This is a genomic window from Paenibacillus sp. HB172176 (assembly GCF_011947265.1).
In the GTDB taxonomy this organism is placed as follows: domain Bacteria; phylum Bacillota; class Bacilli; order Paenibacillales; family Paenibacillaceae; genus Pristimantibacillus.
Genome location: NZ_JAATHD010000006.1, coordinates 1 through 57,671, shown reverse-complemented (window position 1 = coordinate 57,671; position 57,671 = coordinate 1). Strand labels below are relative to the sequence as shown.

The following is a 57,671-nucleotide window of genomic DNA, read 5'->3' as shown; positions in this document are numbered from 1 at the left end:
GAAGCTGCAGAATCGCTCAATCCGGAAGACTCTGCGCTATGCTGCTTTTCCTCTATTAAAGTCAAGGCGACTTTCTTGAGAAGCTCAGCGAGCTCGCGCTGGTTGACGGGCTTGAGCATATAATCGACAACCTGAAGATGAATCGCTTTTCTCGCGTATTCAAACACATCATGCCCGGTTAAAATAATGAATCGCTTCACCTTTTTAAGCTGCGCCTGCTTAATGAATTCAAGCCCGTCGATTCCCGGCATATGAATATCCGTAATAATAAGATCAGGCTGGAAGAAGTCGATTTTCTCCAAGGCATCAATACCGTCATAAGCCAATATCATTTTTTCGAATGGCGTATTTTCTTCCACAATCATATCTCGAATGCCCTCCAGGATAATGGGCTCATCATCCACGATCATCAGCTTCAACATGGTGAATCTCCTCCTCCTTCCGAAGAATAAGGGTGAACGTTGTTCCTTGGCCCGCGCCGCTTTCAACAAGCATTGTGGACGAATGGCCGTAATAAGCTTTGACACGCTCAACGACATTGCCAAGACCGATGCCCGTTCCGGTCGAAAATCGAATATCGTTTAAGCTCCCCCCTGATAATTTCATACGAAGATTCGAAAGCTTCGGCTCCGGAATGCCTTCGCCGTTATCCATCACTTGAATTTCAATACTTTCCTGCACTCTCTTGAATCGAATCGCTATTCGTTTCTGCCCGCGCAGGTTCGCAAGCCCGTGAATCATACTGTTCTCCAGAAGCGGCTGCAAGATAAATCTTGGACAGCGAAGCGAGAGCAGCGCTTCCTCCACTTCGAGGTCGAAGTGAAGCTCCCTTATCCGTATCTGATGAATGGCAATATAAGCCTTGACATGCTCCAATTCCTCTTGAAGCGTCGTATCATTTGTTTGCGTCAAGCTGTACCGAAGCAAATTCCCGAGAGAATAAGCCATGTCGGCGACCTTATAATCCTTATTCGATCTGGCAAGCATTCGCATCGTCTCCAGAGTATTGTACAGGAAATGAGGTTGAATCTGAGCTTGCAGCATTTTAAAATCCGCATCCTTCTTCAGCAGCTCGACCTTCTGCACACGATTGACGAGTTCATCGATTCGCCTGATCATCGCATTGTAATTCAACAAGAGAAATCCGATTTCATCCTTGCCTATCTTTCCCGAGTAAGGGGTGCCCATATCATCCAGGCCGACTTTGCGCATATGTCGGGATAATAACAAAATCCGTTTGGTAAGCGATGACAACAACAAATAATAAAACAGGCTGAGCACGCCGAGAAGTACAATGCCGACTGCTGCGAGCCAGAGCTTCGTCTTTACAAATTGGAACAAGGTATCTTGTTTATTGATTTCAATAATAGTCAAGCCTAATCGGGGGACTACTGCCGAATTGACCATCAGCTTCTCATCATCCACAAGAAAAGTATCCTCTTGCTTGTTCAAGACAGCGACTTCTATCTTCCGCAGTAAATCCGAGCTTATCTGAGTCTCCCTCATGGAGCTGAATACAGTACCCTCCTCATTCAACAGAATAACGGTATTCTTCGGATGAATGACGCTAAGCGCTTTCATAAGTTCATCGATAATGGTTGATTTCACTGTAATCTCGACAATGCCAAGTTCGCTAGTATAGGTTTCGCTATAAAGCTTGTGATAGTACACCAGAGATGGCTCCGAATCCGTGTTGGTTGTTTTCTTCCATAGCCCTCTTGCCGGCAGAAGCTCCGCCTTCTCCTCAGCGCTCAGCCTGCCCTCCAGCTCCGAGTAATCTGCGAATTCCTTCAAGGACAACAGCCTGTCCTGGATTTTGGGATACACGACGAGCTGTTCAACCATCGGCTCTCCAAGCGACGCGAAGGCGAACGCGGGACTGATCTCCTTCAAATACGAGAAGATGAGATCTCTGTCATACACATAATCCCCTCTCAGGAAGTCGAGAAGCGCAGAATTGTTCTGATAGATGGAATATAAGGATTCAATCTTGGACAGTCTGGCCTCCAGATTTGTTCCCTGTTGCTCCATATTTTGCTGATTCGTCAGTTGATACTGACTAACCAGTCGTCCATAAAGCTGATTATAGACAAACGCTGAGAAGATAAGAAACGGCAGAACGATAAGAAAAAGATAGCCAACAACCATTTTTGTACTCATTCGCATAAGCTTCATTCTCCCCGGTGACTCGCAAACTAAATGCAATATAGCTCATAGGAAAAGCAGCCTTGCGGCAAGCCTTCCCTATGAGCTTATAAACGAAATCTTATTTCGTCAAGCTATCGTACTTCTCCTTCAGAGGACCATATTGCTCGGTGGCCCATGCCTCAAGCTTCGCCATTCCGATCTTCTCGGCTTTCTCCAGCATATCCTCGTACGCCTTCTCCGCTTCAGCTTCTGTCGGTGCCAGATATACCTTCGTAACCTCCGTCTTCACCATATTGTCAATGTTCGTGCGAATAATTTGTTCGGGAGAATCCGTTTCCGGATTAATCATGCCAATAGCCGGGTTAAAGCTCGTAATCTTGGAATACTCTTCGCCTTGGCGAGTCGTTTCCGAGCCTTCCTTGAAGGATCCCAGCGCCATGCCGACGCCTGTCTCTGTCGGCACACCCCACCAATAAACGCCTTTCTCTTTCAGTGTTTCCAAATCCTGAACATTATAATTGAATTCCGGATAGCCGGCGTCATTCCATGTCCAGTCTTCGCCTTCGATTCCCCATTCGGCTAATCTCCAGCCTTCTTCCGAGTACAGATATTCCAGGAATTTCACAGTCGCTTCCACATCTTTGTTATCCTTCGTCACATACATGCCAAGTCCGCCAGTTCCCGTGCTAACCACAGAAGCGTCATCGCTCAGCGGCTCGGCAAGCTGGATAAAATCGTAATCGGATTCCGCATTCAGACGATCGGCTCCCGAATAGGTCCATGTATAACCAAAGCCTTTGCCGGAAACCATCATTTGCTCCGTCTCCGTTTCATTCTTGTAGGCGAAATTCTCTGAAGTCACATAGCCGTTGCGGTACAAGCTGTTCATGTACAGCATGGATTGCTTCGTGGCGTCTTGTCTGAGATAATATTCAATCTTGCCATCCTTATCCGCGAATCCGCCCACTGCTCCGAATTGTGTATCGAAGTAAGGTCTTTGCCAATTCGGATTCAGAATAAGCGGCGTCATGTCCGGATGCTTTTCCTTAACGGCTGCGAATAGATTGTCCAAATCCGCAAGCGACTTTATTTCAGGATTTCCCATCTCCTCCAAAATATCCTTGCGAAGCGTCAGCCCTGGCACCATCATATGAGCGTATGGATTATCTTTCCACTCGGATTCGGTGGAGAAATCATTCCTGATCGCATAATAGTTGCCGTCGCTGACCGTATTCACAAGCTCCTTGACAGGATCAAACTTCACGTCCGGCGCGTATTTCGGGAAAATTTCATTATAAGGGAGACTGATGTTGCCGTCCGACATCAGCTTGAAGTTAAAGGAAACCACAATATCCGGCAAATCTCCCGAAGCTACCATTAGAGCAAGCTGCTTATCATCTGTCGCAACCGTTACTTTCGGCTTCACGCCGGTCGCTTTCGTGATCATCTCCGGTATTTCTCCCGTCCAATCCTGGAATGGATACCACGTGGCGTCTACGAACATCGTCAATTCAACGGGATCCTTGGAGCCTTCGTCGGTTCCAGAATTCTCTTCTGTTGTTCCATTGTTCGTGCTTGCCGTCCCGTTATTACCGCTGTTGCCGCTATTGCTGTTGTTGCTGCATGCCGATAATAACCCCCCCGCCAATAAAAATACTGTAATCATGACTGCAAGAAGCTTATAGCGCTTATTCATTGCCATTCCCCCAACTTTAATAGTCTTATTTTAAGGCTGCCGGCTCGAATAAGGAAGCGGCCTCCGAAAAACCTCATCATCCTTTGACTGAACCCAGCATCATGCCGGAGACAAAATATTTCTGCAAAAAAGGGTATACGCCCAGAATAGGTACGATGGATACAATCATCGCGGTCGCTTGAACCGAGAACGGCGTTACGCTCGTACGCGACATCGCCGCAGCCTGGGCATCTCCCGAAGGCACCATGGATTGATTAACAACCTGCATCATGCGATAGGTAAGCGTTCGAAGACCTTCGTCTTGCACGAAATAAGCCGAATCCAGCCAGGCATTCCATTGGCCCGACCCAATGAACAAGCTCATTGTCGCAAGCAGCGGCATCGAAACCGGAATAATAATTCTGGCGAAAATTCTCAACTCCGAAGCGCCGTCCATTCTGGCCGACTCACCTAGCTCCTCCGGAATTTCAGAGTAGAAAGCGATTGCAATTAGCAGGAAGAATAGGTTTAGCATACCCGGAACGACATATACGCCAAACGTATTAATAAGTCCGATGCTCTTCAGCACCATGTAGAAGGCAATTAAGCCGCCAGAGAAATTCATCGCAATAATGACGATCGTAAAGTAACTCTTGCGGAAGATCAGATCCCGCTTGGCAAGCCCATAGGCGACAAGGCCGGTGAACAGCACGCCAAGCATCGTTCCGACAAGCGTCCTTAACAGCGAAATGCCAAATGCGTTAATCCACTTCGGATCCTTAAGGAAATAGAGATAGTTGCCGAAGGTGAAATGCCTTGGCCACAAATACATGCCTCCTGCCGCGGTATCTGTTCCTTCATTAAAAGTAATCAACAGAATATAATAGAACGGATACAGCGTTCCGAATACCACCATGCTGAGGATAATTGTGATGATCATGTCCATCACCCGATCCTCCAGCGTTTTTCTTCTGCGCATGACTGCTCACCACTCTCATCATTCATTTTCGTTAGAATAATCCGCTTCCGGACACACGCTTGGCTATCGTATTGCTGCTGAATATAAGAATGACGGATATGATCGATTGCATCAGATCAATGGCCATAGCAAACGAGAATCTTCCTTGCGCCAAGCCGATGTTAAAGGCATAGGTTTGAATGATCTGCGACTTCTCGCTGTTAATCGTGTTGCCGAGCAGCATGGATTGCTCGAAATTCGAGCCTACCAGGCCTCCGCCGAGCATGCTGCCAATTGTAAGAATCAAAACTACGATGCTTGCGCTCTTGAGCCCTGGCAAGGTAATGTGAATAATTCGTTTGAGCCTGCCTGCCCCGTCCATCTCGGCCGCTTCATACAGGGATGGATCAATACCCGCAAGCGCTGCCAGGAAAATGATCGTCCACCAGCCCGCTTCCTTCCAAATCGCCGTTGAAACAGCCAGTCCCCAGAACGCATCCGGATTCGTCAAGATATCAAGCGGCTCCTTAATCAGATGAATGGATAATAGAAAATCATTGACAATGCCGAAGCTTGTCGAGAAGAACGCATAGGAAATGCCGGTAACAACAACCCAGGAAATGAAATGAGGCAAATAACTGACTGTCTGTACAAAGCGTTTCATGAATACATGCCTGACTTCGCTTAGCATAATCGCAAACAGAATCGGAATCGGGTACGAGAATATGACCTTTAACAGACTGAGCACCAATGTATTGCGAACCAGCGTTGGAAAATTATAATCATTGATGAGTTCCTTGAAATGCGACAAGCCTGCCCAAGAACTGCTGAAGATGCCGCTAATGCCGGTTGACAGCTTATAATTCTTGAAGGCAATAATAATGCCGAACATCGGAATATAGCTGAATATAAGCAAGAACATCAATCCGACCCATACGAATACCTGGAAGGGCAACTGTCTTTTGAATTGCTTTAGAGCTGCAGATTTCTGAATGGGAATCGCCCTCCTTTCTGTTTATTGCTTCTAAATGTGCTTTGCTGCGATCTCTTGATTCTCATTATAAAAGCGCATACATTTTATGAAAACGGTTCATTTCACAGAAAACACTGTCCTTTTCCAAGACCTGCAATAAGGTAATAAGGAAAGAATCAGCAATCTCCTCGAATGCAAAAAAAGAAGACGCCTCCTGGCGTCCCCTATCATAAAACGATATTAACTCCTCTTTATCCCGTACGTTTTCCCCGAACGGGCGAATAGCTCCATCACTCCACTGGCGCTTGAGCAAGAGGAAGGCTCCCCTTCTTGGTCGAACACCGACATGCCCTCAGGCAATCGCAGCAAGCACGGCCCGTCATGATCGGGTGTCAAGAAAGCCTCCTGCAATAACCCTTCCTTCCAACGCATATCGACCGTGAAGCCGCCTCTCGCCCGCAAGCCCGATACGCTTCCTTCCGACCATGCCTCGGGAAGAGCAGGAAGCATCTCCAGAAAACCTTGATGCGATTGCAGCAGCATCTCCGCAATGCCCGAGGTAGCCGCGAAGTTCCCGTCAATTTGAAACGGGGGATGGGCGCAAAACAAATTGGCATAAACACCGCCATGATGGTAGTTGCCCGCTTCATCGGCCCGCACCAGCCTCAGCATGTCGCCAACCAGCTTAAGAGCCCGGTTCCCGTCTCCCAATCGCGCCCATAGTCCGATCTTCCATCCCAGGCTCCAGCCTGTGCCGTCGTCTCCACGCCGCTCAAGCGTTTGCTTCGCAGCCGAGATCAGCTCGGCTGCCGATTGCTCCGTCAACTGGCGACCCGGGTACAAGCCGAACAAATGCGAAACATGACGATGATGGATGTCCTCATCCTCGAAATCTTCGAACCACTCTTGAATTTGGTCATAGCGCCCCACCTTGAACGGCAGCAATCTGTCACGCTTCTCTGCGATTTCCTTGCGGAATTCCCCATCGCAATCCAGAATGGCTGAAGCTTCCGTCACATTCGTGAACAAATCCCAGATCAGGGACATATCCATGGTCGAGGCTTTGCTAATACCCGCCAGCCCGTCGTCCGCATGGAATTTATGTTCAGGCGAGGTTGATGGCGAAGTGACGAGCCTTCCATCTTCGTCCTCTATCAACCAATCCAGGCAAAACAAAGCGGCCTCCTTCATAATCGGATAGGCGGTATCTCTTAGAAACGCCTGATTGCCGTTAAAGGCGTAATGCTCCCATAAATGCTGACAAAGCCAAACGCCTCCCATCGGCCAAAACGCCCATACCGCGTCGCCATGGCGTCCATATTCCCCTACCGCAGAGGTCTGTCCCCATACATCGGTATTATGATGGGCGACCCAGCCGTTAGCATCATAATGGCGACGGGCTGTTTCTTTGCCATTCTCGGCCAATACGCCGATTAACGCCAGAAGAGGCTCGTGACACTCGGCCAAATGACAGGTTTCCGCAGGCCAATAGTTCATCTCCGCATTAATATTAAGCGTCCAGTTGCTGCTCCATGGCGGTCTCGTGCTTTCATTCCAGATGCCTTGCAGGTTTGCAGGCAGGCCCCCCTTGCGGGAGCTCGCAATCATCAGATAACGTCCATATTGGAACAGAAGCTCTACAAGCGCTGGATCTCCGCCTCCGCCTTCCCTAATTCTAAGATCCGTCGACGAGACTTCCCTTCCATTCTCATTAACCGCAAGATCCGGACCCAGCTTCAGAACTACCCGATCGAACAGCGCCTTGTAATCCGCAAGATGCCGCTCCCGCAGCTCGGCTTCCGTTCGCTTAAGCGCCGCTTCCATCGTAGCGGTAACGGCATTCACGGCTTGACGCAGGTCGCGTCCCGGCTTAGCCCCAATGCCCGCAAAGGTTGTCGATGCCGCAAAGATAAGCGTCACCGAGGTTGCTTCATGAATATGCAGACCGTTCGCTTCAGCGCTCAACGTTCCTCCATCATGTCTGGCCGCCAGCAGACCGGCGAATCGCATCGCTTCGGCGTTCACTTCAGCGCTATATTGAATCGGGTTCGAATCCGCGTAATAGCTTGGCGCAACATGCTCGGGAGCTTGTCCCTCCAGCAAGATTTGATGATCAAGCGCAATGATCTGATGTCGCAGCGGGCTTTGAAGCCATGCTCGCAAGGAAAGCATGCCCGGCTGAGAGGCTTCCAGCCTCACTACGATTACATTATCCGGGTAAGACGCGAAAACCTCGCGGCGATAGACAACTTCGCCAATCGAAAATGCCGTCGAAACCGTTGCTTCGTTCAGAGACAACTCCCGATTGTAGTTCTTGGCCGCATTCCCGTGCTCGAATTGAATATACAAATCCCCGAAAGGAAGATAGGACTCTGTATAAGGCCCCATCAACCCCCGCGCAAGCTTGTCCGCTTCTTGATAACGTCCCTGATTGACGCTTTCACGAACTTGCCGAAGCGCCTCGCTCGCTTTCGGATTATGCCAATCGCGCGGCTTTCCCGACCACAACGTTTCTTCATTTAACTGCAGTCTTTCCGTCTCGACTCCGCTGAATATCATTGCGCCTAATCGGCCGTTGCCGACGGGCAGAGCATCCGTCCAGGCTTGAGCTGCATTCTGATATGATAGCTTCATGCCAACACCGCTTTCCCATTGATAGTGGACGAATTATGAGCAATCCAATCCATCTATCTACTGTATCATGCGAGATTTGCACTGAATAGGCACAATCTTGCTCATTTATATCCGATTTTGATATGTTTACTGCCCTCCGATCCTTCCATTAATGATAAACAAATGCATCAATTGCTCCGTAATAATCGGAAGCGGACGCATTCTTGGTACCGTTAACAACGACCCTAATGGTATGACTTCCGTAGGTGAGGCTGGACTGGCTGAACAGCACCACTTGCTTCGTGGTCGAAGCGGCGTAGCAATCAATATTTTGCGCTGCAAGCGTCCCGTCTACGTATACATCCACATACCCCATGTTGTGCTGCTTCATGCCAATATACGAAATGCTCGTCCCGGTAAACGAAAATTCGGCATAGGCTCCCGCGGCGCGGCTCGCCGTTTCCGTACCGGCATAATCCAATGTGCTGGCATACGCAGACCAGGCTCCAGTATAGGATACCAGGGCATCGCGATCGTCAATTGTCACCGGCACGGCGGATGAGGTTAATTGGGCAATCCAGGCATCGTCGAATTGCACCTTCGTTCCATTGTAGGCCGACAATCCGACAGAGCCGGATGAGAAGGTATCGTCGGACGCGCTCAAAATGCGTTGTCCGTTCATGCTTACGTTGAAATGCTCGCCAATCGCTTCCACGCCGAATGAAATCCACTTCTCTACAGGAATCGTTCGACTCGTGGAGGCCAGCGTTGTCCAAACGCCGCTCACCTTCTTCTTCAGCGAGACGGTGCCCGTCGTTCCGTTCGTCGTTACGCCGACCTTATACAGATTGTCCGCATCGCTTACCCGGATAAGCATTCCCGCATCATACAGGCTTCCCGACTTGAATTTCAGCATCGTCTTATAGCTGTAATCGGACCAGGAGGGACTTCCTGCAATCGAGAAGCTTTCCGCGCTTGCAGCCGCCGTGACATTATACACACCGTTAGTGCCGCCCGTCAGCTTCGTATCGTCATTCAGCACATTCCACGATCCGCTGGAGACGCTCCACAGCCATGGAAAATCGAAGCTTGTTCGCTCCGGCCAATCGTCGAACGCCAACGCCCCTTCGCCCACCCAGTCCGACGCTGCGCTCCAACTGCTGAAATCCGTGCTGTATACGATCGTTCCGCTCTGCGTAACCGAAGCGTCATCGACCAGAACCGCCTCCTCCGACGCAGAACCGTAGTTCGTCTCGACCTTCACGCCCACCATGCCCGACGAATAGGATGAATCTGTCGCCGTGATATACAAATTGCCATCCACATAACATTGTATGGTGGTGCCGCTGATGACGATTTTCACATCATATTGCTGATTGATCGCAAGCGTTGGATTGCTCGTTGCAAGAAGCGTTGAATCATTCTTGTACAGCTTCAGGCTTGCCGAGCCGTCATTGTACGGATTGTCGCCAAGCGGGTCCAGCATGAGCGAATAGCCCGTTCTTGCAGCCGGATTGGCGCGGAACATCGCTCTTGCGGCCGTGCCGGCCAAGGAGTTCAGCTTCACCTCGTATGTCATGTCCCCGGTATAGCTCTGCTTGGTCATATAGACAGGCACATCGCTTGTCCATGGGGAATCATATGGAATAATTTTCATCTGCCCGTCCTGGATGGTCCAATGATTGGAGCCCTGATTCGTATCCTGATCCGCAGCGGCGCTGCCATAGCTGAAATCATTGAAGCTGATGCTGTTCGATAGTTGCAGCTTCGCCGGGATGTAGGAGAAGCGGTCGATGCCGATCGTGCCCGTCTTGTTCTCGATGGTAATGGTATGATAGCTGTTCGTTAAACCCGATTTCCTGTACACAACCTGGCCGTTGCTTGCCGAAGCGGCGTTCGTGCTTAGGGAGGAGGCATCCAGAACGCCGTCGATATAGACATCCGCCGCGCCTCCGCTTGGTCCGATATTCGCAATCCACTCCACTGCCGTCCCGAAGAAGGAATAGGAGGCCGTGTCTCCGGCTTGAGAGGTCGAGGTATAGCTGGACTGATAATTGCCCGTTGAAGTGCCGCTCGTCCAAGCGCCTGCGTACAGTATGGAGCTGTCCAAATCATCCGTTCTTGTCCAGTAGAGCGCATCGCTTGCGCTGCTTGACAGAATCAGCCGTACAGGTCCGTTATGATTAACGGTAATGGTATCCGTCATGGAGACGGCGTCCCAGCTCTCGGTATACGAATAATGGCCGTCATAACCGCCAATCGTAATCGTCGGCTTGCTCGTTGCCGACACCTCGATTACCGTCTCCCTCAGCGTCGTGTCATTCGGCTCCATGGCATAGCTGTAAGCGTTATAATAGTCCAGATATTCGAAGCTTCGCGACCCGGAAGGCACATAGAGATCCTGCTGATGATCGGATCGATAATTGTTTAGCAGAATATCCATCGAAGATCCATTATCGTCAATCATGGCCCAGGTATGCGGCGTAAGCGTCGTGAACGCCAATTGACTGAAATAAGATCCGCCTGTAAGAGGAAGAGTCGCGCTCTCGTTCGTGTTCGATGTGTAATGGGTATTATAAACAAGCCAATCATTGTTGTTTTTCTCCGCAAAGGCATCTCCCGAATACACAGACGAATATAGCGTGTCGAAGTAGGCCTTTTTGGTCGCCTCGTTCGTATAATTGGCATTATAGCTTGTCAAGTCCATGACATTGGGGAATTGCGCCAGTACGCTCGTTGGCGCGTATTTCGGAATTTGCGGAATCATGCCGTACCGTCCTGTCGTTCGCAGCCAATACCAGAGGCCGGAGTTCGAATTCGCGTCGGGTTGCCGCTCGTACAATCCCTTGAAGAAGGATGTTTGATTCTGAACGCCGCCCCATGTTCGCGTATCGTCCAGCTCCGTCATCGTGCCCGCGGATGCATCGAAGGCAACCTCGGTTTTGGCGATAACCTCTGCCTTTGTAGGAATTGGATGCGAAATAATATAACGGAATGCGGGCAGGATGGATTCGTAGAACAACGGCGTATACAAATTGTTCACCGTTGGAATGTCCAATTGATTCTCAAGCTGGTAAACGGTAGCGCCGTGCAAGTAGCTGTCCAGCATATGCATGCTGTAAAGCGTCTCCGGGACCCCTCTCGTTGTGCGGGGACCTCCGCCATTCGAGGAATTGCCGAAAACATTGCTGGCAGGATACGGCCAGCTGTCATAGTAAGGCCCCCAATGACCGGCCGCTCCGGCCATCCACAAGCCAAGCGCTTCCGAATTGACATAATCATAGTTTTTATGCACCATCTTGAAGGTGGGAATGAAGTTGTCGCTGTACTGGGCAATCGAATCGTAATAGGTCTGCGTCTTCATCGCGTTGGCAAACACGTTGTTGTCTTCCATGGCGCCGTGAACATGATAACCGCCATATTCATTGGCAAGCGCAAGCAGCCCCGGCAAAGCCGAATTCTGGCTGACCAATTCCGAAATGTCCGTTCCGATCATATTGGAATAGGTCTGATACAGACTCTCCAGCCAGGTCATGCCGTCCGAGCCGCTGGTCGGCCGTTCCCCGTAGAGCACCATCATGGGAATATTCAGATCCTCTCCCTCGGCCAAATTATCCTCGACCCATTGGCGCGAATCCGCAAGGCTTGGTTGATTCGCCCATGCGGCGTAATGTCCGGGATGAAGCACGAACACGACATAGGGCTTAATGTCATCGGGCAGCGCCGCCCAGGCTTGCTTGATATCCCACGAATAGTTAATATCTCTTCGAAAGTCGGAATCTCCTGTGTAATTGAAGCCGCGCAGCAATTGCATAATCAGCATCGGATGCGTGTTGTCGATGACGCGGCGCATGCTTCCGGCCGCATGCGCTTTGTTTTGCGTCGCTGCAATCGAGCATGTCAGCGCGAGAACCAGCATTATGGAGATGCAGATTGTCATGCCTTTCAAAAGCCCTTTTCCTTTTTGAATCATTCATTTTCCTCCTCTTATTGTGCGAATCTTGACTATACTGCCTGCCTGATTGCCAGTCTAACGCCGTCAACCCCCCTTTTTAGAAAGCGTTTTCAACAAGCTTATTGTAAAAAAATCGGCAGCTTTTGGGAATGTCCAATATGCGCCAACGCTTGTGTAAATTTTTAACTTATCAACGAGCACATGAAATAAATCGTCGCTTATTGCTAATTTCCAGCTTATTTTGATATCATAGGACAATGCGATTCCATTTCCTGAAATGGGGTATTCCTGAGATGATCAGATTACGATCGATTCACGGCAAAATCTTTATTCGGTACGCCTTGCTTATCGGGTTCATCATTATTTTCTTTCTGGTGTCGTTCACCGTATACATGTCCGACATTCTGCGCGAGGATTCGACGCGCACGATGAATCAGCTATCTTCGAATATTTCGGACACGTTAAATCTTGAGCTCAACAATATGTATGCGACTGCCCAGAAAATTTTATTGTCTGCTTCTGTGAAGGAAGCTTTTTTTCGTTATACGAGCGATCCCGCCGTTCAATATGAAAACAATATCAAGCTGGACGATATTATTTTTTCCATCAACGGCCCGCAGCCTGTATTTCACAGACTGAATTTGTACCGAAACGACGGCTTTCGTTTCGAATACGGGGATCAATATTTATCCTATAACGACAACCTGCAGAAGGAACGAAAGCTATCCTGGATTCATGAGGCGCTGGAGCAAGGAGGCCAAAAATATATTTCTCCTCCTCACACCATGCCTGACGAAACGAGCGGCTCTCCCGTCATCTCGCTAAGCATGGCCTTCGCCGAAATATACGGCATGCGGCCGGATAATGTCATCGAGGTGGAGCAAACCTATGCTTTTTTTCAGAAAATTATTGAAAGAGCCGTTCTTGCTCCCGATGATGACACCAGACAAAACAAGTATGTTTATGTCTACAACGAAAACGGGGATATCATCTATCCGCTGCAGCCCGACGAGGATACCGTTCAATTGATTCAGCATTATCGTGATCGCGGTCAGGCGACAAAATGGGACAATACCATCGCTCGCAATCCGATTACGAACGAACGCACCATTCTTTCGATGAACAAATCCGATTTTTCCGGCTGGACGGTGCTCCTCGCCGAGCCGGAATCGCTGCTGCTGCAGCCCGTATATACGTTCACCTATAACATTATCGCGCTTGGCGTGCTCTTCCTGCTGCTGGCGCTCTCCACCTCCTATTTCGTGGCGAACAGTCTGTCCACGCCGATACGAAGAATCAAGAAGATGATCAAAATTCTGGAGCTGGACAAGCTGGATCGTCAAATGCCCATCGGCAGCTTATCGAAGCTGGACGAGCTTGAAGAGCTCCACCAAACGTTCTCCGATATGCGAAATCGATTAAAGGATTCTCTGGAGAAGGTTATTTCCGCCCGATCCCATGAGCTGCAGTCCCGGCTAATCGCGCTGCAATCGCAGATGAACCCTCATTTTCTCTACAATTCCTTGTCTGTGCTTAGCATTATGTGCGAAGAACAGCGAAACGATGAAGCGGTCAACTATTGCATGGGACTATCAAACATGCTGCGCTATGTTTCCTCCAGCTCCTTTCACCCCGTTGCATTCGAGGAGGAGCTGCGACATGTGGAGGACTTCATCTATTTGCTTAAGGAAAGATATGGTGAAATGCTGCAAATTCAGCTAAACACGCAGGATAGCTTGAACGGCTTGCGCATTCCCAAGCTGGTTATACAGCCGCTCATCGAGAATTGCATGAAATACGCTCTTGACGCCGATCCGCCATGGAAGATCCGACTTGTCGGAAAGCGGCTGTCGAATAAGTGGATCGTAACCGTCTCGGACAATGGCCCTGGGTTCAGCCAGGACAAGCTGACGCTTCTGAAGCAAAGGCTGCAGGAAATTGACGCCAAAATGGATAGACCCGAACTGAGCATTGACGGCATGGGCCTGGTCAACATTTATATGAGACTGAGAATGCTTTACGGCGATCAGTTGATTTTCGATTTGAGCAACGGTCTGGCAGGCGGAGCCTGCGTAACAATCGGAGGTCCAATACAAATTGCGGAGGTGCCGGAGTGAATCCCTTTATTCGATTTATAGTAGCCGAAGACGAAGCCGTCATTCGGCGCCATATCATTCGCAAGATTGAAGAGGCCTCTTCCTCTTTCAAGGCCGTAGCCGAAGCGTACAATGGCGAAGAAGCGCTAAGCTCCATCGAGCAATTGCAGCCGGATGTCCTGTTTACCGATATCCGAATGCCCAGGATGAATGGCCTTGAGCTCATTCGAGAGGTTCGCAGCCGTTATCCCGACATGCCGATCGTCGTTCTGAGCGGCTTTGACGATTTCGAATACGCTCGTCAGGCCGTTCGCTTCGGGGTTACCGATTATCTGCTCAAGCCGCTCAAGCCGGCGGATTTGACGAAGGTTATGCAAGCGATTTCCCGCCATGTTCTGGACAAGCGCGCTGCATTCGAGAGAGAGATGATTACATCCGAGCTGCAGGGCAATTTCATTAGCGATCATACGAATTATTTTGACGATTCCGCATTCTTCATGATTCTGTTGAATATAGGCAGTCTGCTTAACCCCATGACTTCCTTCCGCACGGCGCATAGGGTTCATGCCGTCTGGCAGAACATTAACTGGGAGGCCGCCATCTCCGCCCTGCCCCCGGCGATTCGGAATTGGTGGCTGATTGACGAGAAGGCGGTGAATCAGAAGCTGCTCATTCTCTCCATGGAGAAGACCAAAGCGAGCGCCTCGGAAATCTCCACAATTGCCGAAGGTTTACTCCAGGCGCTTAACGCTATCGTTAAGCCCTACGCCTTGACGATAGGCTGCGATCTGGCAGGCATCCCGCATGAACAAATCTGGTCCAATGCGCTCGCGCTTCGAGCGGGAATGGAACGAAATGTCGTCATTGGACAATCCGCGATTTTCTATCAGGAGGAAGCTGCTGCGCCGGCTCCCGAAGCCACTATGCCTCATACCGCCAAGCTGCACGCCTCGGTGGGACACCCGAATCAGATCGACATGATGATCCGGCAAATCTGCGAGGGATGGGAGAAAGACAAGGCGCCCCAGCGCGCGGTGGAGCGTTCGCTCAGCGAATGGATACGTCAGCTTCGCAAAGAATCGGCGAATGCCGTCCGCATCAGCGTGAACGAAGTGGAGGCTTATTTGCTGCAGGGTCTCAGCGAGAGCATGACTTACGCCGATGTGCGGACAATCATGCTGCAAGTGCTGAAACGAGCGTTTGTGTCCGAAGCGAGCGGCGACCCCGCCGAGCAAATCGCCGATAAAATCGAGCAATTTCTTAGAGAGAACTATGCCGAGGATATTAGTATGGAGGAGCTTGCCGCGCAGTTCAATTTCACTTCCGCTTATTTAAGCAAAATATTTAAAAAACACAAAAAAGAAACGCCCTTGAAGTATGTCACCAAAATCCGCATCGATGAAGCCAAGCGCTTAATTGTCGAGCATCCCGACCTGGAGCTGAAAATCATCGGAGAAATGACTGGCTACGAGGATCAGCATTATTTCAGCAAGGTATTCAAGAGCAAGACAGGCATGTCTCCCTCCGAATACCGCTCCAGGCATAGATAAAGAAGGAGTCAACGCATTGCGCACAAAAGATCAAGCCCGCCGCGAAATGAGCGGCGGGCTTGATCTTCCTTCTGCGCTAGCCTGATACCCTATCCTTTGATCGCTCCCGATGTCATGCCCGAAATAATATAACGCTGACCAATTGCATAAAGAACTAGCGTTGGCACCGCGACGAGCATTGCGCCGGCAAGCAGCAATTCATTATGATTGGAAAATTGTCCGGTATATTGGAAGAGCAGCAGCACAATTCCCCATTTGTTCGTTTGGGTAATGAGATAAAGCGGAATAATAAAATCATTCCAGCAATTCACGAAATTAATAATAAGCGCCGTCACCGTTACCGGCTTCAGAAGCGGAAAGATGATGAAGAAAAATCTTCTTAGCGGTCCGGCGCCGTCAATGGTAGACGCCTCGTCCAGCTCCCTTGGCATGCCGCCGATAAAGCCGTTGTAGAGAAAAATAGTAAAGGGCATCAGCTGCGAGGTATACAACAAAATCAAGCCGGTATAGGTGTTGATGAGATGAAGCGATTTAATGAAATGGAATGTTGTCACCATATTCATGGGAGCAATCATCCCAATAACGAACAAATTGAACAGAATGCGATTCAACAATGATCTTCTGCGAATCATAATATAGGACGCAAGCGAGGCGAGTATGCACGTAATCGTCGTCGCACCAGTCGTATAGATAAAGCTGTTGAGAAAGGCGCGCGGCATATTGCCATTCTGGAACACCTTCGCGTAATTATCGAAATGAAAGACGGATGGAAGAGCAAGCGTCATCGTCTGAACCTCGGCCGAGGATTTTAACGAATTGACGAATACGAAATACAACGGTACAAATATGAGCAAGGCCAATAGCCAGAGCGACACTTCCGCTATGCGCGCAGCGATTCGGTTCCCGTTCATGTGACATCAACCTCAAATCGTTTGAAAATGCTGTTCACAATAAAATAAGAGATCGTAATGACCAGGAAAAGAATTAAGCCCATTGCTGTTGAAAGGCCATAGCTGCCCTTCGAGAATTCATTAAGAATGGTCACATTCAAAACCTCGGACGAACGTCCCGGACCGCCGTTCGTAATCACAAACACCAGATCAAATACCTTCATGCCGCTGATCATGCCGAGCAAGGTGCATATGACAAACGCCTGATACAAATACGGACAAACAATATAAAACAGCCTCTGAAAGGGACCTGCGCCGTCAATTTCCGCCGCTTCATAGATTTCTTTGGGAATCATTTGAAGCGCGGCGAGAAAGATCGCCATGGCAAAGCCGGAGGCCCGCCACACCTCCACCGTCGCAATGGACCAGATCGCCAAATCCGGATCTGCAATCCAGGCATGCGTCAGGTCACTCAGGCCGATACCGTTCAAAATGGCGTTTATCAAGCCCTCCGGGCTGTATATTTGCGAGAACATAATGCCCAGCAAGACGATAGGCAGCGTAATCGGCATATAAAAAATAGCTCGTAAGGCCGTTTTCGTTCGTATCTTTTCATTAAGCAGCAGCGCCAGAAATAACCCGAACACAATTTTCAACACCGTCGTATAGACTGTGAAAATAAGGGTATGAATCATGACCGGCAAGTCGCCCGACGAGCTGCTGAATATTTCTCTGAAATGATCCAGCCCAATAAATTTCATAGTCTGCGAATAGGCGTTCCAATTCGTAAAGGAATAATAGAAGCTGGTAAGATTGGGCCCCAGGAAAAAAACAACATAAATAATGGCCGCCGGTATAATTAAATATTGGGGATACATTCTCTTCTCGATCTTGTTATCCTTCATGGTGCATCCTTCTCCTTAACCTATGGAAAATGCCCGCTGCTGCTGTTGCTCTAGCCAACGCGGGCATAAACCATCTCATTTCAATCGCCCTCTTCTAATTTTCCTGCGCTTCGAACAGCTTGATCCGATCCTTGTCGATCGCCTCTAGCACCTGCTTGGCGCTCTTCTGACCGAGCAGCAACTCGATGATATAATTGCCGATGCTGTTGCCGTCCCAGAATTTGATGCCCGCCTCCATAACCGTGTTATTCGTGCCGTCCGAATTCGAAATCAGCGATTTCTCGATATCAGCTTGAACCGGCTCGAAGGCTTGGAACGCCGGGTTCAAATTAACGCTGGCGTAATACTTCTCCAGCACCTCAGGTCTGCTGATGTAAGCCAGATATTGCTTTGCCGCATCGATATGCTTGCTGTTTTTGTAGATCGTGCGAATGATCGTGCCATCATACACAGCCAGCATGCGATTGTCGCCAAATGGCGAAGGAAATGCGCCGTACTTGCTGAAATCGAAGGTGGAGCCCGATGCTTCGCTCTGAACATCGAAGGTGGCCGGTATCATGAACATCGCATATTTGCCGCTTTCCAGAGAATCAAGACCTTGCGTGAAGGTGTTGGAAAGCGCGTTATCACCGAAATAGCCCTTGTCGTACATCTGTTTGTATTGTTCGAGGAACGTCTCCAGCACCGGGCTGTCGGCGAATTTTGCCGTATTGTTGTTCAGCCCTTCGAAGAATCCCGATTGATTCTTGTCGGCAAGCGGGCCTGAAAGCGCGAGCCAAATTCCGGAATGCCATGTATCCTTCAGCGGCTCGAAGATTGGCGTAACGCCGCTTGCCTTAATTTGAGCGCTCACCTCCATGAATTGCTCGAACGTTGTCGGAGCGCTCAGCCCCAGCTTCTCGAAAATCTCTTTATTGTACATCACGCCCCAGCCGCTGTCGCCGCCGGAGGGATTCCAGCCAATCAATTTCCCGTTATAGGTTCCATTTCTCTTGGCGGCTTCCGTCATATCCTGCACCCAGGCTTCTCCGCTTAAGTCAAGAAAGTTTTCGTCAGGAAGAAATTGCGCGGAATTCGCTTCGGGCCAGACAAGGCTGACATCGGGCGCGTCTGCCGCAGCGAGCTTTGTTTTCAACACACCGGCATATTGATCCGCCGGATAGGTCTGTATATCGACCTTAATGCCGGTCTCCTTGGTGAAATCGGCAATAATCTCCTTGTCGATCGGGCGAAGCCAGGAATCTCCCGCCGCCGTCGCCAGCGTAATCGTCACATCTTCCTTCTTCGTGCCTTCTTGTGCATTAGTCGCTTTGTTTCCGTTTTCATTTTGATTGTTCGCATTTCCGTTTCCGGATGAATTGCTGCATGCAGACAGCAGTCCAAGCAACATGACGCATGCAAGTAGCATGACTGTCCAGTTTATCTTTTTCATCAGTGAGAAACCCTCCTCTAATTTTCAAACCAACAAGCATGTAATGAAAGACTGCAACTCTTCCGGAAGAGTTCTTGCGAGTACAGTTTCATTGTATGAATATTGACCAGACAAGTAAATGTACATTCCTTTTCGGTCATGTGCAAATTTTTAACCGTGCTTTCCTTCAAGTTCAACTGAAGCCTGGGCAGAAAGTCTGTATGAAAAAAAACGATGAAGTCTGTTCGGCAGACTTCATCGTTTCTTCTGTGCTTAGAACTTCGCCATTATTCTATTGAATCCGCCCTTCATTGCAAGAAGCAATTACCAGAGCAGCTCATGCTGATTCCGCAAACGCATGATCGCTTCAATCAGGAAATAGTCGCCGTATATAATGGGAACGCCGAAGTCGCCGTTCCTGCTGTGATAAGCCGCCGTGCCTCCCGCTACAATAGAATCCTGGGCTTCATTCCAATTGCAGAAGCGTTTGTCAATGGCTTGCAGAATGTGTACTGCGGCTTCACGATACAGCGGCTTCTCCAATTCCGGGACACTCTCCGCGAGCTCAAGCAGGCCGCAGGCCGCGCAGGTTCCGGCGGTTGAATCCCAGTAGCGCGGTTCTGACGGCGCCCGAAAATCGACAAGCGGCACAAAGTTCGTTAAGGATACATTGGCAATGAAATAATGGGCAATCTGCTTGGCGGCATTCAGATAGCTCTGATCCCCCGTATGTCGATAACTAAGCGCGAAGCCATACAACGCCCAAGCTTGCCCGCGCGACCACGACGAGCCGGTTTCATAGCCTTGGCCGCCAGGCGCTGCAACAAATTCACCCGTGTTCGGGTTCAGCTCAACAATATGATTGGAGGAACCGTCCGCTCGTATCGCATGCTTCAGCGTGGAATCGGCGTGAATTCTGGCTATCGCGGCAAAACGCGGATCCTTCGTCTCCCGGCTCGCCCAATAGAGCAGTGGAATATTCATCATGCAGTCGATAATCATCCATGAGATGAAAGCGTCGTTCCAGGCACGAATATAACGACCGTCAGGGTTATATCTGCCTGCGAGCAGAGAGGCTGCGTGAAGCCCCCGCGAACGGGAGGCTTCATTCCCCGTTAATCGGTAATTGGCAACAGATGAATGCAGCCACATAAAGCCGACGTCATGGTGCAAGCCCTCAAAGCCCTGGAGAGCGGCATCAAGCTTCCTCTCCACGCCCTCCGCTGCCTCTTTGTATTTGGCTTCCTTCGTCGCATGATACATATGCCACAGCATCCCCGGCCAGAAACCGTTCGTCCACCAATACATATCCGTCTCTGCCTTATCCTCCTGATAGACGCCATCCACCGGAATGTAAGGAATCCGGTCGCCGACGCGGTCGCATTGCGCCGACATTTTAACCTCCAGCTTGCTCCATATATCATTCAACCAACGGTTCTCATTCATGTTGACAGCATCCTCCTATTATTCAGCCCTCTACCGTCTCTGCTTCTTCCAGAATGGCAACAGCCCACGCCGATAACGTCACATCAATGGTCAATACGCCTGACGCATCCGTCTCGAAGGTCATGCGGCGAAGCTCATCCGCATGAGAAGACAATTGCCGCACTTGCTCTTTCGACGGCGAGTTCGGCATTCCCATTTCATTCCATGCCTGTATCGCGACGCCATGCTCGCGATCGAGAATCCGGAGCGTATATTCCGCATGCGCGGGCAGCCCTTCCATGCGCAATTGGAATTGCTTGTCCGCTCCGGCTTGCTGAGCCTCCCGGGCAATGGCTTGATCCGGGTACATCGACATCGGGACCGTGCTCCGATAATCCTCGGGATAATGATACAATAGCGCGCTTAGCTTTCGATCATGCGTGCGAGTTACAATTATGCCTTCCTCGCGGGCAAGCTCCTCCTCGCCCAGTCGATTCAAGAAGGCATAGGCATGGTAGGTCGGCTTATGAATGCCTTGCAGGTTTATGAGCCCGAAGCCGCCATGAAAGGCGGTCGGCCCCGCCCCCACCTCCTCGAATACATCGGTAAATACCCAGTAGGACAAGGAATCAACATACCTCGAGACTGCAAGATTCGTCCTGACCACATAGGCTGCCGCAGGCAGATAATCATGACTGTAATCCCTGGAGGACGGACTGCTGCTCCATTCGGTCAGATGGATTTCGGCATTCGGATAGGCGCTGGCGTCAACCACCTTGCGCAGCCATAACACATCATCCAGCGTTGCGTCTTTGCAGCGGGAGCGTCCGCTCGTTTGCCCATGTCCGTCCAAGGCGAAATCCGTCGGATAAGGATGAGTCGAGATAAAGTCGACAGGCAGCCCTTCCTTTTCGCAGAATTGAAGAAAATCTTCAATCCATACGCCCTTCCAGCTCAATGTGTTCAAATCATCCGTCTGGAAGGTAAGATGAGCGTTCACATCCTCCTTCTCGCCATCAAACCTGGAATCCGGCACGAAATTGCTTGTTGCGGGTCCTCCGACGCGAAGATGACGATCTATCGCTTTAATCGTGTGCGCCGAAATCTCGTAAAGCTTGAAATAATCCGTCTTGGTTCCGTCCCAGAACGGCCTAAGATTCGGCTCGTTCCAAATTTCGAAGAACCAGGTTCTGACCTCTTCCTGTCCATATCGTTCAATCCAGTGCGTGACGCAGCGTTGAATAAGCTCCGCCCATTTCTCGTACTGCTTCGGCGGCGAAATATTGCCCTTCCACCAAAATTGCGTGCTGTCGGTCGAAGCCAGATCATACGGCATAAACCCAAATTCGACAAAGGGCTTTATCCCGTTCTCAAGCATCGAATCGAATAATACATCCACATATTGAAAATTGTATACAGCTTGACCGTCCACGAGCTTGAATACATGCATATCGTCATGCAGAAGCCCATGAAATCGCAAATACTTGAAGCCGCAGGCATGTACAGCGTCCCTCAGATGCCGCTGCCAGTCGACGCGAAGCCCTTCATTCGCGCGGCCGGCTCCTACGCAGACCGACCAGATATGATTAAGCTTTGACGCTTCTCCTTGAAATTGCACCTTCATATTCCGTTCCTCCTGTTTTTCGATTACTCATCCTCTTTGCCAATCGGCCGCATAGTCAGTTCATAGACAAACGTCTTGTCCGACATCCGATAAGGGGGAGCCAGCTCCGGACCGACCGAGCCCGAGCCAACGCCGCTCATTTTGTAATCCAGATAAACAACCGTTTCATCTCGAGGCTTCAATCGGCAAGCATGCGAGGCAGCCTCGAGATCATGCGGCGTAAAGCGAGAAGCATTCAGAGAAAACGAGTTCTTCGCAAGGAATTGAAGCCCCATGCCTTGAAGATTGGAGACAATTGCCCAGCTCGTTCCCACCCGAGAGCCATTCTCCTGCGGCACCACATAATTTTCGAACATATCCTCTACCTTTTGTTGGTACCTGGCTTTACGCGCATATTGACGCTTATCAAGGTAACATTCCCGCGGACCGTAGCCATAGTATTCCACCTCGCCATAGCCCTTGGGCATGACCACGCATAGACCGAAGCGAGGCAGATAAGCGAACTCCTCCTTCACTTCCGCTTCCGTTCGCATCGTAATGGAGCCATGGGCATCCACATCCCAGAACAGCTCGCCCCGCACAACCGGGAATCTGCTCACAGCAGCCAGCGAATATTGAACCCGGATGGACAGGCCTCCGGCCTTGGTCTGCTCCCACTCGCAATGATGAATTTTCGTCAAAACCCGATCGTAGCCTTGATCCTTCCACTTCCGAATAACGGGTTTGTCATTATCTACGGGCGCTCGCCAAATCCGCAAAGCCGTTGGTTCAGCCAACAGCTCCACGCCATGATAAGATATCGACCGAAAGGCGCCGAGAGAAGGCTGAAATTCATAGTTGAAGTTATGCCCGCTAATGGTCAGGACGTCCTCGTTATGGGAAAGCTTTAACTCGCGTACAGGCTTGGCGCTTGCAACAGTATTCCAATCGTACTCCGCCTCTTGCAGACAAAACTGAGCAAATGCCACCTCATGACCAAGCTCTCCCCAGTCCATCTCCTTATTCAAGCGCATAGAAATCGTCAACAGATATTCCTCGGCTCTGGAAGGCGGCGCGGCGTACGGCAATGTCAGTCGGCAGCTCTCGCCAGCCGGTACGGAGAGCTCTGGAATCCTCCCTTGCTCGACCAATTGACCGTTCTTCTCCACCTTCCAGAACAGGCTGACATGAGATAAGTCTCTAAAATCATAGAGATTCGCCACGCTTATCTCTCCGCGCTCCAGATTAATCGCCTGCAATTGAATAGGCGCCAGCACCTGCTTCAACTCCAATAATCCGCTGCGCGGATTAAGCTCCGGATCAACCAATCCATCTATACAGGAATTGCTGTCATGAGGGTACTCGCCGAAATCGCCTCCATAGGCATAATAAGCGGTTCCGTCTTCCGCAGTGGCTAACGCGCCGTGCTCGCGCCACTCCCATACACATCCTCCCATCAGCTTCGGATACTTATTCATTACATCCCAGTAATCTTGCAAATCCCCTGAGCTATTCCCCATGGCATGGCTGAATTCGCATAGAAATAAAGGCTTGCAATTGCTTTCATCCTGCGCGTAGGCTTCCAGCGCTTCTACTCCGGCATACATTTTGCTTTCCACATCCAGACAAGCCAGTTGCCTGTCCTTGTGCATGCTAGCGCCTTCATAATGAACCGGCCTCGATGCGTCTCGAGCTCTTGTCCATTCCGCCATTGCAATGTGGTTCTCCGCACAACCCGCTTCATTCCCCATCGACCACATCACCACGCTTGGATGATTCTTGTCCCTTTCAACCAATCGAACGGCGCGATCTATGAATGCCTCTCGCCATAAAGGATCGGCGCCGAGCAACTGAATGCCTCGATCTGTGAAATCGCCATCGGCTCCATTCCCGTGCGCCAAGCCGTGGCATTCCAGATCCGCCTCGTTCACGATATAAAATCCGTATTGATTGCAAAGCTCCAGAAACCTCGGATCATTCGGATAGTGAGAGGTGCGAATGGCATTAATATTATGGCGTTTCATAATTTTTAATTCCTCAATCATTTGCTGAAGCGGAACGACAGCTCCGAGCTCCGGATGAAAGTCATGCCGATTGACGCCTCTCAGCTTGACCGGCTTTTCGTTAATTCGGAATATCCCCTCATCCACGGAAATTTTCCGAAAGCCGACCTCAAACCGCAGCACTTCCCGATCGGCGTACACATACAGCTCGTAGAGATACGGTTCCTCCGCGCTCCACAATCTCGGTCGTTCAACCTTCATCTCAAGCTCACATTTCCCGTCAGCAATAGCCGTTGTCTCCGCAATCAATTGGCCGTCAGGCTGCCGCAGCTCCGCTCTCACCTGCATCAGGGAGCCGCTTGTCTCAATCTCGGAATAGAGCGCGGCTTCTCTCAGTCCCTCATTGAATTCAATCCGGTTAAAGACATCGCGAATATGATTTTTCTCCCGAGCGAGCAAATAAACATCGCGGAAAATGCCCGAGAAGCGCCACATATCCTGATCCTCCAGATACGTTCCGTCGCACCACTTCAAAACCAGCACCGCGATTCGATTTATTCCCTCGCGGAGATACGGAGCGATTTGAAACTCGGCCGGCATGCGGCTGCCCTGACTATATCCGACAAACGCGCCGTTAATCCAAAGATAGAAGCAAGAATTGACGCCTTCGAACACGGCATAGGTTTGTTTCTCGCTCCATGCCGCCGGCAATTCGAAATCCCTCACATACAAACCGGCGGGATTGTCATCAGGCACATGGGGCGGGTCGCAGGGAATGGGATAATAATAATTAACGTACTGCATTTGATCAAAGCCGTTCGTCTGCCAAGAGGAAGGCACCTGAATGGATGACCAGTCGTCCATGTCAAATGCGTCCCGATAAAACTCCTCCTTCACCTCATTTATGCTTTTGTAGTATTGAAATTTCCAAGCCCCGTTCAAGGCTTGATAATAGGCGGAATTGCCGCGTTTATTGCTCGCCGCCGATTCCGAATCCGAGAATGGAATAAAATGCGACCGGGGTTTCTCTCTGTTCAGATGAAGAATGCCCGGATTCTCCCAATGCTTTGCAATGGCTATCATAATGAATATGCCTCTCCTTCCATCCGTCTGATATGTTCATTATAGTCTCAGCCCTTCTGCGCCACAGGCAACGAAAGAGACAATATACTGGACAGAATGGACATCTCGTCATAGCCGTCACCTCTTCTCCAAGTATATAACTCTGCAATTGCCAGCGCAGATTAAGAATGATTCTTCGTAATCGCAAGCTCCTTGACAAGCCAATCAAAGGAGAACCGGCCGCTAACCTCATGTTCGCCAGGAAATAGATCCCATCCCAAACTATTCTCCGCTCCTTCGCCGCGATAGATCTCCTGAAGTTCTTGAACCGCTTGCCTGAAGCCTTTCGCTGGGAAGATGGGATCCCTCTCTCCTGATTCAAGAAACAAAGGCCGCGGAGCAATCAGGCCCATGAGCTCGGGCAATTCAGCGGCGGACAGAAGTCCCGGTACATAATTGCATATGCAATGAAAAACCGACAAGATGCTGTCCTTGAACGTGTTCGGAAATCCGATCAGCACCGCAGCTTTAATCCGCCGCTCCAGCGCGGCAGCCATATAAGCAATAAGCGAGCCTCCGGAGAATCCTACGATACCGATTCGCTCCGCATCAATGTCCGGCAAAGCTGCCGCATAGTCGAATACGCCGAGCATTTCGGCAACGCGCAGGCCGGCGAGCGTCTTCCCGTGCAGCAACAGCTCGGTGGACAAGCGATAACAGGAGCTTGGCGCATTCGGGTTCTCATCCAGGTCAGCCTGGAGTCTGCGTTCGCCGAAGCCGATTACATCCGGGGCAATAACGACAAAGCCTCGACGAACCAACTGCAGCGCGAAATGACGGTAGATATCCCCGGATCCCGTATCCTCCTCACCGTCCTCCTTCATTCCGCAAATCTGCCGGCTGCCATATCCGTGACCATGAACGGCGATGACCGCGGGAAGTCGCTCCGAAGCGCTAGCGCCGACCGGTCGAAGAATATAGGCCGGGAAGCTTAGCCCCGCAACTGCGCCCAGCTGGACTCTCTCTCTGGTATAATCACCGTATGCGCGCTTTTCCTCCAGCCTTGAAGCCTCAACTTGTTCATTACGCTCGAATTCGTCCAAAGTTTGCTGAAGGGCCCTCCTTAATGCCTCCCGGCGTTCTTCATTCGAAGAAGACCTGCGATTGCGCAAATGATCCTCACTTGCCTGTGTATACAAATGGCTTAAAAACGCATCCCCGTCTCTCATTCTAAATTCCTCCCGCTAATCTAATTTCATATGCTGCGCTTTATGCGTACGTGATTTCCAACAAACGGGCCATAGCTGGTCGCGGCAGCTTGATTCGAAGCATTCCCGTCGACAGCTCGAGCTTCCAGGAAATCATGCTGTCCATGAACGGATAAGCACATCGAACATCAATAATGCCCCCTGGAAGATTCCGGAGCGGAATTATCTGCTCATCTGCACCGTCCAATCTCCATATGGCCACATAAGCGCATTCCCGGGCCTTCATCCCAAGGCAGAGCCAGTCGTCGCCAAAGCGCGGAATGCCCAGCGGCCAGAATGGCACCGCCTCCGATAGCCTGGATCTTATGGATTGATAATAGGAAATGCCCTCGCGGACGAGATCGAATCTTCGCGAATCCAGCGCGGCCAGATGGCCGCTCTGATGAATGCGCAACAGCATGGCGTTCGTCATGTTGAAGATCGTTTCTTCTTCATCTCCTTCCAGCAACGGATACGACCAGACGGCCGCTTGCTCGGGCAGCAATGCGGTCGGCGAAGCTGCGGCAATAACGGCCATCTTGCGGGCGTCAGTCTGATCGCTTATTGAAGCGACGGGATGTCTGCGAAGCATGGCGTAGTCAAGACGCATTCCCCCGCTGCTGCAATGCTCGATAACGAGATTCGGATACGCAATCATGATTTCGTCCAGCCATGCCAGATACGCCCGATTATGCTGCAGGAGACCCTCTCCGAAGCTGTCTGCTTCCCTCTCCGTTCCTATTCCAATATTGATATTGTAATCCATCTTGATATAACCGACGCCATAATCCTCCGCCAGACGGCGAATGACGGCCGTTGCGTGCGCTCGCACATCCGGGTGCCGATAATCCAACTGGTAACGTCCGTTGTCGATTACTCGTTTGCCATGCCGCATGAAAAACCATTCGTCGGGAACCGACTCCGCCAACGGACATTGAATACCCATGACCTCCAATTCAAGCCACAGTCCCGGTATCATTCCCCGCTCGCGAATCCGGCCCAGCACCTCTTCAATGCCGCCCGGGAAGCGAGCCTCAGACGGCAGCCACTCCCCAACGCCGTCCCACCACTCTCCGTCGGCGTACCATCCTGCGTCGATGCAATAGATTTCGCAGCCCGCAGCAGCCGCGGCGTCGACTAACGGCAAGATTTTGTCTGTTGTAGGGTCGCCGAACAAGCAATTCATGAAGTCGTTGAAGATGACCGGCTTGCTCTTCAAATCCCAGTGGGAACGAACGATGATTCGCCGATATTTGGTCAGCTCCTTGGCAGCCTCTTCAAGGCCTCCGAATACAGACCCGATTGCAGCCGGAACCGCTTCGAACGAATCTCCCGGAAGCAATTGCTTGAACCAGTGGTTCTCTTGCTCGGTCGGACCTCCGACTCTGAGATACAGATGGCCTTCGTCTGTCGAAGCATCGTCATTCAAGCGATGATAATGGTCGCCGATCTCCCAGTGCCAGGATCCATTGTGCTCGATTTGCCAATACAACGATGTGCCCGTTTGTTCGTTCTCCAGGCAACCCATGGGCAAATACTCCGCGCTGGACCACGTTCCATTGCTGGTCGCCGTTATGCGCTTCAACGTAAACCGGTTGACTGGCGTCAGGCCGAGCTGAGGCAGCGAGCAGGATCGCCACTGCATTTCGCCGTACCAGGAATGATGCGGAATATGCAGGCGCATCTTCTCTCCCCAACTGCCGCTTCCTTCTTTGGCAAGCCCGTTCAATGCAAACGTCGAAACATATTCCACCCCGATCGGAAGCGTTCCTGTGTTGGTCAAAGTCGTATGCGCTTTAACAATGGGAAATTGCGTGTGGAATTGCATATGAACCGCAGCCAGCAATCCGGTAGCAGGATCTTCCATACGAATAGACAGCAACGTCCCCTCTTCATTCTTAACGCGTGTATGCTCACGATACAGCAAACGTTTGCCGGGCAAGGTTTCAATATGCTTGGAGCCATGATGGGCAGCTTTGTTCTCTCCGGCAAGCTGCACCTCGATTAATCTAAACTTGGCCGCTTGTTCATCCCCGCCTACGAAGGCTTCATCGAACGGGAGAACGGACATATGAAGAAGTCGAACGTCGCCGCTGCCGTCTACCTCGATGACGACATGCAGCCCTCCTTCATGAACTTTAATGACTTGCTTCATACTTCTCACTTCCTGGATCATAGATTCTGTCAAACTTCATTATGGCTGTTATTACAGGTGCATGCTCTGTCGGGAATTAAAGACGGGCAGGAAAGTTGCTTCCTGCCCGCCGTCTTCTTAACGGATTCTGTTAAAACTTCAACATACGGTATAGGATAAGCGCGGCTTCCGCGCGCGAGGCATGCGACTTCGGCTTGAATGTGCCGTCAGGCGAACCCTGAATCAAGCCTGAATCCTGCAAGCTCGCTACAGCGTCGCGCGCATAGCCGGAAATTTCCTCCTCATCAACGAACGCGGAGGAAGCATTCGAGTCGCTCAGACCCAAGGCGCGATGCAGCATCAAGGCCATATCCTCACGCGTAACGGAATCTCCGGTTCCGAATGTGCCATCCTCTCTTCCGTTCACAATTCCCGCCTCGTAAGCGGCGGCTATCGCATGATCCGCCCAGCCTCCGGCTGGAACATCCGAGAAGCGGGAGGACGCGTCGCCCGTAGCAGTCAGCCCGAGCGCCCTCGTCAGCAGCGCGGCAAATTCGGCGCGGGTCACTTCGCCCGACGGATCGAATTGCGCTGCGGTTCTGCCCGTCGTAATGCCGCGGGCCGCCAGCGCTTCAATGCCTTCTTCGGCCCAGAGCGCATGACCCAGATCGGCAAAATTCACTTCAACATAGCCGAGTCCAAAAGTACCCAGACGGCCTGGCTTGACATGCGCGATTCCGCTTGCGGAATCGTACATTCCGTTCGCGATAACTCTTGCCTGATTGCCCTCCACTTCATAGACGACAAGCTGATGGGCGCGCTCTGTCGCGCTCGCTTGGTAGGGAAGCTCAATTATTAACGATTTGCTGCTTTTCGGCAGCGGCAAGGCAACGCCATCCAGCAGCGCGGCAATCTCGACAAGCGGATGAGAGCCAAGCTTTCCTCGAAGGGCAAGGCTTAGCGTATCGGTATCGACGAGACGAAGCGATAATGTCAGGATTCCAGTGCCATCGTTCGTCCATTCAGCCAGCAAGTCGGAATCAATCTGAATAGATGCCATGCCGCTCTCCACACGCAGCCCCGCGCCTGCTTTGGCGACAAACGCCCCCGCTTCGGCAGGAAGCTCCAGTCGAATCTCCGGAGAATCGCCGTCATACTCAAGCTTCAGCGTAATTCTCTTGTCCGCCGAGGCCAATACCTGCTTCACTTCGTCCAGCGACACGGACGCCCTTGCTGCTCCATCCTTGACGGGCAGCTTCGAAATCGACAGCACGCCTTCTCCCTTATCAACATTCACGCTTGAATCGGTATCGTTGCTCGAGCCGTTATTGACCGGGGGCGAACCCGTATTCGGATTACCCGAATTCGGCAACGACAAGGCCACCGAATAGGACTCCGTCAAATCCCCGCTAGTCGCTTGCACAACCAGCGTCGAAGTCGTTATCTGCGAAGCCGTTACCGTAAGAATTCCATTACTGCTTATACTCGCGCCCGTCGGATTTCCTTCCAGCGACCAGGATACCGTTTCGCCGGAAATCGCATCGTTATACGTGTCAATGACCGCGGCCTGATAATTGGCGTTAACTTGTCCGACAGTCGTAAGATCAAGCGAAGCGGCTCCGTTAATCTCGATCGAGGCAGGAGCGCCATCCGGCAGCGAAGCAGGCTTCAGAACAAGCAACTCACCGGCAGGAACGGAAAGCGCAACGATTCCCTCATTGTCAGCGCTGTAGCTTTCGCCGCTCTGAACATTAATAAGCGATTCGCCGGCATCCACCGTTACAGCTTGCTCCGACGCTCCTTTGTTGGCTGCAGCGACGATCCACTTGCCGTCCTCCGTCGCAAGCCTGAACAAATCGACGTCAGCTGATGCGGAGGCAAGCTGCTCCGTTTGCAAGCCCTCCTGTCCCTTCTCCTTCGGATAGAGCACGGTAAGGAAGTTTTCGTTCGTTCCCGCCTTCACGCGCACATAGTTCAGTTGCTGCGCTCCGTCGACGAGAGGAGTGAGCGGCGTGCTGCGTCCCCATTCCTGGGTAATCTCTGCGCTTTCCGGAAGCAGGAAGGTTGATTCCAGATCCATATCGTAATGGCCCACGGATTCCGCCTTGTTGCCTTCAATTGTCGTTCCGACAGCCGCTATCGGAAGATTGAAGATCGTGCCGTCGGTCGCGCCGGCGATTTGATCCCAGACAATATAGGCGTTAATGCCGTTCTTCACATACAGCATCGTTCTCTTCTGCGTGCCCGCGCCTCCGCCGTTGCTAACGGTGGTGCTCACCTTGTCGAGTCGCGGTCCGGCGCTGAATTCGCCTGGCACGCTTGTCGTCGGGGTATTGCTGTACCCGGTTCCATTCTTGAATTGAACCGTGCTGTGCGAGGAAGAGCCCACATACCAGTTTTTGCTGCTGTCGAAGTAGCCCTCGATGCTCGGGTCCATCACCAGCGGAACGCTGTTGGCGTAAAGAATGAAGGAGCCCTGATCGAAATGGCCGTGCCCCAGCGCCGTCTCATTGGCAACGAAGGCAAGGTAACTCTCGTTGTCTCGTTTGAAGTTGTTGCGGAACAAGTAGAGACCAACATCCTTGTACGTATCCGATGATTGCAGATCAATCCTCACATTGTTCGGATTGTCGAAGGCGCCTGGCGCGAAGAAATGCTCCAGCGCGACAGCCTCGCCGTTGAAGCCCGATATCGGCTTGCCCGCTCGCACCCATGTTTCATACATTTGCGCGCCCAACTCGGGATTCTGCTGCGCAACTTCATTGTAATAGATGCCGAAGTAGGAGAAATCTCCTCCCCCGGTCAAGAAATGATCCCCAATATCCGGCGTTCCGATTTTGTTATCGAAATACTCGTAAGGAGGCGTCTGAACATCGAGATTATATTGGAACATCTTGCCGAGCTTCGTCGATTTGAACCAATCCTCGCCGGTTGAATTGCGCAGCGCCTTGGCATAGCTGGAGAAGCGCTGCTCCGCCGAGATCATATACCGAATCGATTCCGGCCAGCTTCCCGAATCATTGAGCATATACTCAAGCTGTCCAGCCAGAAGCTGCTTGCCGTTATTCAGCCAGGTAATGGCGTGAGGCAGCTCCGGGAACGCCATCGCCAGCATGGAGGAACCCGCCGACATATCGGTCTGCCAGTTGCTGGTGTTCGCTTGCGCATCGTAGAGGCTCATCTCCGAGCGATCTCTCAAGTCGCTCAGATAAGGAAGCATATATTCAAGCCTGTCGATCAGCGTCTGATATTCCTCGGCCGAGAACACGCCGGCATCCTTAATCAGCGTATACGCCGAGGCGACGGAGGCCGCGATGCGTCCTCCCTGCACCGCACCGTACGCGTCGATGCCGTAAGGCCGCTGATTGTACGCGTACCAGGTTTCCGTGCCCTGCAGGAAATCGTTCAGCGTCCATAGAATCCGGTATTTGGCCTTCTCCGCGTAGGAAATATCACCGGTTACCGCATAGACAATCGCATCCGTCTGCATCGTTAATCCGAAATTCAGAATCAGACTCGATTTGCGATCGGTCTGCGAGGTGTATTCGCTGATCACGCTGTCGTTTGCATCCTTGAAGGTCAGAATAACCTGAACTCCGCTTGCGACGACGCCGTCAAGCTTCACCGAATAGGAAAGTGTATAATCAGCGCCTCCCGTTATGGCAATAGGCTGATTGTATACCCATGAGCCTTGATCGGAGGCTGTGGGATTCTCGATATACACTGACTTCTGTCCGTCGCTCGCGTAATTCGTCCGGCTCTCCCAGCTCATGACAGGCGATCCTTGCTCAGCGACCCCCTCCCAATTGTCCGGCGTTGTCGTGCCCGACTCAAAGCTCGCATTCGAGATATCGACCGTGCCGGCAGTGCTGGAAGGAACGATCTTCACATTATCGAACCAGACGTGACCAAGCGGTCCGTCGCTCTCGTTGCTCGCAGCCGGAAGGGTGACGCGCAAGCTTGCTGACACCGCTCCTGCCGGAGCCGTAAAGTTCTGATTGCTAATACCGCTCCACATCCAATAGTTCTGATTCAAGGCTTCATAATCCGGATTTTCTACCAATAGCTGATCCAGATCCTCGATTTCTTCTAGCGTCATGTCATCCGAATATTGCTTGACCGTATCGAATTGCTCCTGCAAGGCCGGAATCGATTCCACCTTGTCCTTCAAGCTTTCGATCTCTTCCGCCGTGAAATACATATTCGACAGCGGCTCGACGGAGCTTCGCAGAACAACGCTTTCCCTCAGCTCCTTCTCTGCATCGAGCAGTTGAACAAGAGCAAGCGCAATTGGTCTGCGAGCGCCGGCTTCGATTGCCGTCTGCGCCTGCGAGATTGCGCTGGCGACGGCGCCAATTCGGTCCGCTGGATATTGTCCAACCTCCTCGCCCGGCGTCGCCCTGTTCAGCAGCTCCTGAGCAACCGAGAGAATGTAGCTCGCCTTGCCGTCCAGATCAATCATCACATTCTGCTTCTGATACCAGACAAGTGCGATCTTGAGACCGTATTGCGAGCTGTCGTAGCCGCTAACCATAGAATTGTACTTGATGGCCCGCTGAATATCCTCATCGGGGCGCGGCTTTAGGAAAGCTCGATTTCGCACGAACGGAATGGAATAACTTCCATCCAGTACTGCTTCAGCATGATCAATCTGATCCTGCAGCGCGAGCTTGCTGCCTGCCGACACATATTCCGGCTCGATTAGCAGCGCCGCCTTGGCCTGCCACACCAGATCGACCAATTCCACGCGATACATGGAATATTCCAGCTTGTTCGCCTTGGCGTCAATCACAGTATCCGAGGTGACCGCGCTTTCAAAGAAGTCGCTGCCTGCCTTCACCAAATCTTTGACGGCCTTGCTCCAATTACCCGCCTCATTGTCATAAACCTGCTGCGTCACCGTAATCTGGCTGACGAATTCATCTCTCGACGCCAGCGGATATTGACCCGGCTCCGTCCCCGCCGATGTCTTCTCAAGCTCGTTATTGGCGAAGCTCAGAAGACGTCCCAGCGATTCTCGCTTGGAGGCTGTCGCTTCCTCCGAGTCTTCCTCCAGAGAGGCATAGCCGTACAGCTCAATCTCCGCCACGTTGAGACATTGATAGGTCGGACTGACGAAGCGAATATACCGGTAAGCGGTCTCATTCGGCAGATCGACGGTCGTCCACTGCAAGCCGTTATCGGTCGTTACCATATGCAGCAAATCCCAATTCTCCCCATCGTTCGATCCAAGAAACGTCGTGTTCACCATCCGCTGCGTCCAATTCGGACGCGGATAATAACGAATCTTCTTGACCACCTTCTCCCTGCCTTGGCCGAAGTCCACTTGTGTCCAAGCGTCCGACGCATTCCACACATCCGGCCAGCTTTCGAGATCCTCGTCCCAGGCCAGAGCGCCGGAGCCATTGGAATCGGCATACGTCACCTCGGTCGGCGATGTATCGAATTTCACCATTTTCCCATGTCCATATAGCTCAATCTCCGCAACGTTCAAGCATTGGTACGTGGGGCTGACGAAACGAATATAGCGATAAGCGTTCTCGTTAGGCAAATCAACAGTGGTCCATTGCAAGCCGTTATCGACGGTCACTTCATACAATAGATCCCAGCTCTCTCCATCATTGGAGCCCAGAAACTTCGTATTGACCATCCGTTGCGTCCAGCCTGGGCGCGGATAGTATCTGATTTGCTTGACTACTCTCTCTTTACCGTCCCCGAAATCGATCTGAGACCAGGCCTCCGAGGAATTCCATACATCCGGCCAGCTCTCGATGTCATCGTCCCAGGCCAAAGCTCCCGAGCCATGCGAGTCAGAATAGGTTACGCCCGTTGGCGAAGTATCCAGCTTGGCATACACCGACGAGGTGACCGACGTTGATTCGCTCGTCGTCTCGCCTGAAGACGTATCCCCGTTGTCCTCCGCCGAGGCCGCTCCTGCGCCAAACGAGAAAAGCTGCGCAGCAAGCAGCGTGACGAGCATTATTTTCGCAAAAAAAGATGATCGCGTGGATTTCATTCCAATCGTCCTCCGTTTCAAATGCCGCATCGGCTGCGGTCAAAATTAACTGCTGCAAGAGCTCTGTGCTGTCAAAGTTATGGTCGACCCAGCTCGCAAAGGAATCGCTTTCCTTCGTGTGTCAGCCATAAGGTTTCTCCTTCAAGCTCAGCTTCCAAGGGACAAGCCCCCCTCCGCTTCGGATGTAGCACAGTCAGGAAGCCTTCACGCGAGTTCGCCGTTGCTCTCACATAATCCAGCATGCACGAACCGTCAGACGAGCGCTCGAAGAACGGCGCGGCGCGTCCTTTCTCCAGCCAAATCTTGCGAACAGGAGAGAGAAACGTTGTCTCCAGATCGATTCCATACGCCCCCTCCGAGTAAACCCGATTCCCCTCAATCGAAGAATCGCGAGCTGCCACCGGCAAGCTGAACAGAACATCTCCTTCAAAGCCCTCGATTTCGTCGCGAATCACATACAAATCGGGCGCGACCAAATGCCAGAGTGTTCGAATATGTCTTCCGCTTCCCTCACCATTCTTAATTTCAATCGCAATGCGCTCTACCTCTTCTTCAATTTCGCAATAGAGAACCTTGCTTGTTCGGGGCACGTCAACCCAGCCTCGCTCAAGACTGAACGTTCCCGCTGTCAGATTAATGAATCCACTGCTTCTGCTCTTAGTGACTTGCCGTTTCGCGGCAAACTGCACGCAAGCATGCGAATAAGAGCTAATATGCCAGCTGGTGCTGTTGTCGAAATACCCTTCGATCCCGGAGTCCATCACAATCGGGACGGAATGCTTATAGAGAATAAAAGATCCTTGATCGAGATGGCCGTGCCCAATCGGCTTCGGACTCGAATGAATGGCGAGATAGCTCTCGTCTCCGGTACCGAATCCCTTCCGGAACACATAGATGCCGGCTTGCGCAAGCTCGTTCGTCGACTTCAGGTTCAACCTGCAGCCGCCGTTCATCTCTCCAGCCGTTAACAGATTGTCGAAAGCAACCGCTTCGCCCCAAAAGCCCTTGCGCGGCTTGTCCGCCAAACGCCAGGTTTCAAGCATTTGCTCCGCCAATTCCCTATCCACTTCTTCCATTTCACCGGCGTACATGCCGAAGCACGCAAACTCTCCCCCGCCGCCCAGCACATGATCGCCGAACGGCGGTGTGCCGATGCGATTGTCAAAGTAACGATAAGCCGGAGTTTGCACCTGAATGCTGAATCCGAACATTCGGCCAAGCGGCGTTGTCTTGAACCAATTATCACCCATCATATGGCGGGCAATTCTCGCATAACCGGCGAATCGCTCAAGCGCGGCATGATGATAGCGAATCGATTCCGGCCAGGAATGATCCGCATTGACATTAAGCCGCAATTGGGACTCCAGCACCCAATGCGCATTGTTGAGCCAAATCAGCCGGTTAGGGAAATCATCCAGCGCCAACATGATCATGGCCGTGCCTGCGCACATGTCTGTCTGCCAGTTGCTGCTTCCTCGTTGCGCCTCTTCCATCGTCAGCTCGGTTCTGTCCCGCAAATCAAGCATATAGCGCAGCATATAGTCAATCAGCGCATAGAATCGCTTCTTCTCCTCAGCCGTGAAGATGTTTGCTGAGCGAATAAGCGAATAGGAGACCGCCACGCTGCACAGCACTCGTCCGCCTTGAACCGCGCCGTAGGAGTCGCTTCCCTGCGGACGTTCATTCGTTACCAGCCAGTGCTCGGCGCCTTGGCAGAAATCGTTAAGCGTATAGAGAATCTCCTTCTTCGTCTTGTCGGCATAATGCATGTCTCCCGTCATGGCATAACGGATCGCATCGCATTGCAGGGTCAGCAAGAAGCAGGAATTGGGCAGGGATGACTTTCTGTTGAATGAATAGACGAACTCCTCTAGCAGCTCGCCTCTCTCATCCTTGAAGCGAAGCACGGCTTTCAGCCCCGAACGAAGCTTCCCGTCGAGCTTGGCCGCGAACGTAAGCGTATAGCCTGCGTCGCCGGCAATTTCGAAATCCTCTGCCGTCGACCAGGCGCCTTCGTCGTCTGCGGTCGGATTTTCGATATAGATTGATCGCCGTTGATCTCCCGCCGCATAGTCAAAGTCGATCTGCGAGGAAGGATTGACTCGATCGACCGTAGAACGATCGCCTCCGCCGCAATAGGGATATCGATCCTCCCACCGAAGCACGGGAAAGCCTCGGAGCGCTTCGCCTTGCCAGTGAGCCGGAGAATCAACGCCTTCATCAAAGCCGCCATTCCGCAGAGGGAGAATACCGCCGACCGCCGAGAGAATTTGCACATTATCAATCCAGACATGCCCCAATCCCTCGCGCTCATTATTAGCTGAAGGCAGGATGAACGAGAGGGAAGCGCTCGCAGCGCCTTCCGGAGTCGTAAAATTGACAATCTTGTCCGTAGAGCTCCAGAGATAGAACGCTTCATTCGCATGAGCGTAGTCGATTGTTTCCGTCATCATAAGCGAGGAGGCCTGCTCGATCTGCTCCAGCGTGTAGCGATTCGAAATCTCTACGATGCGTTCATATTGCTCGCGAAGCGCGGCATCGCAGCGAACGGTTTCCTTGAGCCGCTCCATCCCTTCCTGCGAAAGATACAAATTAGCGCTTGACTCATCATTGCGACGGAGCCTGCGTGAATGCCTGAATTCCCGATATCGATTCAGGCATTGTACGACGGCCAGCGCCAGAGGCTCGCCGGCAACCTTTGCAGAAGCATGAGCGGACAGAGCTTCCTTCGCGTGCTCCACCGCATGCTCAAGCCTCGTTCCTGCCGCCTTGTCAAAGCTGCCGACTTCCTCGCCCCATGTCGCCGCTTGCAAGGCCGTCTCCGCTTGGCCGATAGCCGCATGAGCTCGATCTCGCAACCTCTCTGCGCCTCCATGCATCATATCCTGCTTCTCGAACCACTGAAGCGCCGGCTCCAATCCATACTCATGATGCACCTGCCCCTCGGGCAGATAAGAAGGCGTCATCGTGTAGCGCCTCGTCGCGAAGAGGATCGCTTCTTCATCTCGCGGCGCGAGGAATTCGCGACTGCGGACGAAGGGTTTCTCGGCCCCCTCCAGAGCCTTCCGCGCCTCGTCAATCATGTCTATCAGAGCGAGATGCGCGCCGTCGGTGTAATAAGGCCCGCGAGCCTCTGCCAATTGCTCTGCCCATTCGACCAACTCTTGCAGTTTGACGCGTTGTGATGATGCTTGCATATTATGAATCCTCCCTTGCCTGCCTGAAGAAGAAAGCCATGGGCTCGCTCATGTGCAACATGAAGTCCCATGGCCTCTTTTTTAAATCATGCGCGTGTATTAGTTGCTTCCGCCAGCGTCGAGGAAGGCTTGAACCTGCTTGATCAGCTCCTGACGAACCTTCTCCAGACCCAGCGCTTCCATTTGCTTGTTAACCTTGGCCGCCGTTTCCTTCCAATTCTTATCCATACCGTTCTTGAATACGGGATCAACAGCTCCGCCAACCGGTCCGATTTTGGCTACTTCCGACTTGACCGGTTCCACATTAAAGGTAAATCCGGACAGCGGCTGCAGATAATAGGTGCTGTTCTGAGATTGATAATCCAGAACCTTAAGCGTCGCTTCATCGTTATTGCCGTTAATACGGGACATTGTGCTCCATGTAAACTCATAAGAAGGGAACAGATAGTTACTGGTCTGATCCGTCATCTTATAGTAGCGATCGCCGTCCTTGGTCCAGTGCTGGCCTTCAATTCCGAGCTCGATCAGGTCATGGTTCTCCTGACTGCTGAAGATCCAGTCGAACAGCTTCATGGTGCGGTCGATATTCTTGGACGTCACTGGAATGACAATATCGTTCCACGCCTTGTAATCGGTTCCAATTGCTCCCTCTTCCATATTGCGAACATGCGAATTATAGATGAAATATTCAATATCCGCTCCAGGGACTGCGGACTTCAGCTTCTCGCGGGTAGATGCGGCGCCGCCGATTGTTCCTTCCGAGGCTGCCGACTTGCCCGAAGCGAACAACGCTCCATGATCCTTCTCCGACAGAACATCCGTCTGGATATACTTGTTCCATTCCACGTATTTGTCATATTGCGGGTAGAAATAATAAGGATCGTTGAACGGAGCTGGCAGATCTGCGAATTTATCCGCCGAATCGCCAAGCGTCACAGCACCTAACACCTTCTTGCCGTCGTCAGACAGCACGACGTTAAACGCTGGAGTTGTCCCCGAGATCAGCTTGGCATTCGTGAGCTTGTCCTCCAGATTGAACATCTTGTAGAAGCCGCGATCTCCCTTATTGCCCATTGGAATCATGTTCTTCTCGTTCTTCATGACATTCTCCAGATAAGCCTGGAGATCATCGTAGCTGTCAATCGGATCCATGCCGTACTTCTCTCTCAAATCCTTGCGGATATAGACAACGTCAATATCGTAGAATGCGTTTGTAAGCGGTATTGCATAAATATGGCCGTTAATCTTATTCGCGTTCAGGAAATCCTCCGAGAAAGAAGCCTTCAAGCCGGGATATTCGTCATTGTTGAAATACTTGTCCAACTCCTGGTAATAGCCAAGCGAGACATTCTGGTTCAACGTCATCCATGGCGCATCGAAGGCTGCGTCCACCGTCTCGCCTGCTGACATCTTCAGCGTCAGCTTCTGCTTGTGATCGGCATTTGGATTAAACTCGAAATCCAGCTTTGTGTTCAAGCTGTCTTCCGTCTGATTCTCGAATTGATCAATTACCTTGTCCAGATCCGCCGGACGGTCGCCGAATAACATAATCTTCAAGGTGACCGGATCCAGCTTGCTTCCAGTGTCGCTAGTTGCCGTCGCCGAGCCGGAGTTGTTCGGAGCCGAATTGTTGTCCTCCCCGTTGTTGTTGCCGCTGCAGGCTGCAAGGCCTGACGCCATTAACGTCAGCGCAAGCGCAGATGTCAACGTTTTCGAAATTGCTTTCATCTTTGTAATTCCTCCCTTTATATACTTGAACAGCTTCTATACTAAACCGCCGATTAGGCGTGTTCAGCCTCGCTCACGTTAGCCCTTGACCGCTCCCACCATCAATCCCTTGACGAAATATTTCTGCAGGAAAGGATAGAGAAAAATAATCGGTCCAATCGTGACGACAGTCGTCGCCAGCCGGGTTGTCAATGTTGGCACAACATAATTTGGCAGATTGATTTGCGAAGACAGCTGATTCGCAAACTCCGCGTTATTCATAATTCTCATAACCAAATATTGCAGTGGAAACTTGTCGTGATCGGAAATGTAGAGCATCGCCTCAAACCACTTGTTCCAAAAACCCATTGCATAGAATAAACCAATCGTTGCCAGAGCAGGCATCGATATAGGCAAGATGATTTTGTAGAAGATGTACAGATCGTTGGCTCCATCGATTTTGGCTGATTCGGCCAGCGACTCATCAACGGATTTAAAGAAATTGCGAAGCAAAAACATATTCCACGGACTGATCAACGCCGGAATAATCAGAACCCAGATTGAATCCTTCATCCCAAGGTATTTGGATATCAACAAATAATTGGCAACCAGCCCTCCATGGAACAGCATCGTAAAATAGACATAGAAGTTAATGCCATTGCGGTATTTGAGTGTTCGGATGGAGAGAGCATAAGCCATGCAGCATGTCACGACCATCGCCAGCATCGTCCCGACAACCGTCACGAAGGAGGTTACGCCGTAAGCCTTGTAGATGGTGTCATCCTTGAAAATCAGCTTGTACGCGCTTACCGAGAATTCCTTGGGAAAGATAGAGTAGCCGTCTCTTAACACGGAAGCCTCGCTGGAGAGCGAGCTGCTGATTACAGAGACGAATGGCACCAGACAATACAGAGCCATAAGCGTAAGCGCAATATAGATAAAGCCTTTGAGCAGGCGATCTCCGCCGCTTTCCTTGATCATGTGTGCACCTGCTTTCAATCAGTAATAGAATGATTCAGAACAGCGCCGAATCCGGGCTGAATTTGCGCGCCAATTGGTTGACGCAGACGACCAGAATGAAGCCGATCAACGATTGGAAGAAGCCAACGGCAGCCGCCATGCCCATATCTCCCAGATCCATCAATGCCCGGTATACGTACGTGTCGATAACATCCGTTGTCGGATAGAGAAGCACGTTGCGGCCGACAATGGCATAGATCATCCCGAAGTCTCCGTAGAATATGCCGCCCATTGCCAGCAACATCATCAGAATAACGGTAGGCTTTAATAACGGAAGCGTAATGTAGACGATTTTCTTCCAGCGGCTAGCGCCGTCGATAGACGCGGATTCATAAATATCCGGGTTAATGCCGGTGATGGTGGCCAGATAGACAATCGCTCCGAAGCCCGCTCCTTGCCAAATTTTGATAAGCACAAGAATGACAGGCCATATTGCCGCTTCGTTGAAAAAAGCAATCGGACCAATTCCAAATGCGGACAACCATTTGTTCAGCATGCCTGTATCGCTCGATAGCAGCGCCAGAACGAACATGGCGATGACCGTCCAGGACAGAAAGTTCGGCAAGGTTACCGCCGTCTGAACAATTCTCTTGAATTTTTTGCCGCCGATTTCCGAGAACATAATGGCGATCGAGACGGAAGCCGCCGTACCGAAGCCAATGAACAAGACATTCAGAAACAGCGTATTGGCGATGACATGCAGCACTTCATTCGATTGAATGAAGAACTCGAAATTTTTCAAGCCGACAAACTCGCTGCCCGTAATTCCTTTAATGGCATTGAAGTTCTCGAATGCCACTATAATTCCGCCCATAGGCAGATAGGAAAAAACAAAGATGAGCGCGATTCCTGGAAGGGTTAACAGATATAACATGCCATTCTTGCGAAGCTCCTTCACCATTCCGCTCTTCCTTTCGCGAACCGGTGCGTTAGGCGAAAGCGTTTTAACCATAGCTGTGTTTTTCAATTCATAGTTCCTCCTTATCAAGCCGTTTCGCATGTATTCAAACCTTTGATTTGTCGCAAGACAACCTTACCATTTGAATCCCAAGCGTTTAAATGCCGCTTTTTAAGTTGGAAGGGAGCTTTTTAAAGCGATTGCATTCACTCTCCGGGCAAAAAAAATAGACGCTGCTTTCTCGCGTCCAAAAATGATGCCGGTATCGCTTTAAACTCCACCATCGTCCAAATAACTTTGCGCTTGTCGAATCAACTCCTCTCGTATACGGTCGAGTCCCATTTCCCGCAGCCTCTGGTTCGTCTGCGCAGCCGTTGCTCTCCAGGCAGGATCCAGGCCTGATTTGAACACCTGAAGCATCTGCGTCGCGACGGGCTGGATTCTTGCAATCTCGCTCTTGACCGGCAAGGGGTTGAATGCGAAGCCAGCGAGCGGCAATTGATAATAGCTTGAAGCCTTGGAGGCGTACTGCAAGAGCTTGAGCGCCTCAGGATCGCTATCGGCATCGATGCGCGAGAGCGTTGGATTCCAGGTCAGCAGAAAGGCAGGGAAGACATACCGGGAGGAGGCCGGAAGACGTTTGAATAGGCGGTCGGGTTCGCTTTTCCAATGCACGCCTTCAATCCCCAGCTCGAACAAATCATGATGCTCCTGGGATTGGAATATCCAGTCGACGAATCGCATGACAAGCTCGGTGTGCTTTGACGTTACCGGTATCGCAAGATTATTCCAAGCGCGGTAATCGGTCCCGATACAGCCCGCTTGCATCTCCCTTTGACAGGTTTTGTAGGCAAAGCCCTCCAGCTCCGCTCCCGGAATGGATTGCTTCAAATCCTGGCGAACAGCGTTCCATCCCGACAAGGTTCCCTCATAGGCCGCCGACTTTCCCGATTCGAACAAGACAGCCGCATTGCGTTCATTCAATACATCTCTTTGCACATAAGCGTTCCATTTCACATAGCTGTCAAGAGAGGCGTACAGATCATCCGGATTGTTCATAGGCGCCGGCAGCGATTCATAGTAAGAAGCCGGATCTCCGTATGTGGTAGCTCCAAGCACCTGCTTGCCGTCTTCGGACAAAGCCAGCGCAAAATCGATTCCAGTTCCGGCAATGGCGTCAGGAGCGGCTCTGTAATGCAGCATTTTCCCGCTTCTGTCGAACATCCGGAAGAAGCCGCGATCTCCCTTGAGCGCCAGCGGAATCATCTCCGGTTTCTTCTCCTGAACCAGCTGGAAATACCGCCTGAGATCATCGTAGCTGGCAATCGGCGACATTCCGAACTCCTCACGCAAGTCCTTGCGAATATAGAGAATCTCGATATCATGATAGCTTTGAGTCAACGGAATGGCATAAATATGGCCGTTAATACGATTGGCGTCCAAAAACGCCTCGGGAAAAGCGGCCTTTAATCCGGGATAAGCATCGTTCCCGAAATAGCTGTCGAGGTTGCGATAATAGCCTTGTGCCGCGTTTTTCTCCAGACTCATCCAGGATGCGTCGAAGACGGCGTCCATTTCTTCGCCTGCCGCCAGCTTTAACATCAGCTTCTTCGCATAATCCTCCACCGAATCCCATTCTGTTCGGAGACGCACATGCAAAGAAGAATCCGTCTGATGAACAAACGCATCAACCACCAGATCCCAGTCCTCAGGCTTGTCGCCGAAAAACATCAGCGAAAGCTCCGTTGCCCCGCCGCTGATGTTAGCTCCATCCGTCTGCTTCGGACTGAACGGCGAACTGCAAGCGGAGATTGAGACGGCTAACGCGGCGGCAACGCAAAATCTGCAAGATGCATGCTTGAAGCTGAACGCCATTGTATCCATCGACTCCTTTTCCTTATCTTCAGTGATCTTTTTTAAGATCAGGTTCCTTTTTTTAAGCGTATTTCTCCATTCATCTCATAGCTTGAACCTCGCGATCCCATTCCTGGTCAGCTTCCGTCAGCGCCTCCTCCAGCGACTCGCCGCCAGAGAGCACCTTCATCATCTTCTTGTAGAACCAGTCGCGGAACATCGGAGGCAGCAAATTGTCTCCGCCGTAATTGTTCATCTGCGAAGCAAGCGTTGTATGCGAATCGTCAAGCGCATCCATCAAGGACTTCATAGCCTCGGACATCGGTTCATCTTCCGCGCTCGCTTTGGCAGACAAGCCGTTAACCGCTTGCAAGTAATCCGAATACTGAGCATCGTCATAAAAAAACGTCAGAAACTGTTGAATGGCTTCGAGCTTAGCCGGGTTATTCGCTGCCTCGGCAGAAATCGCCCATCCATTGGCGGATGGAGCTCCTGCCAGATTCACATGGCCCGCCTCGTCAGGCAGAACGAAGAAGCCGTAAGAGAAGGCCGGATCCGCCGATTGAATTTGGTTGAACATCCACGGTCCGGAGAATAACATTGCCGCTTCTCCCGAAACGAGTAGAGAGGCTGTCTGACCGTCTGCCGTCGTCTCGTAATCGGCATCGACATCGCCGCGTTCCCACAATCCGGCCAGCAGCTCCATGGCTCGCGAGGGTTCAGGATCTGTCCAGCTTACAAGATGCTGTGTACGCTTGTAATTCCAATTGGGGTCCTTTGCGTATACCTCATCAATCATAAACTTGTTGATCCAGAAGCCCATATGCCACAAATCCTTGCCGCCGACGACCAATGGAACAATTCCAAGCTTCTTGAGCTTGTCGTTGTTCGATAGAAATTGCCCATACGTTCGGGGAGGTGAATCAATACCCGCCTGTTGAAACAAGCTTTTGTTGTAAATAATGCCTTGAGGGGGTGTTCTCTCCAGCGGAAGCGTATAAACCTTGCCGTTCACCTTCTCGACGGACAAGAAGGGATACAGCAATTCCTCGGGCATCTCCGCCAACAAGCCGGCGCTTGCGAACAGCTCCGTATCTCTGATCTCGATCAAATCCGGAAACTCTCCGACTGCCACCTTCGTCTTCAGGTAGTCCGAATAAGAGCCTGTCCCGCTTTCCTTCCCTTCGGTTATGCCAATATTGGGATGAGATTGTTCGAACCGCGCAATCGTGGTTGAAACTCCTTGCTTATGAGATAAATCGCCGCCGGGATACACAATGGTGAAGGATGTATACGGCGACGAGCTTTCGTCAGGGCTATGATAGCCGTTATCTACAGAAAACCGGCTGCAAGCGGTCAAGAGCAGGCTGGCTCCAAGAAGCATTATTCCCATTCTACTGGTCATCGGCATCTCCCGGGTCCTCCTCGGACAATGCTTCCGCTTCGCCGCCCGACCTGTAATCCTGCGGAAATTGCCCATAATACTTTTTGAACATGCGACTGAATTGCCGGGCATTCGGATAACCGACTTCCTCGGCAATTTCGTACACCATCTTCTCGCTCGTCGTCAACAGCCGCAGCGCGTGCTTCATCCGAACCTTGGTCAAGTACGCCTTGAAATTCTCCCCTACGCGCTTCTTGAAGACGCTGCTGAAATAGTATGCGTTCATATAGAAATGAGCCGAAATGACCTCAAGCGTCAAATTCTCCCGATAATGCTCTTCAACGTAGGCGATGATGCGCTGCGTCTGCTGCCTTTCGCATCCATCAGGCAGCGCCGGCTGCCGAAGCGCCGATGCCATCTGTTCCGCCACAAACCTGAACATGGACTCGAAGGTACGAAAGCCGCTCATTCTCTCCAACAGCTTCCGCCCCTCCGCTTCCTCAAGCTCCCTCGCTCTTCCCGATTCATATAGCTCTTGGTAGAAGCGTTCGAGAATGCCGTACATCAGCGTGACGGCGCCCGGCTTTCCTCCAGGAGCCATCGATCTGACTTCCTCCAACAACTCTTTTATGGCGGCATCTGCTTCATCGGAAGCCTCCCCGGCTTTCTTCACAAGCCGCTCCAACGCCTTCGAGATGCCCGATGCCGGATCCGGCTTTCTCTCCTCGGGCAGGCTAATATGACGGGCATCGATAACCCGATTGCGCCCATGCATATATGCGGCTTCAAGCGCCTTCAGCGCCGTTCGAGCCGATAGCTCCGCGTTGTCAAGCTCGGAAACAGGCAGACCTATTCCAATCGTGAACGGAACCTTCAAATAATGCTCGATCTTCTGACGCAGCTCCTCGGCCCATCTGCCGGCTTCCTCCTCCTGATCATGCTGAAAGAACAAGCCATAGAACTGTCCACGGCGGAAGCAAAAGCCGATTCCGCTTGGCAATATGGATTCCGACAGTACGTTCTCCACTGCGAAATCAACAAGCTTCCTCTCCTGATTGCGCCAGCGGCCCCCCTTCTCTTCCTCCCACTCCAATTCTCCAAAGCAAACCGATAAATAGTTGCTTCTCGCAATAACGCCCAGCTCATTCAACTGAGTGGCAGCGTTCTTCTCTCCATGCGTAAGTCGCTCCAGAAGCTCCTCAATGGTCTCCGCTCTCTTCCGGGTTTCGAAGCGCTCGGCTTTCTCCTTGTCGCGCAGCCTGGCTGTCTGATCATCAAGCAGACGAACCACCTTGCGAAGAGCCTCCCCCAGTCTATGCTTGTCAATCGGTTTAACCAGATATTCAACAGCGCCGTACCTTAGCGCGTCCTGCGCGTACGAGAAGTCCCGATAAGCGCTGATGAACAACGTCTTCACCGGACGGCCCGATTCGTTCAATCGACGAATAACATCAATTCCGCTCGCGCCCGGCATATTAATGTCGCAGACAAGCAAATCCGGTCGAGCCTCGTCCATCACACTCCACATCTCCTCGGCATCGTAAGCTTCACCCACAATTTCCATGCCGAATTCCCGCCAATCCAACAGCTTGCGAAGCCCTCGCAGAATAAGCGGCTCATCATCCACCAATAGAACTCGTATCATGGCCATCTGTGTCAAGCTCCTTTCTCAGCGGATATTTCATTCGAATCGACGTACCGACTCCATAGCGGCTTTCCAGCTCAAGTCCATAATCCTCCCCGCAAGCATAGCGAAGTCTCTCATGCACATTCCGAATTCCAATGCTCCGACCGCCATCGCCGATGGAAGAGTCCTCCAGATTTTTTCGAATTTGCTCAAGTCTGGCTTCGTCGATTCCGATTCCATTGTCCATTACGGTGACCCACAGCTTCCCATCCTCGCCGGTTTCAATGGTTACCGATATTTTGCCATGCCCGCCCCTCGTTCGTATGCCATGCTGTACGGCATTCTCAACCAACGGCTGCAGGGTGAGCTTCAGAATTTCCGCCCTGGCAAGACCATCCTCCAGTTCGATCTGCAACTCAATGCGGCCGCCGTAACGAGCGGAGATTAATCGGAAATAATGGTCCAGATGCTCCAGCTCCCGCCCCACGGTAACCCATTGCTCCCCATAATCAATCATATATTCAAGCTGGTGGGATAAGGAATGAATCATATCGGCAGCTTCTTCGTCATCATTGGCGACAGCCGTCATTCGAATGGCTTCAAGCGTATTGTATAAGTAATGCGGCTGAATCTGGCTCTTGAGCGCGTTCAGCTCCGTTTGCTTATGCTTGATTTCGGCAACATACGCCTCATCGATGAATTGGCGCAGCCTTTCTATCATTCGTTGGAATCCGTATGCCAGCCGTCCAAGCTCGTCCTTGCGTTTCGGCACGGGAGTCGGATCCAGCTGTCCGGATTCAACACGCACCATCTGTCGCATAATTGACAGAATCGGACGCGTGAACCGTTGAGAGAACAGCATCCCGAGAAGAAGAAGCGCGAGGAAGCAAATCGCCGAAACAAGAATGACGGTTGCGCGAATCTGGCCAAGAGAAGCGAACAGATTGGACCTGGCTGCCAGACCGACCACACGACCGCCAATGAATGGAATGCTCTCGGAGAATACAATCTTTGATTGGCCTGCCCTTGGTTCCTCGAAGCGCCTTCCGGCCCTGTCCCTCTGATTGGAGTAGAGAATATAGCCATGGTTATCCACAATAACCATCTCGTCGCGGCTGTCGAATGAGGTCTGCTTGAAAAGCGCATCGAACAAATCCATATCAACGTCAAAAAACAAGGTCCCAAGTACATCCATTCTGGGCCCCAGCTTTCCGGATATGTCATTTAGCTGACGTGCAAAGGTGATTACCTGATCGGTCGAGCTGAAATAATAATCGAGATGCGGCGGAAATACGGCCAATTGATTCGGAGCGGCGGTTAGCGCGTAAGACCAGCTTACAGGCGGGAACGGCTGATTGGAATCAAAGAGCTTTCCTGTACGCGATTGCTTGAATACCTGTCCGTCGCTTTCACGGACAAAAATAGCGTTCTGAATATGGGCGTCGCTGAATAATACATTTCGAAGAAAATCGTCTATCGACAGCTGGTTGAGCGTCCCATATTCATCGATTTCCCTGCGAACCGGAATGTCCATCTCTTCCCGGTTTTGAAGGTTATAATACATCATTTTCGAAAATTCATTATATTGGCGCAGCGTGTCGTCTACGTTCCTGCTTACATAAAGGATCATCTGTCTAAAGTTGTTCTCTGTATGCCTCTCGACTTGTCCGCTGAATTGATTGAGCGCGAGAAAGCCCAGAACGAGCAACGGGATTAATCCGACAGTAAGAAAGGCCAATGAGAATTTGAAGAATATGCTATGTCTGATTGAGAGCCACCTGGTCATTCTCATCCCTCTTTATTCCCACAATAAGTTAAGCGGTTTCATAAATCTTCGACAAATTTAAGGCCAGTATATCAAATCTGCTCGACTCTTGCCATCCAAGCGCCTTCCAGTATATCCATTATAGTTCTGCCTCTTCTGCAACACAGGCGACGAAATAGACAAGGTACCCGACATTTAGGACATATCCACTTATCCTTGCAGATCATTCAAGGGGCCTAATAAACAAGCGCAAGCTCCAGGCGTGCAACTCCCGAAGCTTGCGCTATGTTATTCCTGCTGGATCAACTTATGAGGCTATTGTATGGAAACATTGTCAAACACAGCCGCAGCAAGGATCGAATTGGCATGGGATGTCACAGCCAGTCCATAATAAGCTGCTCCCGAAGCTGACAAGGCCGCCGTACCTGTCTGGGTCCAGGAAGTACCATTTGCAGAATGATAGGTAGTAACCGTGTTGCCGGTACGCGTCAGCCTTACCCAGTATGGAGCGCCTGATGCTGAAGTGTCCATCGCGCTTGTAATGGCTCCTGGCGCTGTACGGCTCTGGAAGATCATCTTTGACGGCTTGATCGCCGCATAGACATTACTCGCATACCCGGATAATGATTCCCTTACCATTACGCCCGCTTTGGCTGATGAGTGAGTGTTAGTCAGGCTGACAACGCGCGCAGTAATCGTCCTGTCTCCTGTTAATGGTACGTAAGCGAAATTGATCTTGCGAATTCCAAATATCGCTGCCCGAGCCGCGCAGCGTATAGGAGCCGCTGCTAAAGTAGCGCTTATGGCTCCCCATGGCCCCATCGTGCATCGTCCGTAAGTTGTATCGTAAGAAGCCGGCTGATTTCCCAAATTATAATTGGACCAATATTCCGACCCCGCCAGCAATCGATTATCTCCTTCGCTGTAGAGATCAACGCCTTGCTTCCAGGCCGTTTCGGCAACAACGATCAAATTGCCCAAACCTCCCAAAGCATGTGCCTGATCGCGCCCCGACTCGGATATTTGGCCGCTGGCAATAATGTTTCTCGTTACAGAAGCGCATGAATTGGTCTTGAATTGGTTAATAGTGTAATCAAACATGGATTGATCATTCGTAAATATCGCGATCGAGATTAATGTTTTCATCGCCGATCCGCCCCAGTTGGCGTCTCCAACAGTCTCCACATGGGGATAAAATGTGTTGACCAACAAATCTTCCAGCTTTGTTGCATCCGCTGAAGACCAGCCCGAGCTGCTGTAACGAAGAAGCTCGCCTGCATTCGCCAAAAAGATGCCATTGTCTCCGGAGGCTAGCGGAGCATCCGTACCGGCAATTGAAGTAAGCGTGTTGGACCAGGCATTCAATATCTGTATGGCTTTGTCTGCATGTGCCTGATTGCCCGTTACATTCCATAGCAGAGCGTTATAATAGGCAGCTCGCGCGTCATTCTCCAAAGCGCTGTTCCCATAATTTTGACTGCTGCACTCCGGCACAGATGCAGCTTTACGGCACACAATGCTGTAAGGCCCTTGCAACGCATAGCTGGATGATGCTTTATCATCTGTTTCGAAGGTTTCCAGAGCTGATTTCCAAGGCACGATATTCTGGTTGTTAATCATTCGCGCGAGATCTGTCGCATTGTGAAGAATCCCCGGATGCACAAAGGTGTCGGCATGAGCCTCTTCTGTTGTTAGAAAGGCATTTGCAGGCAAAACGATTGTCATAGCCACTACGAACAAACAAAAGAACCGCTTCCACTGAATTCGTTGCATCAATTCATCGCTCCTCATATTTGGAATTTTTGCTCCCAAGAGCACTCTCATAATATGAAATCGCTATCAATTTTAAAGTTGCATTAAAGCTCTGTTTGAAGGCGCGTATAAAACAATTGTCAGAATAATAGCCTTACTGGTTGGCTATTTCATGTATCGAACATGATGTTGTTCTTAGCATATCTGACGCATGAGCCTTTAATCATACTTGAAATTCAATACTTCAATATAACCGAAGGCATAATTCTCTCCAGGCTTCTCTGTTGCTCCGAGCTTCCCAGCCGCAGCATTGTTATACGTGTAAATGCCAATATAATCTCCCTTGTAGCCTCCCGGAGCCAATTGATACGCTTCGCCATAGAGATGATAAGTACGCCCCTCATCGACGCTGTAGAAATACCTGTTTACTTTATGAACATCAATCACTGAACGCAGCGAGATACAAACGCTTGCATCCTCTAATCGGCCCCCGGAAACCCCGTTATAGGCCAAGCGCCAGCCTTGATTATCCCTCTTAATGCCAAATGAAGAGTACTGGACGCCTCCGTTAAAATGTGCGATTCCACCTTCTTGCCCCGACATCATGTTCGAGATATCGAGCTTGATCTCGATCTGTGCATTATTCGATTGCACATATCTCTGACAAATGGTATTGCCTGCTTTGAAGAAGTTATCACTGCCGTCAGCGGTAGCAAATGCGTATAATCTCAATCTTCCGGGCTGCTCAGTCAACGACCAGTATCCTGGACGAGGCGCATAATTCCACTGCCAATTAGGTGAAAGACGCTCTGATTGAAAATCATCGCTATCTTGAAATCGCAGAATGGGATGCTTGCCCTTTATCGGGGGCTTTATCCCTTGCCATACAAAGGAACCGGGCTTTAATCGCGCATGGGGATGATGCATTGTATGACACTTGCTTCCGTTCAAGCCGGTTCCATCGTATACGTTAGCAGCCGGATCTGCCTCGCCTGCGCTCCAGTAATCTTCCTGATCGTCAAGCAAACCGGGCATCGGCCAACCGTCTATCCAATTCACCGGCAAAAGCGAAGTGGGACGGCCAAGCGCAGATACCCGTTCGTTTCCTTGCTGGGTTATCCAATACCAATGCTCCAGGCCGTCTTCGGACATATGAGGCGGAACATCAATGAAGGCCCCTTGATTTGGCTCCCATGTATTCACCGGTTCAGTCAAATTAACCATTAATCGCTGCGTCTCGTATGATCCGGGGTCAGCTGCGGTTCCGGCTGCGATATAGTTGCCTTTATCGTCGTATTTATCGCCATAAATGCTCCGCGCTCGATGCAGCACAGGCAGTCTTTGGCCATCCCATACCTCATTATTATATATATACATATAATCTGCGACCGCTTCTTGGCTGCCTCCTCTCCCGCTGAAGGTCGTTTGACCAATTTGCGTTTCGGGGTCAAACCGGAATATTTTGGCGCCTTCAGCCGTGAATACATCCCAAATCACTGTCCCTTCCCGATTCGGGATATGCTCAGCATACAATATACTCTTGCTATTCCCATATTCATCGAAAGAGGTGCTGTATGCATCCGGAATAGCTTTGCTGGTTGGAATAATCTCTATATATCTCTTATCCAACACTTCCCCAAGCGGATCCCCGCTGTCTATGGCTGAACCTTTTGCCTCTAATGGGGTATGACCGGTGCGAGCCCGAGTCGTATCTCCCGGCATCCTCATGAAACGAATATCTCCATCGAGCAATTGAGTCCCGTCCAGACTCATCAGGAACAAGCGGGGATACCAGGCGTCAATCTTGCTGACAATGAAATAAGCAGCCTTTAAAGTGCCGTCTTCATTTTTTTCCCAATATGGACAAGTATCCGCCCATCTGAGCTGCCCGCCAGGCTGCGCAACTAAATTCATTCCGTTCCTGTCGGTCATATAAACGGCATTCCAGGGTCCTGTTACTTCATCTGCCGTGGAGACTACAAAGCTGTGATTGCATAGACAAGCATGCACAAACCATTTGCTTTTTTCGATTAACGTTCCGTCAGCCTTTCTTTCCTTCCATTCCAGGTAACGAATCGAACCGGCATATACGCCTTCGTTATAGGCCGACATCCGATCCCAATTCAAGTCGGGATTCAATTCTTCCAGGTTTGGAATTGCATAACTTATCGTTCTCCAATTAACCAGATCCCTCGATTCCAGAATCACCATGCCTGGCGACAGCTGCATGGTAGAAGATATCATATAATAGATTTCTCCTACCCGTATCACATCAGGATCGCAATAGTCGGATGCCAATACCGGATTCAGGTATGTTCCGTCCCCTTGATCTCCCCATAACGCTTGATGACATTTATTCAATTCAATCTCTCCCGTCTTTCATGCTTCTAATCCACTTCTCCCATTGGATGCAGATCGTAAGTGGAGCCTGCTTCCGCTTCCCATTCCGCAACGAAGTCATCCGTAGAGCTGACCGTTATCGGCACGCCATCCTTTGTTACCGCCAGCCGGATATGAGCTCGAACCCTGCACAGACCATCCCAATTCGCGTGAATAACTGCGCGAATCAGCTTGCCGCTCTCCCAGGTGATTTCCTTCGCTTCGTATCCGCCTCGAGCCCTGAGTCCGGTCGCCCGACCCTTCGGCCAAGCCGTTGGCAGGGCAGGCAGCACATGAAGCTCGTTGGCGTGACTTTGAAGCAGCATCTCCGCAATCCCCGCAGTAGCGCCGAAATTGCCGTCTATTTGAAAGGGAGGATGATTATCAAGCAAGTTCGGCAAGGTAGAATGACTTAACAGCATTTCGATATTCTCATAAGCCTTCTCTCCGTCTTCCAACCGTGCCCAGAAGTTAATAATCCAGGCTCGGCTCCAGCCTGTATGTCCGCCTCCATGCGCTAATCGCCGCTCCAACGTGATACGGGCTGCTTGCGCCAGCAGCGGAGTATCTTTAATCGTAATCCTGCTTCCTGGATGCAACGCGAACAGATGCGAGATATGACGATGGCCAGGCTCTGCCTCAGCATAGTCGTACATCCATTCCATCAGCTGTCCGTGACTGCCGATCGACGGCTCGGGCAATCTTTGTCGCGCGCTTTCCAATTCTGCCCGGAAGCCTTGATCAATTGATAATCGATCTGCCGCTGCCATACAAGCTCCGAAGAGCTCATACAAGATTTGGCTGTCCATAGATGGCCCCATGCATAATGTGCCTGACTGCCCGTTCGGCAGGATATAGGTATTCTCGGGTGAAACGGATGGACTTGTCACAAGTCTGCCATCCTCTGCATCAACCAGAAAATCCAGGAAAAACTCGGCTGACTCTTTCATTATCGGATAGGCCCTCTTCAAAAACGCGATGTCGGGATTAAACAGAAAATGCTCCCACAAATGCAGGCATAGCCATGCGGCGCCCATCGGCCAGTGCGTTGCAGGCAAATATAAATCCTGAGGAGCCGTGTCTCCCCAAATATCCGTATTATGATGCGCGACGAATCCCCTGCAGCCGTACATCTTCTCGGCTGTGATCCGCCCTTGCGCCCGCATTCGATCCAGAAGGTCGAATAACGGCTCATGACATTCTGACAGATTGCAGCTCTCAGCAGGCCAATAATTCATCTGCGCGTTAATATTAATGGTATATTTGCTGTCCCAGGGCGGAAGCATATGCTCGTTCCAGATGCCTTGAAGATTGGCGGGCAAAGAATTGGGGCGACTGCTTGATTGCAGCAAATAACGTCCATATTGAAAGAGAAGCGCAGACAGCGCCGGATCGCTCTTGCCGTCCTTGACTCGCTCCAATCTCCTATCCGTCGGAATATCGTTCAAATTCCGGGGTGCCTCTATTGTCAAGGAAACCCGGTCCGCGAACTGGCGGAAATCCTCAATATGTCTTTCCCTTAACTGTTCATAGGAAAGTCCTTCTGCCCGATGCAGCGTTTCCAAAATTTCAGCTTCGGGATCTTGCGATCTAAAGGTTGTAGATGCGGCGAGCAATGCGACTGCGCTTGCGGCGCCCTTGACTACAAGATGCTCGCCTATCATTCTTATAGTTCCGCCTTCAATGACAATGCGTAATCCAGCGGCAAAATCAGAGCCTCCCGCTCCACCGCAATTTCCCTTCATCAGGAGTGTCGCTCCGTCCGCTTGCTCGACAGTTTCCAGATAGCGATTTCTCCCTCTCGTCAATCTTGCTTTGAACGACAGAGCACCGGGCTCGTTGGCCCGAAATCGAAACGCCATGACCGCATCGGGATAACTGGCGAAGGCTTCCCGTTCATAATGTCTTCCGTCAGCATCATAATGGATGTGGACAAGGCCTTGCTTCAAATCCAATTCTCTCCGGTAGGAAGAAGCTGCCGCCACATCGTCAAAGTCAATGACGATATCGCCTAACGGTTGATAATGTCTCTGTGATTCCGGCACTCCGGACAGGGCCATCAAAGCCAATTCATGAGCCTCATCCAGCCTTCCTTCTCGAATAGCCGAGCGGATCTCCTCCATGTTCGCGTATGCATCTGGATTATTACGATCACGCGGCCCTCCGTACCATACGCTGTCTTCGTTCAACGCTATCCTTTCGTTCTGTATCTGTCCGAAAACCATGGCGCCCAGCCTTCCGTTGCCAATAGGCAACGCTTCCTCCCAAATTTCGGCAGGCCGATCAAACCAAATCTTTTCATTTTCATTCATACCTTTAGCCTCCTGGACTCCAATGTATGTACATTATAGTCTCATGCTTTGCTCGCCACAGGCTACGAATGAGACATTATACTGTACAAAATGGACATTCGCCTCCGAACCTTTTAACTCGCAAAGTATTGAGAATAGCTGAAACTCTTCTCGGAGCGATAGGCCAGAATGGCCAATAAAGCTCCGTCTGTGAAATATCCATCGCGCAGCTCCAGCAGCTGCTTCGTATCTCGAACCAATGCTTTCAAATAATCCCTGCTTGCAGTCGATTCCACTTGTTCACCCTCCATGATACGCTTGTCTAAATTCGGTCGGCGTCTGCCCAAGCTGCTTCTTGAATACTTCGCTGAAATAGGCTCGCTCTTCATAGCCAACAGAAGATGCAACCTCGTGCACAGTCATTCCCTCCAGGAGAAGCTTCTTCGCTTCCTCCATTCGCTCTTGCAACACAAATTGGATAACGGATTGCCCCGTTACCTTCTTGAATAAATTCGCATAATAGCTTGGACTCAAATGAACCTGATTCGCATAGTCGCTCACCGTAGCGTTAATATGCAAATGACTTCGAATATAACGAATCGATTCCGCTACAATTAAATCTGCTTCCGGCGTATGCTTTTTGGCGAATAAAGCGCAATATAAGCCGCAAAGATCTAACGTTGTCTGCTTTAAGCAGTCGATTGTGGTGCACTGATACATAAGCTCATTAAATTTATGATCGAAGCTCTGCTTGTCCAGATCCTCGGTAAGCGAGGCGAATTCCTTGTCAACGGATAAAGCCAGCTCCAAATAAGAGAATTTCAATCGATCGGGACTTGGCCATTGATCAGTTTCATTCAAGCGTGTCCATTCTACGAAGATCTTCTCCAACTCTTCAACCAATTTGTTCATATTGCCTGATCTTATCGTGTAGAAGAGCTCCTTCTCCTTCTCCACAGACAAACGAATAGATCTTTCATCCTGATATTGTCCAAGATCTCCAGAGGAGAAGACACAATCCCCCCCTGTATAGAAATGATAGGACACCGCAGTCAGAGCTTGCTGATAAGAGGCTGGCAGCTCATAGATGCGGTCAACGGTGTTACCGATGCCAATGGATACGGTTCGCTTGGCGAAAGCCTTAATATGCTCCCGCCAACGCTCTCCGATCTCTTCAGGCGACAGCACCGGGGAATGATTCATAATGCACACGAACCTGCTCGTCCCATCACGAAAGATAATCCCATTCGTGTGCATTTGCAGCGTTTCCTCCATAATGTTTTGAACGGCGAAGCGCATAAGCTCCATTTCATTAATCGGTATCGTATATTTGCCTTCCTTGTCATCTAATTCAACGACCGCAACCGCCAAGTTCTCTTCCTTCATATCAATTTCAAGCAAATCCCAACGTTTCTTCACCGCTTCCGGGTCTGAAGAATATCGGATAAGCAGATTCAAATAATCCTGACGAAGCAAGGGAATGCTTTCTCTAAGCTTTTGAACCATATGAATATTTTGCTCCGCTTTGCTCAGATCTTCCCTTCTTAAGGCACTTGCCTTCTGAATCACTTCAAGCAACTGCTTGGATGTAAACGGCTTTAGAATATAATCAAAAGCGCCAAGCTTGACGGCTTGTTGAGCATTCTCGAAATCGGAATAGCCGCTTATGAATATAATTTTGCTTCCCGGTATGAGGTTTAACACATTCTGGACCATTTCAATTCCGCTTAATTTCGGCATTTGAATATCGGTAATAATAATATCCGGCATTGTGCGGCGGATTAATGAAAGACCTTCGTCGCCATTGAAGGCTGTTCCTGCAATTTCAATATCAAAGTCCTTCCAATCAAACCGATTGACAATGCCATTGACAACAGTCTCAATATCATCAATCACAACCATCTTCAAGATTTGATTCGTCATCTGATCATTCACTTCCCTTCTCCCATGGCAGTTCTTCGACCTTAGGCATTTTAAGCGGGATCTTCAAGGCTATAGTCGTAAGCCGATAAGGCTCGCTACTCAGCTTCATTTGCGCTTCTGTCCCATAGTACAGCTTCAATCGATTGTACACATTGCGAAGCGCGTAGCCTTTCGTTACAATACCCTCATGCTGTAGAGAGCGTTCCAGAGACGCTGCGTCGAATCCTACCCCATTATCCGATACAGTCAATCCAACATGCTTATCCTCTGCTCGAATCGAGATTTCGATGAGCCCTTTGTGTTGAATATCCTTGAAGCCGTGCAAAATGCTGTTCTCGACCAAAGGCTGAAGCAGGATTTTGAGAATGGGAAGAGCTTGAAGCTTGCTATCCTCGCATATAATCGTATAGGAGAATAGCTTGCCGTAACATTGCTTTTGTATGAACAAATATTGCTCGACATGCTCCAGTTCCTTGCCCAAATGCGTAATGTCGTTGCCATTATTGAGGCCCAATCGAAACAATAGAGATAAGGATATAATCATCTCTCTTACCTGTTCATGCTCTCCTGACTCCGACTTCCACACAATTGTATTTAAGGTATTATAGAGAAAGTGAGGATTAATCTGCGCCTGAAGCGCCTTAACCTCCGCGAACCGCTTCTCAGCCTCGACCTCCATGACTTCGCCAAGCAAATCCTCGATTCGATCCAGCATCGTATTGAACCGCTGTCCGACCTGAGACAACTCATCATTGAACGGACTGTCGTATCTGACCGATAGATCGTTATGCTCCACTTGCTTCATCAGCATGCGCAATCTTGTCAAGGGATGAAGAAGAAGCTTTGTAATTTTCGGAGACAATAACAAGGCGAGTAAGCTGAATACGATCATGACACTGATTGTCATCCATTGCATATATCGAAATTCTTTGTACAGCTTCGCTTTGGATTGCACATTGACAATCATCCAATTATCCGGAAATTTGACCTTGGCATAATGGATCAGATAGGTTTGTCCTTCATACTTGTATTCATAATGGCCTTGATCGCCAACCAACTGCTGCGCGAACGACTCCTCCATCGCAAGCTCGCGATAATTATCGCTTATATTAAAGGCCTGGACAGTGAAAAGTTCTCGTCAAAAAATGGACACATGGTAAAACAACCCAATCAAGCGAATCTGTGATATCCTTACGGTTCCTACGCCGGA

The 57,671-nt window shown here is 50.8% G+C and carries 32 protein-coding genes (1 of these 32 running past the window's edge); 2 read left to right on the top strand and 30 right to left on the bottom strand.

The features are described from left to right. The 7 genes from HFP08_RS10490 to HFP08_RS10460 form a co-directional block, all read right to left on the bottom strand. Positions 1–422: the 5' portion of a response regulator transcription factor gene (locus HFP08_RS10490; RefSeq protein WP_168120558.1), read on the bottom strand. Its footprint begins 334 nt before the window's first position; the window shows 422 of its 756 coding nt (coding positions 1–422); the start codon lies at positions 420–422; the stop codon falls past the left edge of the window. After that, entirely contained in the window at positions 397–2,166 is a 1,770-nt protein-coding gene (locus tag HFP08_RS10485; protein ID WP_168120557.1) for a sensor histidine kinase, read from the bottom strand. The genes HFP08_RS10490 and HFP08_RS10485 overlap by 26 nt, the downstream gene beginning before the upstream one ends. Positions 2,167–2,266: 100 nt before the next feature. Then, on the bottom strand, positions 2,267–3,844 hold the full coding sequence (locus HFP08_RS10480) for an extracellular solute-binding protein (RefSeq protein WP_168120556.1): 1,578 nt from the start codon (positions 3,842–3,844) through the stop codon (positions 2,267–2,269). A gap of 76 nt (positions 3,845–3,920) precedes the next feature. Continuing rightward, complete coding sequence (locus tag HFP08_RS10475) at positions 3,921–4,802, bottom strand: carbohydrate ABC transporter permease (protein WP_168120555.1); 882 nt, start codon at positions 4,800–4,802, stop codon at positions 3,921–3,923. A gap of 31 nt (positions 4,803–4,833) precedes the next feature. Further along, on the bottom strand, positions 4,834–5,703 hold the full coding sequence (locus HFP08_RS10470; protein WP_168120554.1) for an ABC transporter permease subunit: 870 nt from the start codon (positions 5,701–5,703) through the stop codon (positions 4,834–4,836). Positions 5,704–5,994: 291 nt separating this feature from the next. Then, entirely contained in the window at positions 5,995–8,388 is a 2,394-nt protein-coding gene (locus tag HFP08_RS10465) for a glycoside hydrolase family 95 protein (RefSeq protein WP_168120553.1), read from the bottom strand. 148 nt (positions 8,389–8,536) lie between these two features. Beyond that, positions 8,537–12,340 (bottom strand): glycosyl hydrolase family 98 C-terminal domain-containing protein, encoded by a 3,804-nt coding sequence (locus tag HFP08_RS10460; protein WP_168120552.1) that lies wholly within the window; start codon positions 12,338–12,340, stop codon positions 8,537–8,539. Positions 12,341–12,615: 275 nt separating this feature from the next. On the opposite strand from HFP08_RS10460, the gene HFP08_RS10455 reads away from it, so the two are divergent. After that, the gene (locus HFP08_RS10455) at positions 12,616–14,439 is read left to right on the top strand and encodes a cache domain-containing sensor histidine kinase (protein ID WP_168120551.1); all 1,824 of its coding nucleotides are present in this window, start codon (positions 12,616–12,618) and stop codon (positions 14,437–14,439) included. Further along, entirely contained in the window at positions 14,436–15,968 is a 1,533-nt protein-coding gene (locus tag HFP08_RS10450; protein WP_168120550.1) for a response regulator, read from the top strand. The genes HFP08_RS10455 and HFP08_RS10450 overlap by 4 nt, the downstream gene beginning before the upstream one ends. Before the next feature lie 89 nt (positions 15,969–16,057). Here HFP08_RS10450 and HFP08_RS10445 read toward each other — a convergent pair whose 3' ends face one another. The 23 genes from HFP08_RS10445 to HFP08_RS10335 all read right to left on the bottom strand — a co-directional run bounded on the left by HFP08_RS10445 (position 16,058) and on the right by HFP08_RS10335 (position 57,542). Next, entirely contained in the window at positions 16,058–16,879 is an 822-nt protein-coding gene (locus HFP08_RS10445) for a carbohydrate ABC transporter permease (protein WP_168120549.1), read from the bottom strand. Further along, positions 16,876–17,763: a carbohydrate ABC transporter permease gene (locus HFP08_RS10440; RefSeq protein ID WP_240941272.1), complete on the bottom strand. Its 888-nt coding sequence runs from the start codon at positions 17,761–17,763 to the stop codon at positions 16,876–16,878. The genes HFP08_RS10445 and HFP08_RS10440 overlap by 4 nt, the downstream gene beginning before the upstream one ends. A gap of 94 nt (positions 17,764–17,857) precedes the next feature. Further along, positions 17,858–19,195 (bottom strand): ABC transporter substrate-binding protein, encoded by a 1,338-nt coding sequence (locus HFP08_RS10435; protein ID WP_168120548.1) that lies wholly within the window; start codon positions 19,193–19,195, stop codon positions 17,858–17,860. Positions 19,196–19,498: 303 nt separating this feature from the next. Continuing rightward, a complete protein-coding gene (locus tag HFP08_RS10430; RefSeq protein WP_168120547.1) occupies positions 19,499–20,620 on the bottom strand; it encodes a glycoside hydrolase family 88 protein in 1,122 nt (373 codons plus the stop codon). Positions 20,621–20,642: 22 nt separating this feature from the next. Continuing rightward, positions 20,643–22,223 carry a GH39 family glycosyl hydrolase gene (locus HFP08_RS10425; protein ID WP_168120546.1) on the bottom strand — a complete coding sequence of 527 codons (1,581 nt, stop codon included), beginning with the start codon at positions 22,221–22,223 and terminating at the stop codon, positions 20,643–20,645. Between the two features lie 23 nt (positions 22,224–22,246). Next, on the bottom strand, positions 22,247–25,288 hold the full coding sequence (locus tag HFP08_RS10420) for a glycoside hydrolase family 2 TIM barrel-domain containing protein (protein WP_168120545.1): 3,042 nt from the start codon (positions 25,286–25,288) through the stop codon (positions 22,247–22,249). Positions 25,289–25,449: 161 nt separating this feature from the next. Further along, positions 25,450–26,496, bottom strand: coding sequence for a dienelactone hydrolase family protein (locus HFP08_RS10415; RefSeq protein ID WP_168120544.1), 1,047 nt, complete (start codon positions 26,494–26,496; stop codon positions 25,450–25,452). 40 nt (positions 26,497–26,536) lie between these two features. Continuing rightward, positions 26,537–28,669, bottom strand: coding sequence for a glycoside hydrolase family 36 protein (locus tag HFP08_RS10410; RefSeq protein ID WP_168120543.1), 2,133 nt, complete (start codon positions 28,667–28,669; stop codon positions 26,537–26,539). Positions 28,670–28,799: 130 nt separating this feature from the next. Then, positions 28,800–34,664 carry an S-layer homology domain-containing protein gene (locus HFP08_RS10405; protein ID WP_168120542.1) on the bottom strand — a complete coding sequence of 1,955 codons (5,865 nt, stop codon included), beginning with the start codon at positions 34,662–34,664 and terminating at the stop codon, positions 28,800–28,802. Between the two features lie 77 nt (positions 34,665–34,741). Next, positions 34,742–37,861 carry a heparinase II/III domain-containing protein gene (locus tag HFP08_RS10400; protein WP_168120541.1) on the bottom strand — a complete coding sequence of 1,040 codons (3,120 nt, stop codon included), beginning with the start codon at positions 37,859–37,861 and terminating at the stop codon, positions 34,742–34,744. 99 nt (positions 37,862–37,960) lie between these two features. Beyond that, positions 37,961–39,589, bottom strand: a complete 1,629-nt coding sequence (locus HFP08_RS10395; RefSeq protein ID WP_168120540.1) for an ABC transporter substrate-binding protein — start codon at positions 39,587–39,589, stop codon at positions 37,961–37,963. Between the two features lie 78 nt (positions 39,590–39,667). Next, positions 39,668–40,549 carry a carbohydrate ABC transporter permease gene (locus tag HFP08_RS10390; protein WP_168120539.1) on the bottom strand — a complete coding sequence of 294 codons (882 nt, stop codon included), beginning with the start codon at positions 40,547–40,549 and terminating at the stop codon, positions 39,668–39,670. 34 nt (positions 40,550–40,583) lie between these two features. Then, the gene (locus tag HFP08_RS10385) at positions 40,584–41,555 is read right to left on the bottom strand and encodes an ABC transporter permease (RefSeq protein ID WP_240941270.1); all 972 of its coding nucleotides are present in this window, start codon (positions 41,553–41,555) and stop codon (positions 40,584–40,586) included. 201 nt (positions 41,556–41,756) lie between these two features. Beyond that, positions 41,757–43,370 carry an extracellular solute-binding protein gene (locus HFP08_RS10380; protein WP_240941269.1) on the bottom strand — a complete coding sequence of 538 codons (1,614 nt, stop codon included), beginning with the start codon at positions 43,368–43,370 and terminating at the stop codon, positions 41,757–41,759. 70 nt (positions 43,371–43,440) lie between these two features. After that, positions 43,441–44,751 carry an ABC transporter substrate-binding protein gene (locus HFP08_RS10375; RefSeq protein WP_168120538.1) on the bottom strand — a complete coding sequence of 437 codons (1,311 nt, stop codon included), beginning with the start codon at positions 44,749–44,751 and terminating at the stop codon, positions 43,441–43,443. Next, a complete protein-coding gene (locus tag HFP08_RS10370; protein WP_168120537.1) occupies positions 44,735–46,375 on the bottom strand; it encodes a response regulator transcription factor in 1,641 nt (546 codons plus the stop codon). The genes HFP08_RS10375 and HFP08_RS10370 overlap by 17 nt, the downstream gene beginning before the upstream one ends. Continuing rightward, positions 46,344–48,137 carry a cache domain-containing sensor histidine kinase gene (locus tag HFP08_RS10365; RefSeq protein ID WP_168120536.1) on the bottom strand — a complete coding sequence of 598 codons (1,794 nt, stop codon included), beginning with the start codon at positions 48,135–48,137 and terminating at the stop codon, positions 46,344–46,346. The genes HFP08_RS10370 and HFP08_RS10365 overlap by 32 nt, the downstream gene beginning before the upstream one ends. A 294-nt stretch (positions 48,138–48,431) precedes the next feature. Beyond that, positions 48,432–49,889, bottom strand: a complete 1,458-nt coding sequence (locus HFP08_RS10360) for an alginate lyase family protein (RefSeq protein ID WP_168120535.1) — start codon at positions 49,887–49,889, stop codon at positions 48,432–48,434. Positions 49,890–50,087: 198 nt separating this feature from the next. Continuing rightward, positions 50,088–52,229, bottom strand: a complete 2,142-nt coding sequence (locus HFP08_RS10355) for a glycoside hydrolase family 43 protein (protein ID WP_168120534.1) — start codon at positions 52,227–52,229, stop codon at positions 50,088–50,090. 26 nt (positions 52,230–52,255) lie between these two features. Then, a complete protein-coding gene (locus HFP08_RS10350; RefSeq protein WP_168120533.1) occupies positions 52,256–54,559 on the bottom strand; it encodes a glycoside hydrolase family 95 protein in 2,304 nt (767 codons plus the stop codon). Between the two features lie 113 nt (positions 54,560–54,672). Continuing rightward, positions 54,673–54,834 carry a hypothetical protein gene (locus HFP08_RS10345; protein ID WP_168120532.1) on the bottom strand — a complete coding sequence of 54 codons (162 nt, stop codon included), beginning with the start codon at positions 54,832–54,834 and terminating at the stop codon, positions 54,673–54,675. Between the two features lie 4 nt (positions 54,835–54,838). Next, positions 54,839–56,473: a response regulator gene (locus HFP08_RS10340; protein WP_168120531.1), complete on the bottom strand. Its 1,635-nt coding sequence runs from the start codon at positions 56,471–56,473 to the stop codon at positions 54,839–54,841. Further along, positions 56,466–57,542 carry a sensor histidine kinase gene (locus HFP08_RS10335; protein ID WP_168120530.1) on the bottom strand — a complete coding sequence of 359 codons (1,077 nt, stop codon included), beginning with the start codon at positions 57,540–57,542 and terminating at the stop codon, positions 56,466–56,468. Before HFP08_RS10335 ends, HFP08_RS10340 begins: the two co-directional genes overlap by 8 nt. Between the last annotated feature and the right edge of the window lie 129 nt (positions 57,543–57,671).

What these genes read in the sequence shown, in the direction of transcription:
- HFP08_RS10440 (WP_240941272.1), bottom strand. Translation starts at nt 17,763, where the DNA reads ATGAAGGATAACAAGATCGAGAAGAGAATGTATCCCCAATATTTAATT.
- HFP08_RS10425 (WP_168120546.1), bottom strand. Translation starts at nt 22,223, where the DNA reads ATGAAGGTGCAATTTCAAGGAGAAGCGTCAAAGCTTAATCATATCTGG.
- HFP08_RS10420 (WP_168120545.1), bottom strand. Translation starts at nt 25,288, where the DNA reads ATGATAGCCATTGCAAAGCATTGGGAGAATCCGGGCATTCTTCATCTG.
- HFP08_RS10405 (WP_168120542.1), bottom strand. Translation starts at nt 34,664, where the DNA reads ATGAAATCCACGCGATCATCTTTTTTTGCGAAAATAATGCTCGTCACG.
- HFP08_RS10485 (WP_168120557.1), bottom strand. Translation starts at nt 2,166, where the DNA reads ATGCGAATGAGTACAAAAATGGTTGTTGGCTATCTTTTTCTTATCGTT.
- HFP08_RS10380 (WP_240941269.1), bottom strand. Translation starts at nt 43,370, where the DNA reads ATGGATACAATGGCGTTCAGCTTCAAGCATGCATCTTGCAGATTTTGC.
- HFP08_RS10410 (WP_168120543.1), bottom strand. Translation starts at nt 28,669, where the DNA reads ATGAAGCAAGTCATTAAAGTTCATGAAGGAGGGCTGCATGTCGTCATC.
- HFP08_RS10435 (WP_168120548.1), bottom strand. Translation starts at nt 19,195, where the DNA reads ATGAAAAAGATAAACTGGACAGTCATGCTACTTGCATGCGTCATGTTG.
- HFP08_RS10350 (WP_168120533.1), bottom strand. Translation starts at nt 54,559, where the DNA reads ATGAATGAAAATGAAAAGATTTGGTTTGATCGGCCTGCCGAAATTTGG.
- HFP08_RS10430 (WP_168120547.1), bottom strand. Translation starts at nt 20,620, where the DNA reads ATGAATGAGAACCGTTGGTTGAATGATATATGGAGCAAGCTGGAGGTT.
- HFP08_RS10335 (WP_168120530.1), bottom strand. Translation starts at nt 57,542, where the DNA reads ATGGAGGAGTCGTTCGCGCAGCAGTTGGTTGGCGATCAAGGCCATTAT.
- HFP08_RS10455 (WP_168120551.1), top strand. Translation starts at nt 12,616, where the DNA reads ATGATCAGATTACGATCGATTCACGGCAAAATCTTTATTCGGTACGCC.
- HFP08_RS10370 (WP_168120537.1), bottom strand. Translation starts at nt 46,375, where the DNA reads ATGGCCATGATACGAGTTCTATTGGTGGATGATGAGCCGCTTATTCTG.
- HFP08_RS10400 (WP_168120541.1), bottom strand. Translation starts at nt 37,861, where the DNA reads ATGCAAGCATCATCACAACGCGTCAAACTGCAAGAGTTGGTCGAATGG.
- HFP08_RS10475 (WP_168120555.1), bottom strand. Translation starts at nt 4,802, where the DNA reads ATGCGCAGAAGAAAAACGCTGGAGGATCGGGTGATGGACATGATCATC.
- HFP08_RS10365 (WP_168120536.1), bottom strand. Translation starts at nt 48,137, where the DNA reads ATGACCAGGTGGCTCTCAATCAGACATAGCATATTCTTCAAATTCTCA.
- HFP08_RS10395 (WP_168120540.1), bottom strand. Translation starts at nt 39,589, where the DNA reads ATGAAAGCAATTTCGAAAACGTTGACATCTGCGCTTGCGCTGACGTTA.
- HFP08_RS10445 (WP_168120549.1), bottom strand. Translation starts at nt 16,879, where the DNA reads ATGAACGGGAACCGAATCGCTGCGCGCATAGCGGAAGTGTCGCTCTGG.
- HFP08_RS10470 (WP_168120554.1), bottom strand. Translation starts at nt 5,703, where the DNA reads ATGTTCTTGCTTATATTCAGCTATATTCCGATGTTCGGCATTATTATT.
- HFP08_RS10415 (WP_168120544.1), bottom strand. Translation starts at nt 26,496, where the DNA reads ATGAGAGACGGGGATGCGTTTTTAAGCCATTTGTATACACAGGCAAGT.
- HFP08_RS10465 (WP_168120553.1), bottom strand. Translation starts at nt 8,388, where the DNA reads ATGAAGCTATCATATCAGAATGCAGCTCAAGCCTGGACGGATGCTCTG.
- HFP08_RS10360 (WP_168120535.1), bottom strand. Translation starts at nt 49,889, where the DNA reads ATGCAACGAATTCAGTGGAAGCGGTTCTTTTGTTTGTTCGTAGTGGCT.
- HFP08_RS10375 (WP_168120538.1), bottom strand. Translation starts at nt 44,751, where the DNA reads ATGCCGATGACCAGTAGAATGGGAATAATGCTTCTTGGAGCCAGCCTG.
- HFP08_RS10390 (WP_168120539.1), bottom strand. Translation starts at nt 40,549, where the DNA reads ATGATCAAGGAAAGCGGCGGAGATCGCCTGCTCAAAGGCTTTATCTAT.
- HFP08_RS10460 (WP_168120552.1), bottom strand. Translation starts at nt 12,340, where the DNA reads ATGATTCAAAAAGGAAAAGGGCTTTTGAAAGGCATGACAATCTGCATC.
- HFP08_RS10480 (WP_168120556.1), bottom strand. Translation starts at nt 3,844, where the DNA reads ATGAATAAGCGCTATAAGCTTCTTGCAGTCATGATTACAGTATTTTTA.